General features: G+C 68.8%; 41 protein-coding genes and 1 other RNA gene. 23 read left to right on the top strand and 19 right to left on the bottom strand.

The features are described 5' to 3' along the window. On the bottom strand, positions 1–1,375 hold a 1,375-nt coding region (locus tag TF1_RS13195), incomplete at its 3' end, for an amidohydrolase (protein ID WP_255266186.1). A gap of 550 nt (positions 1,376–1,925) precedes the next feature. On the opposite strand from TF1_RS13195, the gene TF1_RS16180 reads away from it, so the two are divergent. After that, positions 1,926–2,063 carry a hypothetical protein gene (locus tag TF1_RS16180; RefSeq protein ID WP_016189136.1) on the top strand — a complete coding sequence of 46 codons (138 nt, stop codon included), beginning with the start codon at positions 1,926–1,928 and terminating at the stop codon, positions 2,061–2,063. 191 nt (positions 2,064–2,254) lie between these two features. Further along, positions 2,255–2,524, top strand: a complete 270-nt coding sequence (locus TF1_RS13190) for a hypothetical protein (RefSeq protein WP_152436263.1) — start codon at positions 2,255–2,257, stop codon at positions 2,522–2,524. A 232-nt stretch (positions 2,525–2,756) separates the two neighbouring features. On the opposite strand, the gene TF1_RS13185 is transcribed toward TF1_RS13190, so the two are convergent. Then, positions 2,757–3,728, bottom strand: coding sequence for a CDP-alcohol phosphatidyltransferase family protein (locus TF1_RS13185; protein ID WP_011292862.1), 972 nt, complete (start codon positions 3,726–3,728; stop codon positions 2,757–2,759). A gap of 231 nt (positions 3,729–3,959) precedes the next feature. Between TF1_RS13185 and TF1_RS13180 the strand changes: the two genes are divergently transcribed. From TF1_RS13180 to TF1_RS13130, 11 genes are all read left to right on the top strand, one after another. After that, entirely contained in the window at positions 3,960–5,399 is a 1,440-nt protein-coding gene (locus TF1_RS13180; protein WP_016189138.1) for a GuaB1 family IMP dehydrogenase-related protein, read from the top strand. 193 nt (positions 5,400–5,592) lie between these two features. After that, positions 5,593–7,422, top strand: a complete 1,830-nt coding sequence (locus TF1_RS13175; RefSeq protein WP_011292864.1) for a VWA domain-containing protein — start codon at positions 5,593–5,595, stop codon at positions 7,420–7,422. A gap of 26 nt (positions 7,423–7,448) precedes the next feature. Then, positions 7,449–8,111, top strand: coding sequence for a hypothetical protein (locus TF1_RS13170; protein WP_061783934.1), 663 nt, complete (start codon positions 7,449–7,451; stop codon positions 8,109–8,111). Between the two features lie 43 nt (positions 8,112–8,154). Further along, complete coding sequence (locus tag TF1_RS13165) at positions 8,155–8,550, top strand: DUF3592 domain-containing protein (protein ID WP_011292866.1); 396 nt, start codon at positions 8,155–8,157, stop codon at positions 8,548–8,550. Between the two features lie 269 nt (positions 8,551–8,819). After that, positions 8,820–11,330, top strand: a complete 2,511-nt coding sequence (locus TF1_RS13160) for a sensor histidine kinase (protein WP_061783933.1) — start codon at positions 8,820–8,822, stop codon at positions 11,328–11,330. Further along, entirely contained in the window at positions 11,327–11,767 is a 441-nt protein-coding gene (locus tag TF1_RS13155; protein WP_011292868.1) for a roadblock/LC7 domain-containing protein, read from the top strand. The genes TF1_RS13160 and TF1_RS13155 overlap by 4 nt, the downstream gene beginning before the upstream one ends. A 12-nt stretch (positions 11,768–11,779) precedes the next feature. Continuing rightward, positions 11,780–12,157 (top strand): DUF742 domain-containing protein, encoded by a 378-nt coding sequence (locus tag TF1_RS13150; RefSeq protein WP_011292869.1) that lies wholly within the window; start codon positions 11,780–11,782, stop codon positions 12,155–12,157. After that, positions 12,138–12,725: a GTP-binding protein gene (locus TF1_RS13145; RefSeq protein ID WP_011292870.1), complete on the top strand. Its 588-nt coding sequence runs from the start codon at positions 12,138–12,140 to the stop codon at positions 12,723–12,725. The genes TF1_RS13150 and TF1_RS13145 overlap by 20 nt, the downstream gene beginning before the upstream one ends. A gap of 172 nt (positions 12,726–12,897) precedes the next feature. After that, positions 12,898–13,857: an oxygenase MpaB family protein gene (locus tag TF1_RS13140; protein WP_016189142.1), complete on the top strand. Its 960-nt coding sequence runs from the start codon at positions 12,898–12,900 to the stop codon at positions 13,855–13,857. A 247-nt stretch (positions 13,858–14,104) separates the two neighbouring features. Continuing rightward, positions 14,105–14,767, top strand: a complete 663-nt coding sequence (locus TF1_RS13135; protein ID WP_016189143.1) for a TrmH family RNA methyltransferase — start codon at positions 14,105–14,107, stop codon at positions 14,765–14,767. A 126-nt stretch (positions 14,768–14,893) separates the two neighbouring features. Next, positions 14,894–17,749, top strand: a complete 2,856-nt coding sequence (locus tag TF1_RS13130) for a DEAD/DEAH box helicase family protein (RefSeq protein WP_061783932.1) — start codon at positions 14,894–14,896, stop codon at positions 17,747–17,749. A gap of 99 nt (positions 17,750–17,848) precedes the next feature. Here TF1_RS13130 and TF1_RS13125 read toward each other — a convergent pair whose 3' ends face one another. From TF1_RS13125 to TF1_RS13115, 3 genes are read right to left on the bottom strand one after another with little or no spacing between them, the layout of a single operon-like run. Further along, positions 17,849–18,595 carry a succinate dehydrogenase/fumarate reductase iron-sulfur subunit gene (locus TF1_RS13125; RefSeq protein WP_011292874.1) on the bottom strand — a complete coding sequence of 249 codons (747 nt, stop codon included), beginning with the start codon at positions 18,593–18,595 and terminating at the stop codon, positions 17,849–17,851. Then, entirely contained in the window at positions 18,592–20,532 is a 1,941-nt protein-coding gene (locus tag TF1_RS13120; RefSeq protein WP_011292875.1) for a fumarate reductase/succinate dehydrogenase flavoprotein subunit, read from the bottom strand. Before TF1_RS13120 ends, TF1_RS13125 begins: the two co-directional genes overlap by 4 nt. Continuing rightward, entirely contained in the window at positions 20,533–21,249 is a 717-nt protein-coding gene (locus tag TF1_RS13115) for a succinate dehydrogenase cytochrome b subunit (protein WP_011292876.1), read from the bottom strand. 79 nt (positions 21,250–21,328) lie between these two features. On the opposite strand from TF1_RS13115, the gene TF1_RS13110 reads away from it, so the two are divergent. Next, entirely contained in the window at positions 21,329–22,282 is a 954-nt protein-coding gene (locus tag TF1_RS13110) for a LysR family transcriptional regulator (protein ID WP_011292877.1), read from the top strand. A gap of 11 nt (positions 22,283–22,293) precedes the next feature. Here TF1_RS13110 and TF1_RS13105 read toward each other — a convergent pair whose 3' ends face one another. From TF1_RS13105 to TF1_RS13090, 4 genes are all read right to left on the bottom strand, one after another. Further along, complete coding sequence (locus tag TF1_RS13105; RefSeq protein ID WP_011292878.1) at positions 22,294–23,475, bottom strand: FAD-dependent monooxygenase; 1,182 nt, start codon at positions 23,473–23,475, stop codon at positions 22,294–22,296. Positions 23,476–23,668: 193 nt separating this feature from the next. Next, positions 23,669–25,555 (bottom strand): translational GTPase TypA, encoded by a 1,887-nt coding sequence (gene typA, locus TF1_RS13100; protein ID WP_061783931.1) that lies wholly within the window; start codon positions 25,553–25,555, stop codon positions 23,669–23,671. Positions 25,556–25,682: 127 nt separating this feature from the next. Continuing rightward, positions 25,683–26,126 carry a (deoxy)nucleoside triphosphate pyrophosphohydrolase gene (locus tag TF1_RS13095; RefSeq protein ID WP_061783930.1) on the bottom strand — a complete coding sequence of 148 codons (444 nt, stop codon included), beginning with the start codon at positions 26,124–26,126 and terminating at the stop codon, positions 25,683–25,685. A gap of 9 nt (positions 26,127–26,135) precedes the next feature. Further along, positions 26,136–27,410 (bottom strand): acyltransferase family protein, encoded by a 1,275-nt coding sequence (locus TF1_RS13090; protein ID WP_011292881.1) that lies wholly within the window; start codon positions 27,408–27,410, stop codon positions 26,136–26,138. Positions 27,411–27,548: 138 nt separating this feature from the next. On the opposite strand from TF1_RS13090, the gene TF1_RS13085 reads away from it, so the two are divergent. From TF1_RS13085 to TF1_RS13070, 4 genes are read left to right on the top strand one after another with little or no spacing between them, the layout of a single operon-like run. Next, positions 27,549–28,484, top strand: a complete 936-nt coding sequence (locus TF1_RS13085; protein WP_011292882.1) for a DUF3068 domain-containing protein — start codon at positions 27,549–27,551, stop codon at positions 28,482–28,484. 58 nt (positions 28,485–28,542) lie between these two features. Beyond that, a complete protein-coding gene (locus TF1_RS13080; protein ID WP_011292883.1) occupies positions 28,543–29,427 on the top strand; it encodes a decaprenyl-phosphate phosphoribosyltransferase in 885 nt (294 codons plus the stop codon). A 26-nt stretch (positions 29,428–29,453) separates the two neighbouring features. Continuing rightward, positions 29,454–30,812, top strand: coding sequence for an FAD-binding oxidoreductase (locus tag TF1_RS13075; RefSeq protein ID WP_011292884.1), 1,359 nt, complete (start codon positions 29,454–29,456; stop codon positions 30,810–30,812). Positions 30,813–30,829: 17 nt separating this feature from the next. Continuing rightward, on the top strand, positions 30,830–31,597 hold the full coding sequence (locus TF1_RS13070; RefSeq protein ID WP_011292885.1) for a decaprenylphospho-beta-D-erythro-pentofuranosid-2-ulose 2-reductase: 768 nt from the start codon (positions 30,830–30,832) through the stop codon (positions 31,595–31,597). 92 nt (positions 31,598–31,689) lie between these two features. Here TF1_RS13070 and TF1_RS13065 read toward each other — a convergent pair whose 3' ends face one another. After that, entirely contained in the window at positions 31,690–33,627 is a 1,938-nt protein-coding gene (locus TF1_RS13065) for a hypothetical protein (protein ID WP_227480923.1), read from the bottom strand. Positions 33,628–33,738: 111 nt separating this feature from the next. Here TF1_RS13065 and TF1_RS13060 point away from each other — a divergent pair, with 111 nt between their 5' ends. Both TF1_RS13060 and TF1_RS13055 read left to right on the top strand, forming a co-directional pair. Beyond that, the gene (locus TF1_RS13060) at positions 33,739–34,494 is read left to right on the top strand and encodes a class I SAM-dependent methyltransferase (protein ID WP_107491010.1); all 756 of its coding nucleotides are present in this window, start codon (positions 33,739–33,741) and stop codon (positions 34,492–34,494) included. Next, on the top strand, positions 34,491–35,231 hold the full coding sequence (locus TF1_RS13055; protein ID WP_011292888.1) for a class I SAM-dependent methyltransferase: 741 nt from the start codon (positions 34,491–34,493) through the stop codon (positions 35,229–35,231). The genes TF1_RS13060 and TF1_RS13055 overlap by 4 nt, the downstream gene beginning before the upstream one ends. Before the next feature lie 52 nt (positions 35,232–35,283). Here TF1_RS13055 and TF1_RS13050 read toward each other — a convergent pair whose 3' ends face one another. The 6 genes from TF1_RS13050 to TF1_RS13030 form a co-directional block, all read right to left on the bottom strand. Next, positions 35,284–36,273, bottom strand: a complete 990-nt coding sequence (locus tag TF1_RS13050) for a DUF3068 domain-containing protein (protein WP_061783929.1) — start codon at positions 36,271–36,273, stop codon at positions 35,284–35,286. Then, positions 36,270–40,481, bottom strand: a complete 4,212-nt coding sequence (locus tag TF1_RS13045; RefSeq protein WP_061783928.1) for an alpha-(1->3)-arabinofuranosyltransferase — start codon at positions 40,479–40,481, stop codon at positions 36,270–36,272. Before TF1_RS13045 ends, TF1_RS13050 begins: the two co-directional genes overlap by 4 nt. Further along, the gene (locus TF1_RS13040; RefSeq protein WP_016189156.1) at positions 40,478–41,761 is read right to left on the bottom strand and encodes a glycosyltransferase family 4 protein; all 1,284 of its coding nucleotides are present in this window, start codon (positions 41,759–41,761) and stop codon (positions 40,478–40,480) included. The genes TF1_RS13045 and TF1_RS13040 overlap by 4 nt, the downstream gene beginning before the upstream one ends. Positions 41,762–41,996: 235 nt before the next feature. Beyond that, complete coding sequence (locus TF1_RS16310; RefSeq protein WP_016189157.1) at positions 41,997–42,137, bottom strand: hypothetical protein; 141 nt, start codon at positions 42,135–42,137, stop codon at positions 41,997–41,999. A 159-nt stretch (positions 42,138–42,296) separates the two neighbouring features. Continuing rightward, positions 42,297–43,982: a hypothetical protein gene (locus tag TF1_RS13035; RefSeq protein WP_011292892.1), complete on the bottom strand. Its 1,686-nt coding sequence runs from the start codon at positions 43,980–43,982 to the stop codon at positions 42,297–42,299. Next, on the bottom strand, positions 43,969–45,489 hold the full coding sequence (locus TF1_RS13030) for a GDSL-type esterase/lipase family protein (RefSeq protein WP_061783927.1): 1,521 nt from the start codon (positions 45,487–45,489) through the stop codon (positions 43,969–43,971). Before TF1_RS13030 ends, TF1_RS13035 begins: the two co-directional genes overlap by 14 nt. A gap of 235 nt (positions 45,490–45,724) precedes the next feature. Here TF1_RS13030 and TF1_RS13025 point away from each other — a divergent pair, with 235 nt between their 5' ends. Continuing rightward, positions 45,725–46,627: a DMT family protein gene (locus tag TF1_RS13025; RefSeq protein ID WP_011292894.1), complete on the top strand. Its 903-nt coding sequence runs from the start codon at positions 45,725–45,727 to the stop codon at positions 46,625–46,627. A gap of 7 nt (positions 46,628–46,634) precedes the next feature. Here TF1_RS13025 and TF1_RS13020 read toward each other — a convergent pair whose 3' ends face one another. Continuing rightward, the gene (locus tag TF1_RS13020; RefSeq protein WP_011292895.1) at positions 46,635–47,153 is read right to left on the bottom strand and encodes an NADPH-dependent FMN reductase; all 519 of its coding nucleotides are present in this window, start codon (positions 47,151–47,153) and stop codon (positions 46,635–46,637) included. 382 nt (positions 47,154–47,535) lie between these two features. Here TF1_RS13020 and nagA point away from each other — a divergent pair, with 382 nt between their 5' ends. Continuing rightward, complete coding sequence (nagA, locus tag TF1_RS13015; protein ID WP_011292896.1) at positions 47,536–48,693, top strand: N-acetylglucosamine-6-phosphate deacetylase; 1,158 nt, start codon at positions 47,536–47,538, stop codon at positions 48,691–48,693. Between the two features lie 287 nt (positions 48,694–48,980). Beyond that, entirely contained in the window at positions 48,981–49,307 is a 327-nt protein-coding gene (locus TF1_RS13010) for a hypothetical protein (protein WP_011292897.1), read from the top strand. Between the two features lie 88 nt (positions 49,308–49,395). On the opposite strand, the gene ssrA is transcribed toward TF1_RS13010, so the two are convergent. Further along, positions 49,396–49,767: a transfer-messenger RNA gene (ssrA, locus tag TF1_RS13005) on the bottom strand. A gap of 483 nt (positions 49,768–50,250) precedes the next feature. Next, a partial coding sequence (locus tag TF1_RS13000) for a penicillin-binding transpeptidase domain-containing protein (protein ID WP_061783926.1) occupies positions 50,251–51,621 on the bottom strand: 1,371 nt, incomplete at its 5' end.

Raw genomic sequence — 51,621 nt, 5'->3', positions numbered from 1 at the left:
CCCCCTCATCATCGTCCGCGAGCAGCGCCTCCATGTCCGCGCTCTGCGTCGACTCGTCCTCCGTGATCCGGGAACTGGCGATCTGCGCCAGGCCGGAGGTGGCCCGTCCCGGTCCAGAGGTGCGGCCCAGATAGGTGAGGGCACCGATCGTGAGTGCGGCGATTCCGGCGCGCAGGGTGGCTTCGCGATCGGGGGCGAATTGGGAGGAGTGGGAGCCCGGCACTGACGCGAGTTTGTCGAAGGGGGTGGCTCCGGGGGCGGCGGACCACACGTCGTGCGGGGTGGAGCCGAGGAGCCACATAACGTATGGCACGGGTTCAGGGTCATCAGGGAGCCCGAACGCACCGAAGTCGTCGCCAACCGCGAAAGGTTCCGGCAGGTCGATCACATAGGCGTCGCCGAAGTAGGCCCGGTGGGCGGAGGACACCGCGCGGGTGTGCTGCGCGTGGTTGCGGATCAGGCTGGTCCTGCGGATCTCGGTGACCTCGGGTTCGCGGAGGGCTGCCGAGGCAGCGGCTTCGGCTTTGACTACGCGTTCGATGGCCGCGTAAATCCGGTCGGCTACCCGCTCGTTGAGGCAGCGCGTGTTGATTTCCAGGTACGCCTCGTCGGGGACGAGGTCGGCTTTGGTTCCGGCGCGCACCACTCCCGTGGTGAGGACCGCCATCTCACTGGGGTTGACTTCGCGCGCGACGATGGTCTGCAGGCGTGTGATGATGGATGCGGCGATGACCACGGGGTCGACACCGGTCTGCGGCTGGAATCCGCCGTGGCCCGGGCTGCCGAAGATCCGCACTCCCACGGTGGTGGACATGCCGAGGATGACCCCGGCCCGGTGGGCGATCATTCCGGCGGGTTGGGGGCCGACCCGCTGGGTGAGGACGATGTCGGGGCGCCCGAAGCGTTCGTAGAGACCGTCAGCGAGCATGGCCTCGGCGCCGTCCAGGGTCTCCTGGCCGGGCTGTGCGACGACCATCAGGGTGCCGCTCCAGTGTTTCCGTGAACTGGACAGCAGGTCTGCTGTCCCGACCAGGCAGGCGGTGTGCGCGTCGTGGCCGGCGGCGTGCATGATCGGCGTTTCTTGGCCGTCGGCCATCGTCCCGCGGGCGGTACTGGCGTAGGGCAGACCGGTCTGCTCTGCGAGGGGCAGGGCGTCCATAGCGCAGCGGAGCAGCACGGTCGGTCCTTCACCGTTGCGGAGGATCCCGACGACCCCGGTACCGCCGATCCCGGTCGTGACTTCGTACCCCGCCCGGGACAGCCATTCGGCCACGGCTTGGGAGGTGCGGTGCTCCTGATGCGACAATTCAGGGTTTCGGTGCAGGTCAACGTAGAAACCCTCGACGAGGGGGAAAATCTCGTCGACGAGTCGCATGACCTCGCTGCCGTGTTCCGTGACACGTCGTGGATCGACCGCCTGCGGCACTACTTGCCACCGCCTTCGTTATGTCGGTTCGATGGAACGGACCGTGGTCGGGCCCGGCGGAACGCACGCGACCCGCAACGATTGTTGCCGCCCACGTCGGGAATCTCAACACGCTTCCCGGGCCGGCGGACGTGCGCGCTCCGGTGCTCCGCTCCTGGAGTCGAGGGGAGCCGGGTGGGGAAGACCGTGTCCCAGCAGCCCATCTCTCCAGCTTTTCTCGCCGGGCTTTCCTGAGAGTCCTCTTATCCTTCTCCCAGAATTCTCTCGGGATTACTGTCTGTCACAACAAGTGCTGTGCTGTCGAACCGCTTTCTCCCGCAGCCTCCGTTGGTGATCGTTCTCTCGGAGAGCGTGTGGTCCCAACGCCCTTCTTTCCTACGACTGCCGTACCTGCCGCAGCACGCCAGCAACGCGATTCCCGGTTGGAGAATGCGAAATTCCCCCTCGTCGCTTTGATGGTGTTCGGCCCCGCGATCGATCCGATCTGGGGAACCCCTTGGTGAACGCGGTCTCCACGCGGGTCTACGCGTTCTGCAGGCCCGCGTCCATCCTGATCAGCGGCTACCTGCCGCAGCGGTTCGACGCTTCTCCGCGGCGAGTGGAAAAACTGGTGCTCGGGCTGGCTTCCCCTACCTGATCTTCTGGGAGGGCACGTGCTTTGGGCGCTCGTGGTGGGCCCGAGATTTCCGACGGCCCACTGGAGCCGGCGTGGCCCCTGCGGTTCCTGGTGGCCCTGTCTGGCTGGCGGTTGCGTGTTCCCGCGGGGCAGCGGCTGCGGTGGCCGCTCACCACAGCGGTAGGGGTCTCTGTCGCCGTGGCTTCGCGGAGTTGGGGGACGTACTTGGCCTGGGGCGGATGCTGAGTCTGCTGCCGTTCTTCGTGCTCGCCCTGCTGCAGCCGAGGCACTTGTCCGCGCTCACGGTCGTCGTCTCGCTGGTGGCGGCCGTGCCTGCGGCGCACTACGTGGACTGTGCGTGGTTCTCCTGGCGGTCGAGCCTGGTCGACCGCGGTATCGACCCGTTGGGGCTCGGACTGCTGAGCCGGTCCGGCTGCATGCTGGCGGCTCTCGCCCTGACGCTGGCCCTTCGGCCGGGATGAGCTGGCCGACAGGGCTCTGGGATGGCGGTCAATACCGGCCCAGGGCTGGCGCTGGCCTTTGTCCTCTGCCTGCCGTGGGTCAGGGCGGTGGTGCGCCCGCTCGTCGAACCGGACGCCTCGTGGCTCTTGCGGCCGTCTGCTGCGGAGCGCTCCCGTGCGGTGGAGCGGTCCAGCGGCTCAACGGTCCGGAGAGGCCGGTGAGGGCCCTTCCGGACCAGGAAACCTGTCGGGGTCAGCTGGCGGCGGCGTTGGCCTCGGCCTCGGCAGCAGCGGTCAGCTGCCGGATGCCGGCTTCGAAGACCCGGGTGTCCAGCCACAGCTTGACCACCAGCACGGCCTCGAAGAGCATCAGCGCGGCGCCAGCGAAGACAGAGACGGGAATGATGAAGTGCGGCCACGGGGTGAACAGCGAGACGAGAGCGGTCAAAGGTGCCACGATGCACACGAACATCTCGAATTCGATCCCGCTGAACAGGTGCGGACGGACCCGGTGGCGCAGCAGCGCTTCCCGCAGGCGCTGGTAGGTGCTGAACCTCGTGAACACGGGCGCCATCGAGGAGACCACGCCCTCTTTTTTGTCGTCCTTGGGCTGCTGGTGCTGGGGGAAGACGGTCGTCTCGGTCTCAGTGCTCTCCGCGTCTTCGGCGGCCCCCGGCTCGTTCTCGCTCTGCTCAGGCTGGTCGTTCTGCTGGCCGAGCAGCGCGTTCAACCGCCGCCGCATGGTGCGCCGGGTCTTGGCGATCTGCGTGCCGTTGAGGTAGCGCAGCAGGTCGAAGAAGGTGAGCAGCGGCGCGAGCAGCAGGTAGGCGATCTCTCCGGTGTGGACCCACTGGCCGAGGAGCAGGGCCATCATGCAGGCGAAGAACCGGATGCGGTCGAAGACGAAGTCGACCCAGGCCCCGAACACCGTACCGGTGCCTTTGAGGCGCGCGATCTTGCCGTCCATGCAGTCGAGCACGAAGCTGAGGTGGAACAGCAGCGCTCCAGCCACCAGCCAGGGCCATGTCGCCTGAGTGAAGCACGCCGCCGCCCCCAAACCCAGGAGTCCGGCTCCGAAGGTGAGCTGGTTAGGGGTGATGGAGGTGTGGTTGGCAGTCCAGACGACCAGCCGTCCGGCGAGCGGATCGACCAGGAACACCGTCCACCAGGCATCACGTTTCTTGTACGTGCGCTCCTGGATTTCAGCAAGCGTGAAGGCTGTCATCGTCTTGTGTTACTCCTGTAACGGGGTGGAGAGACTCCACATCGGGTGGACGCCCCCGGAGAATGCGAGGACACGTTTTCCCGGGCGGAGTGGTGGGACGGGAGATCCGATGGTCACCGCTCTGCCGGGATGACGGTTGGCGAACCATAATCTGAAAAAAGTGAGAGGCGTGACGTGGGAACAGGGTCGCGTCTTTCACCAAGGCCGCCCAACATCGAAATCGAGGTGGACGTGCGCTTTCTCAACGACCAGGTGCCCACCCACGACCTGACCTACGGCGATGTGTTCATGGTTCCCCAACGTTCATCTGTAGGTTCCCGGATGAACGTTGACCTGACATCGCATGATGGTACAGGTACGACTATTCCTATCGTAGTGGCGAACATGACAGCGGTTGCCGGTCGCCGCATGGCCGAAACCGTGGCACGCCGCGGTGGTCTGGTCGTCCTACCCCAGGACATCCCTACCGATGTGGTAGCGGATGTGATCCAGTGGACAAAAACCCGTGATCTGGTGCACGATACGCCGATCACTCTGGCGCCGACGGAGACGGTCGGCCACGCGCTCAACCTCTTGCCTAAGCGGGCGCACAACGCGGTCATCGTCGTCGACGAGGAACGCCGTCCCATCGGTGTCGTCACCGAGGCGGACTGTGTGGGGGTGGACCGCTTCACCCAGTTGCACGAGGTGATGTCCACCGAGTTGCTCACCCTCGCCGCGGGCACCGACCCGCAGGAGGCGTTCGCCATCCTGCACGACTCCCGGCACCGCCTGGCCCCCGTGGTCGACAGCAACGGGGCTCTGGTCGGGGTGCTGACCCGCACCGGGGCGCTCCGCGCCACCCTCTACCGGCCCGCCGTGGACGCGCAAGGACGGCTGCGTGTCGCCGCCGCCGTGGGCATCAACGGCGATGTGGCGGGCCGGGCAGCGAAACTCCTGGAGGCCGGGGTGGACACCCTGGTTGTGGACACTGCGCACGGCCACCAGGAGAAGATGCTCGAGGTGCTCCGCCAGGTGCGGGCCCTGGACCCGCAGGTGCCGGTGGTGGCGGGCAACGTGGTGACCGCTGAAGGGGTGCGCGACCTCGTCGAGGCCGGCGCCGACATCGTCAAAGTCGGGGTGGGGCCGGGGGCGATGTGCACCACCCGCATGATGACGGGGGTGGGCCGTCCCCAGTTCTCCGCCGTGGTGGAGTGCGCTGCCGCCGCCCGGGAACTCGGCAAGTGGGTCTGGGCTGACGGGGGGATCCGGCACCCGCGTGACGTGGCGCTCGCGCTGGCCGCCGGGGCGAGCAATGTGATGATCGGCTCCTGGTTCGCCGGGACCTACGAGTCTCCCGGGGATGTGCTGCGGGACTCGGAGGGACGGTTGTACAAGGAGAGCTTCGGCATGGCCTCGGCCCGCGCGGTCCGGCTGCGCACCGCGGACGATTCGCCGTTCGAGCGGGCGCGTAAAGCCCTGTTCGAGGAGGGCATCTCTTCTGGGCGGATGTACCTGGACCCGGAGCGCCCCAGCGTCGAAGACCTGATCGACATGATCGTGGCGGGGGTACGCAGCGCGATGACCTACGCTGGCGCGGCGAACTTGGCGGAGTTCCACGAGCGCGCGGTGATCGGAGTCCAGAGCGTCGCCGGGTACAACGAGGGCAAGCCGGTGCTGCACGGCTGGTGACCAGGGCTGGGGTGCGGCTCCTGGGTGCTCAGGGGCTGCACCACATCACCGCCCCAAATCCGACAAACGGCACTTTCATTACAAAAATACTTTTTTGTCCTTGGTGCAACCTGTTCTGCCTACGCTGCCTCTAAAGCATCGGGGGCTTACATCTCGGGGGACACCTGCGGAGCGGCACCAAGGACGGGATTCAGTGGTCTACCAGGCTTCTTCTCCACCACGGCATCGACGGTTCCTTCCCTTTCTCATCGTCGCCGTTGTCGCGGTCCTCGTCATCGCCCTTGTGCGGTGGGTGGCGACCGGAGCGAAACTGCCCTCGCTCGCCCAGTTCGGATGCCTTGGGGACGCCATCTCCCTGACCGTGGCGTCCTCACCGGAGAAAGCCGGGGTGATGCGGCAGCTCGCCGAGGACTACAGCGGCACCCGGATCGACGAAGGCTGCGTGGAAGTCTCCATCGTCGAACAGTCTTCCGGGATGACCATGGACGCCCTCGCCGCCGGGGAATGGGACGAAGAGGAGTACGGCCCCCGCCCCGATGTGTGGTCGCCGGCAAGCTCCGGCTGGGTGGAGATCACCCGGCAGCGGGTCACCGAACAGGACCGCGCCTCACTCATCCCGGAAGAGACCCCCTCGATCGCCAACTCCCCCCTCGTCATCGCCATGCCCCGGCCGATGGCTGAAGCGCTCGGCTGGCCGGACAAGGAGCTCGGCTGGGTAGACCTGCACGACCTTGCGGACAGCGAAGCAGGATGGGGATCGGTCGGCCACCCCGAGTGGGGCGAGTTCCGCATGGGCAAGACCAACCCCAACTACTCCACGTCCGGGCTCAACGCCACCGTCGGCACCTACTTCGCGGGCACGGGTATGGCCTCCGACCTCACCGTCGACGACATCAACTCCAGCCAGACCCGCGCGTTCGTCAGCGCTGTGGAGCGCTCCATCGTCCACTACGGCGACATCACCATGACGTTCCTGGCCAACCTGCGCCGCGCCGACGCGGAAGGGCAAGGGCTCACCTACGTCTCCGCGGTGGCGGTGGAGGAGATGTCGGTGGTGCACTACAACCAGGGCAACCCCAGCGGCGACCCGGCAACCGCGGAAGACGCCGAACCGCCGAACGTGCCGCTCGTCGCGGTCTACCCCAAAGAGGGCACCCTGATGTCGGACCACCCCTACGTGGTCCTGGACTGGGCGGACGAGCCGAAGCGCGCCGCTGCGGCGGCTTTCCTGGACTACCTCCTCAGCGACGAGGCGCAGCAGGTGTTCCTGGACAACGCGTTCCGGGGGCACGACGGGCGCACCGGGGACCTGTTGACCGAGGAGAACGGGGTGCTGCCCGCAGAGCCGGTCGAGCTCTCCCTGCCGTCGGCGAACGTGCTCAACGCGATGCTGGAGAACTGGGCTGAGCTCCGCAAGCCCGCCAACGTCCTCCTCGTCATCGACACGTCCGGCTCGATGCAGGAATCGGTCCCGGGCACGGGAAGCACCCGCCTGGAGCTCGCCAAGGAGGCCGCTATCACGTCCCTCGACGAGTTCTCTGACAGCGACCGCGTGGGGCTGTGGATGTTCAGCACCGACCTGGAGGACAACGGGCAGGACTGGCGGGAGCTCGTGCCCCTCGGCCCGCTCGGCGCCTCGGTCAACGGGACACCCCGCCGGGAGGAGCTCGCGGAGCGGATCTCCAACCTGCCGCCAGGGGGCGGTACCGGCCTCTACGACACCGCGCTGGCCGCGCACACGCTCGTCGCCGAGCACAGCCGGCCGGACGCCATCAACGCGGTTGTGTTCCTCACCGACGGGAAGAACGAAGATCTCAACGGCATCAGCCTGGAGAAGCTCCTCGACAGCATCACCCCGGAACCCGGGCAGCAGGGGGTGCGGATCTTCACCATCAGCTACGGCGAGGACGCGGACCTGAAGACGATGACTCAGATCGCGGAAGCTACCAACGCCGCGGCCTACGACGCCTCCGACCCCCAGAGCATCGACGAGGTGTTCGAAGCAGTGATCTCCAACTTCTAGCGGCGGGATTCGGAGGGGAACAGAGAATGCAGCTACGGAAGTTCGCCAACCCGTGGTGCCTCCTGTGCGGCGCGGTGGCGGGCGGGCTGGCCTGGGCGGTGACCCTCCCCGTCTGGGCAGCCTTCGTGATCGCCGTGATCATCTGGTTGACCGCGGTGCTCGTGTTCGGCTTCCTGTTCCCCACCGCCCCGTCCGAGACGGAGCTGCCCGCCGACCCGGTGGCGGTCGACGCCGGCTGCGCCCGCCGCGCGCACGCGGCCGCCGTCTCCCTGCAGGACGTGGCCGCACCGTTCCTGGAAGGGCCGCTGGGGGACCGGGTTTCCCGCATCGTCTGGCGGGCCGGTGAGATCGCCGCGTCCATTGACCACCTCGTCCGCCGCAGCCAGGAGCTGTCCGCGCTGGTCCACAACCTGGCACAGCATCCGCACTCCCGGGGACGGGCACGCTATGTGGAGTCCCGCCACGCCGAGATACGGCGCCGCATGTACGCGGCGACCCGGGACTTGGAGGCCGCGGTCCCCCGATTCTTGGCTACGGCCTCCCCTGGGGCCGCTCCCGATGTGGCCGCCCTGGACCGGCTTGCTACCGATTTGGAAAACATCGGCTACGGCGTGGACATTGGTGAGAGCATGGTCACGGAGATCTTGGGGCCGGAGCCTCCGCGCACCCCGCAGGCGCCGGCGAACTGACCGCAGCCCATAGCCATCCGACCGAGCTTTCGGACCACGATCGATGGATCGCTACTACCCTCTCCTGCCTATCGGAATCGGCCTGTGCTCCCTCGTGTGGCTGGTACGGGACATCGTCGCCGCGTGGCTGCTGGGGCGACGCGGCGAGCGAGCCGAAGGCACGATCGTCGGCTATGCCGAAACCAACAGCACCTCGCGGATGATCGTGCGGTTCCGCACCGAAGAAGGGGAGGAGGTCCTGGCTCTGCACGACAACTCCTCCTGGTCGGCTGCCCGCTACGGTGATCCCGTCACCGTCTCCTACGATCCGGATAACCCGCAGCGGGCTCGAGTCGTCGCTGCCCCGTGGTTGAGCCTGTGGCCCCGCACACTTTTCCTGACCGTGGCCTCAGGCATTCTTCTGATCGGCTGTTTCCTCGGTTTCCTCACCTGGGGATAACCGCGCCGACGGCTCGGCTCTAAGATCCCACCGCAATGGCATCTCATCCGGTTCTTCGGTTTTCGTCCGGAATGATCACCATGGAGTTAGCCGAACGCGGTACGATCCTTGCTGGTTTCCTTACCCTTTGACCGCTTACGCGCTTCAGCACACCGCGCCGCCCTCTCTCGCACAGGGGGTGGCCCTCGGCTCCGGCCGTCATCGCTGTCACAGTATCCGTCGGCCTTTTCCCCATGTGTGCTCAGCGGCCCCGGTCCTCTAGGAGAGCAGTGCAGGCAGCCAAGAAGAAGCGGGCTCCCCTGATCAAGACCCGCCTCCGCAGAATTGTCCTCGCTCCGGTCTCGGCGTTGGTCGTCCTGTGGTTGATCGGTAGCGTCTACCTGGCCTACGGGACGGTGGTGCAGTACGCCTACGTCCAGGCCAACGACCGTCTCCTTCTCCCCTCGGCCCTGGCACTGACCGCGGTCATGGATGAGCGTTCGGTGACCATGGCCTACCTGGACCGCCCCCGAGAGACCCGGGAGACCCTCCTCGACGTCCGCGCAGACGTCGACCAGCGCATGGGCAATATCCTCGACGAATTCCGCGGCCTTTTGTCATTGTCCCCCGAGAAAGTCCAGAAACGCATCACCTACCTGGACGAAAAATTCGAGGAAATCGGCGAGCTGCGTGCCCGGGTCGACCAGGGAAACATCGACCGTGAAGAGGTCGAGGAGTATTACAACGACCTGGTCATGGCGGGTGCCGACCTCTTCGACGAGCAGGCCCGGTCCGTTCCCAGCCCGGAGGTCGTCGGACCTTCGGTCAGCGCTGTCTCCATGTTCCGTGTCGTCGACGCGCTCGCCCAGGCCGACGCGAAACTCTCCCGCGGCTTCGCCACCGGCGAGTTCTCCATGGACGACCAGCACGAGTTCGTGGCGCAGGTCGGCGCATACGAATCCATGCTGGAAGCGGTCGACGACTATCTTGGCCCCGAGCCCACGAACATGCTCGCGTCCCTGCGGGACAACGAAGAGTACGTCCACCTGCACGAACTCATCCACGAGATCGCCAACCGGATGATCACCACGGAGTTCGACCCCTACACCGGGCAAGAGGTCGAAGATTTGAGCCTGCCGGTGGACGAAGCCGAATGGCGGTCCGCCTACCTGCCGGTGAAGGACGCCCTCACCGAGATCGGGGCCAGCCAGGCGACCTGGGGTGCGCAGGTGCAGCGCTCGGACGCCAACCAGTCTCTGCTCATCGCGGTGCTCGGCTCGCTCGGGGTTGCCGCGCTCACCGCGACCGTGCTGGTCTACTCCACCCGGTCGTCGCAACGGCTCGTCGACCGTCTCGTACAGTTGCGCGACCAGACCCAGGAGCTGGCGGACAAGCGCCTGCCTGCGCTGATGGACCGTTTGAAGAAGAACGAGCCGCTCGACTCCGAGGTGGAGGTCGAAGCCGAGATCCTGCCGCTGAGCGAGTCCGAGGACGAGATCGGCGAGGTGAGCCGTGCCTTCACCGCCGCCCAGCGCACGGCGGTCGAAGCCGCGGTCCGGCAGGCGCAACTGCGCCAGGGTGTCAACCGCGTGTTCCTCAACATCGCCCACCGCAGCCAGACCCTGGTCCACCGCCAGTTGCGCATCCTGGACAAGCTCGAACGCGAACAGGAGGACCCGGAGCAGCTCACCGACCTGTTCAAACTGGACCACCTCGCCACCCGGGCCCGGCGGAACGCAGAAAACCTGCTCATTCTCGGCGGCCAGAACCCTGGACGCACCTGGCACCACCCGCTGCCGCTCATCGACGTGCTGCGCGGTGCGATCTCGGAGTGCGGTGACTACTCCCGGGTCAAACGGCAGCGGATCGCCCCGGTCTCCGTGCAGGGCAACGCGGTCGCTGACGTCATCCACCTCGTCGCCGAGCTGGTCGACAACGCGACCACCTTCTCCCCGCCGCACACCAAGGTCCACTTGCGCGCGGACCGGGTGCCCAACGGGGTGACGATCGAGATCGAAGACCGCGGCCTGGGCATGAAGGACGACGAGCTCGAGTCGGCCAACGCGATGCTGGCCGATCCGCCCGAGTTCGACGTGATGCGTCTCAACGAGAAGACGCGGCTGGGCCTGTTCGTGGTCTCCCACCTGGCGCGGCGGCACCACATCAAGGTGCAGTTGCGCACCTCCCCCTACGGGGGTGTACTGGCGATCGTGCTGCTGCCGGCAAACCTGATCGTCGACGAGCAGCCCTCCCCCCTCCGCGGCGCCAACACGGACGGCGGAGAGACGGGCAGCGGGCTGCCGCAGCGCGGGGTGCGCACCCCGGCCCTGCCGGCTGCGTCGCCCACCGGTGCCCCGTCCGAGGAGGCTTCCGAAAGCGACGGGGACATGCTCACCACCCCCTCGTCCTCCCAGGCGCCCGCCCAGCCGCCGAGGTTGCCCCGGCGGATTCCTGGGGTGAGCACGTTCCCTGAACTGGCCACCGAGGGCGCGGCCCGCCGCCCCACTCCTCCTGCCCCTTCCGGTTCCTCTCCGGCTGACGCGCCGCAGCGTCCGCAGCCCGCCGCCACGGAGGGCCGTCCTCCGCTGCCGCGTCGCATCCCCCAAGTGAATCTCGTCCCCCAGTTGTGCGACGACCCGACTGAAGAAACGGCTTCTTCCCCTGAGACAGGGCCATCCACCAATGACATGGAACGTCCAACGCGTCTCCGGCAGACCCTGACCGCATTCCAACAGGGCACCCGCAAAGGACGCGAGGACGGTAAGAAGCTGCTGAACGACACCGAGAAGGATGCACAGTGACCGACAACGCACCCCGTGATCTGGACTGGCTGCTCGACGAACTCGTGGAGCGCGCGGTCGGTGCCCAGCACGCGATCGTGCTGTCCGCCGACGGGCTTCCCATCGGGAAGTCCAAGGACATCACCACGGAGGACGCCGAACACCTCTCCGCGATCGCCTCAGCATTCCAGAGCCTTGCGCAAGGCACCGGACGCCAGTTCAAGGGCGGCCGAGTGCTGCAGACCGTCGTGGAGATGGAGCACGCCTACCTGTTCGTCACCGGGGCGGGCAGCGGCGCCTGCCTGGCAGTGCTCGCTGGGGAAGGGTCCGATGTGGGGCTCATCGCCTACGAGATGAACGTCCTGGTGGAACAGGTCGGCCGGTTCCTGGAGTCCTCCCCCCGAAGCACCGCAGAGTCACCAGCCCACGGTCAGACGACCGCGGCCTCCACGCGATAGCGGAGAGCAACCATGTCCGATCGGCGCACGCCGGACAAGGCTTCCGACGGTCCCGGCTCTCCGGTCAGGCCTTACGTGATGACTGAGGGCCGTGAGGCAACCAACACGGTCCAACTGGACATGATCAGTGTGGTCATCTCGGCCCGCGGCGAGGTGGACGAGCTGTCCTTGGAGCCGGAACAGCTTGCCATCCTCGACCTTTGCCAGCGCCCCTTATCAGTGGCAGAGGTCGCGGCACGCCTCGACATCCCGGTGGCCGTGGTCAAAGTGCTGATGGGAGACCTGATCGCGCGCGGCTACATGCTGGCCCGCGCCCCGTACACGATCCAGCACCCGGTGGTCGGCCGGGACGTCCTTCAGGCGGTACTCGATGGCATCCAACGACTCTGATCGCGGTCCAACACTGCTCCCCGCGGCGCTCAAGGTTCTCATCGCGGGCGGGTTCGGCGCGGGGAAGACCACGATGGTCGGCTCGATTAGTGAGATCACCCCGCTGAGCACCGAGGAGGTGATGACCGAGGCCAGTCTGGGGGTGGACGACCTGTCCGGCGTGGAGAACAAGACGACCACCACGGTGGCGCTGGACTTCGGTCGGATCACCATCAGCCCTGAGCTGGTGTTGTACCTGTTCGGTACCCCGGGTCAGGAGCGGTTCTGGTTTATGTGGAACGAGCTGGCTGCCGGGGCGCTGGGTGCGGTGGTGCTTGCCGACACCCGGCGGTTGGAGACGTGTTTTCCCTCGGTGGACTTCTTCGAACGGCGCGGTATCCCGTTTGTGGTCGCGGTGAACTGCTTCGACGGGGCCGCCGTATACCAGCCGGAGGAGGTCCGCGACGCCCTGAGCCTCGATCCGCAGATCCCCGTGCTGCTGTGTGACGCGCGGGTGCGCGAGTCGTGCAAAGAAGTGCTGATCACGCTGATCCAGCACCTCCAGTCCAGGGCGGCCAGCACGGTGTGATGCTTGGTGGTCGCTGATCGCATCAGCGACCACCCGCACCCCATCCGTTGCTTTTTTCACATTTTGAGCTGGTTCATACAAGTTTTTTAGGGGTATGAAGAAGGGTTGATGTGCCGCGGGGCTTTGGAACAGCCCCCGGAGACGGTACACAACCGCCCTGGAGACACCCCCCGTGAAACGCTTCGACTGGTATACCGAGATCCACCGGCTTGACGCCGAAGCCGACTGCCGTCGGATCACGGAAATCCTCACCACGCACGAGTTTCCTTGGGACATCGAGCAGGCGTTGAGCCTGGCCCTCTACCGCACCTACGCCGTACCGAGCATCGGGCAACTGCTCGCAGAGACCCGAGAATTCCTCGACCGCACCCAGCGCCGCTCCGACGACACCGCCCTCATCCTCACCGAGATCATGCGGCACGGTTTCGAACCGGGACGGGGGCGCGATGCGCTGCGGCGCATGAACCAGATGCACCGCTCCTACGACATCAGCAACGACGACTACCTCTACGTGCTCAGCACTTTCGTCGTCATGCCGGTGCGCTGGATCAACGACCTGGGCTACGGCTGGCGTCGGCTCACCGAGCACGAGATCACCGCCAACACCAACTACTACCGGCTGCTCGGCAAGCACATGGGGATCAAAGAGATCCCTGAAACCTACGACGAGTTCTACGAGCTGTTCGACTCCTACGAGATCGCCCACTTCGGGTACAGCGAAGGAGGCCGGGCTGTCTCCGATGCCACGCTGCGGCTGATGGTCGATACCGTCCCCCGCTGGCAGCAGCCGGTCTTCCGGAAGTTCACCATGGCTCTGCTGGACGACCGGCTCATCCAAGCGTTCCGCTACGACCCGCCGTCACGGTTCTGGCGCACCGCCGCGCACCTGGCGATGCGGCTGCGGGCCAAGATCGTCCGGTTCATGCCCCCGCGGGTGGAGCCCTACCGCATCGAGAACAACCCGAAGATCAAGAGCTACCCCAACGGCTACGATCCGCGGCGGATCGGCACGTTCCCCAAGGGATGCCCGGTGCCGCACGACATGGTCACCATTGAGATCCCCGAGACGGGTGCCCGCATCCCCGCTCCCGGGCAGGAACTGGCCCCGCAGGGGCAGGACGCGCGCGCATAGTCTGAACCTTATGGCCGGAAGCGGTCGGGCGGCAGACGGCGGTCTTGTGCGACTCTGGTAGGGATGTCCCCAATAGGAAGAGAGCCTATGGTGACCTTTTCTCCCGAACGAGCTGCGGCATCCACCCGTGCAGGAGAGGGCTGCCGCAGACGGAGTCTGCTGCCGGGCTGCCGCCCCGCGTCCTCCAGGGATCGAGCACCGACACCTCAATAGCGTGACTGCTGCTGTGGGGCCTAAGCTGAACCGCGTGAGTGAACAGGTCGTTCCCCCATCCTCCGACAGTCCCCCTCCCCCCGACCGGACCGAGGTGGGTGTAGGTCCGTGGGAAGGTCCCTGGCCCGAAGGCGATCACTACGACCCGGAACTGCTCAAAAACGGCGACCGCCGGAACGTGGTGGACCGGTACCGCTACTGGCGGCGGGAAGCGATCGTCGCTGACCTCGACCGCCGGCGCCACCCATTCCATGTGGCCATCGAAAACTGGGAGCACGACTTCAACATCGGGTCCGTGGTCCGCACCGCGAACGCTTTCGCTGCCCGTGCCGTCCACATTGTGGGGCGCCGCCGCTGGAACCGGCGCGGCGCGATGGTGACCGACCGCTACCAGCACATCCACCACCACCCCGACACGGCTTCCCTGGTGGCATGGGCGGAAGCCCACGACCTTCCGCTGATCGGGATCGACAACCTTCCAGGCTCGGTCCCGTTGGAGACCTATCCCCTGCCCCGCGAATGCGTTCTCGTCTTCGGCCAGGAGGGACCCGGCCTGTCGGAAGAAGTCCGCAAAGTCTGCGTTTCGGTGCTCTCCATCGCCCAGTTCGGCTCCACACGGTCCATCAACGCTGGTGCGGCCGCTGCGGTGGCCATGCACGCTTGGATCCGCGCCCATGTGTTCCACCAGTCCGTGTGACATCCCATCCCCGCGCGGTACTTGACGGCCCCGTGCCGCTGCTCGCCGCGTTCCCTGACGAGGAGAGAGGAGGCCGCGTTCTCTCCCTGGCTTGACGGCCTGGGGCACCACACCGCGCACACCATGATGAGCAGAGTCGCATCGGCCCGCTGGCCGGGTGGATTTCGGTCGTACCAGCGGCACGCGCTGGAAGCGTTGGATGCCCGTTGGGCGTCGGGGGAACGGCGTGCGTGGGTGGTGCTGCCTCCCGGAGCGGGCAAGACTCTCGTCGGATTGGAAGCGGCGCGGCGGCTTGGCCACCGCACGGTGGTGTTCGTCCCCAACACCGCGGTCCAAAACCAGTGGCTCGCCCTGTGGCGGAAGTTCGACCGCCCCGACGGGTGTACTGCGGGAACCCGGCGCTCCCTCGACCACGACGTCACCGTGCTGACCTACCAGTCGCTAGCTGTGTTCGACCCGGATGCGGAGACCGACGAAGAGGGAAATGAACTGCCTCCCCTGGGTCGGCTGCACGGCAACGGCAGCGCCCTGCTCGAAGCCCTGCGTGCGGCGGGGCCGGTCACCGTCATCCTCGACGAGTGCCACCACCTCCTGCAGATGTGGGGGCGGCTGCTCGCCGACGTGCTGCGGGAACTCCCGAACGCCCACGTCCTCGGCCTCACCGGCACCCCGTGGGAGACCCTAACGGACAGTGAGGCCGTACTGGTTCGGCGCATGTTCGGCGCCCCGATCCGCGGGGCTTCCATTCCCGCCCTGGTCCGCGACGGCTACCTCGCCCCCTTCGCGGAACTCGTCTGGATCACCGAACCCACACCCGCCGAACAGGACTACATCGCCGAGCAAGGACTGCGGTTCACGGAACTCTGCACCGACCTGTTCTCCCCCGGTTTTGCCAGCACCGACTTCGTGACCTGGCTGCGCCGCAGGTTCTGCGAGCGTGTCACCGACACGGGGGAGCAGGCGAGCTGGGCGCAACTGGCCGCGCAGGAACCGGAACTCACCGACGCAGCCCTGCGTCTGCACCATGCCGGGCTGTTCATGCTGCCGCCCGGCGCCCGTCTCCTGGAGCGGCACCGCAGCGCCCCCACGGCTGACGACTGGATGGTGCTGATCAGCGACTACGTCCTCAACTGTCTGGCCCCCCACCAGGGCAAAGAGCTCGTCGCCCCGGAGCGGGCCGCCGACGACCGGGACACGCAAGCGTGGGAGCGGATTCGCACCGCGCTGCGGGCGATCGGATACACACTGACCCGGCACGGCATCCGCGGCGGCCGTTCCCCCGTGGACCGGGTGCTGGCTCGGAGCTCCGCGAAATCGCAGAGCACTGTGCAGATCATCGCAGCTGAGTCCGCGTTCTTGGGTTCGCGGCTGCGGGCCCTGGTGCTGTGCGACCACGAACGGGCCAGTGTGCGCCCTTCACCGCAGTTGCGCGACGTGCTCGACGACCAAGCTGGGTCGGCGTGGCTGCAGTTGGAGCTGTTGGCCACAGACGAGCGCACCAGCGCCCTGCATCCCATGCTGGTGACCAACCGCACCGTGGCCGCGGCCCCGGACACCGCGGACGATTTCATCGCGTTCGTCAAGGAGCGCCGCCCCGCCCTCAACTTGACCTGTGTGGATACGGGGTCCCGCGGCTCCCTGGTGCGGATCGAAGGCCGCTGGACGTCCCGGACCTGGGCCCGACTGGTCACCGAATACTTCGAAGAGGGCCGCTGCCAAGTCCTAGTGGGCACGCTCGGACTGCTCGGCGAAGGCTGGGACACTCCCCGGGTCAACACGATCGTGGACTTGACGACCGCCACCACCCCCACCTCGGTGGTTCAAGGGCGCGGCCGTGCGCTGCGCCTTGACCCGGAGTGGCCGGAGAAGACCGCGCACACCTGGACAGTGGTGTGTGTCAGCGACACCCACCCCAAGGGGAGCGCGGACTGGGAGCGGTTCGTCCGCAAGCACGAAGGCTACCTGGGAGCGGCTGCTGACGGGGAAGTGATGAGCGGGGTCGCGCACGTCGACCCGGCGCTCTCCCCGTATGCGCCGCCGCCGGTGGACCAGTTCGCGGGCATCAACGAGCGGATGCTGCGGCGCGCCGAAGACCGAGAGGATACCCGGGAGCGGTGGCGGATCGGCTCCCCCTACACGGACGAACTGCTGGCCACGGTCCGGGTCCGGCCGCAGCAGTATCGGGGAGTGCTGGCGCCCCGCCCGGCAGGCCAGTCCCCGCAACCGCCGCCCGCCGTGCCGGGCCGGGCGGGGGTGGACACTGCTGAACAGTTGGCGGTGTCCCCGCTGTGGAAGATCGTGCTGTCTGTTCCCGTGGTCGCGGCCGCGGTCCTGCTGGTGGTGACCGCGTTCGGCCTTCCGCCGTCGGCCGGCCTGGCCGTGGCAGGGGCGGTGGCCGGCGGGGTCTGCGCCTACCGGCTGCTGGCCCGGCGGCCGCGGATCCGGCGGGCCGCCCAGCTTTTCGAGATCGCCTCTGGGGAGCCTGACATTCTCCGGTTCGGTTACGCCATTGCGGATGCGATGCATGCGGCGGGGTATTCCCCGGTGGGCGCGGAAGGCCTGCGGTTGGACATCGACACGGACGGCACGTTCCGGCTCACGTTCACCGGCGCCGGGCCTGCCGAAGCCAAAGCCTTCAGCACGGCCTTGGACGAGGTGATCTCACCGCTGGTAGGCCAGCCCCGCTACATCATCAACCGCTACCGGATCGAGCCTCCCGCCGATGCAGCGCAGGCCCAGCGGATGGGGATGGACTGGCTGCTCGGCAAAGCCCCGGAGAACCCCGCGGTGTTCCACGCGGTGCCGGCACTGCTGGGCCGCGACCGGCGGGGAGTGGAAGCGTTTGCGCGGGCGTGGAACCGGTGGCTGTCCGCCGGGGAGCCCATCTACACCGCGAGCCCGGCGGGGTCCCGGCTGCTGCACACCTACTACGCCACGGACCCGTACCCGTCGGAGACAGAGTCCCGGTTCACCTGGCTGTGAGCTTCCCAGTCGAAGGAGCGGGTCCGCTGCCTTCATGCGGGCGGGCCCGCCCTTCCCCAGGGGAGGGCGGGCCCGCTGTCTGAAGCCGAAGAAAGCCTGTTACAGCTTTCCGGAGGCCAGCGCACTCAACAGGTCGTTGTTGAGCTGGGAGATCGTGTCCAACGGGATGCCCTTCGGGCAGACCGCTGCACATTCGCCGATGTTGGTGCAGCCGCCGAAGCCTTCCTCGTCGTGCTGGTTGACCATCTTCACCACGCGGGAGGCCCGCTCGGGCTGTCCCTGCGGGAGCATGCCCAGGTGGGTGATCTTGGCTGCGGTGAACAGCATCGCCGAGGCGTTGGGGCAGGCCGCCACGCAAGCGCCGCAGCCGATGCAGGTGGCGGCGTCGAACGCGCGGTCCGCGTCAGCCTTGGGCACCGGGACGGAGTGCGCGTCCGGGGCCGTGCCGGTGGGCGCGCTGATGTAACCGCCCGCCTGGATGATGCGGTCGAACGCGCTCCGGTCGACCACCAGGTCCTTGATCACCGGGAACGCCTTGGCCCGCCACGGCTCGACCTCGATGACGTCGCCGTCCTTGAAACTGCGCATGTGCAGCTGGCAGGTGGTCGTCACTTCGGGGCCGTGGGCGACACCGTTGATCACCACGCCGCACGCGCCGCAGATGCCTTCCCGGCAGTCGTGGTCGAACGCGATCGGGTCCTCGCCCTGGAGCGTGAGCTTCTCGTTGAGGACGTCGAGCATCTCCAGGAAGGACATGTTCTCGTTGACGTCATCGAGCTCGTAGGTGACCATCCGGCCTTCGTCGTCCCTGCTCTTCTGACGCCACACACGCAGGGTGATTCTCACTTGTAGCTCCGCTGCTTCATCTCGACGTACTCGTATTCCAGGGCTTCCTTGTGCAGCACGGGCGGTTCACCCACGCCGGTGAACTCCCACGCTGCGACATAGGCGAACTCGTCGTCATGACGCAGCGCCTCGCCGTCTTCGGTCTGGCTTTCGGCGCGGAAGTGGCCACCGCAGGACTCGCGGCGGTGCAGCGCGTCGATGCACATCAGTTCCGCCAGTTCCATGAAGTCGGCGACTCGGTGAGCCCGCTCCAGGGTCTGGTTGAGTTCTTCGTTGACGCCGGTGACCTTGACGTCACGCCAGAACTCGTCCCGCAGCTCGCGGATGAGCGTGATCGCCTTGCGCAGCCCTTCCTCCGTGCGCTCCATACCGCAGTAGTCCCACATGATCTTGCCGAGCTCGCGGTGGAAGGAGTCCACGGTGCGGCTGCCGTTGATGGACAGCAGCTTCTCGAGGCGGGCGCGCACGCCCTCGACTGCCTCCTTGACCTCCGGGTGGTTCTCGTCGATCTTCTCGAAGGGTCCGTCGGCCAGGTAGTCGTTGATGGTGTTGGGCAGCACGAAGTAGCCGTCGGCCAGGCCCTGCATGAGCGCGCTGGCGCCCAGCCGGTTGGCGCCGTGATCGGAGAAGTTGGCCTCACCGATCACGAACAGGCCGGGGATGGTGCTCTGCAGGTCGTAGTCGACCCACAGTCCGCCCATGGTGTAGTGCACCGCCGGGTAGATCCGCATGGGGACCTCGTACGGGTTCTCCCCGGTGATGCGCTCGTACATGTCGAACAGGTTGCCGTACTTGGCTTCGACCGCGTCGCGCCCCATCCGCTTGATGGCGTCAGCGAAGTCCAGGTAGACGCCCAGGCCGCCGGGGCCGACCCCGCGTCCTTCGTCGCAGACCCGCTTGGCGGCCCGCGAAGCGATGTCGCGCGGCACCAGGTTGCCGAAGGCCGGGTACATGCGCTCCAGGTAGTAGTCGCGCTCCTCTTCGGGGATGTCCCGCGGGTCGCGCGTGTCACCCTTCTTCTTCGGCACCCAGATCCGGCCGTCGTTGCGGAGCGACTCGCTCATCAGGGTCAGCTTGGACTGGTAGGTGCCGCTGACCGGGATGCACGTCGGGTGGATCTGCGTGAAGCAGGGGTTGGCGAAGAACGCGCCCTTGCGGTGGGCCCGCCAGATCGCCGTGACGTTGCTGCCCATCGCGTTGGTGGACAGGAAGAACACGTTGCCGTAGCCACCGGTGGCGAGGACGACCGCGTCCGCGAAGTGGGTCTCGATCTCACCGGTGACCATGTCGCGCACGATGATGCCGCGCGCCCGGCCGTCGACGACGATGAGGTCCAGCATCTCGTGGCGGGTGTACATCTCCACCGTGCCCGCCGCGACCTGCCGTTCCAGCGCCTGGTAGGCACCGAGCAGCAGCTGCTGCCCCGTCTGGCCGCGGGCGTAGAAGGTGCGGGAGACCTGCACACCGCCGAAGGAGCGGTTGTCGAGCAGACCGCCGTATTCGCGGGCGAAAGGCACGCCCTGGGCCACGCACTGGTCGATGATCTCGACGCTGACCTGGGCCAGCCGGTAGACGTTGGATTCGCGGGCCCGGTAGTCGCCGCCTTTGACGGTGTCGTAGAACAGCCGGTAGATGCTGTCCCCGTCGTTGCGGTAGTTCTTCGCCGCGTTGATGCCGCCCTGCGCGGCAATGCTGTGCGCGCGCCGCGGGCTGTCCTGGTAGCAGAACGACTTGATGTTGTACCCGGCCTCGCCCAGGGTGGCCGCCGCGGAGGCGCCAGCCAGACCGGTACCCACGATGATGATCGAGAGCTTGCGCCGGTTCGCTGGGTTCACCAGTCGTGCGGAGAAGCGGCGCTTGTCCCAGCGCTCCGCGATCGGCCCGTCCGGGGCCTTCTCGTCGCGGATCGGAGCGCCCTCGGTGTAAAGCTCGGTCATCTAGCCCACCAGCCCAAAGAGAACGGAGAACGGGGGAATGAGGAACCCGACCGTGATGGCCACGGCGACGGCAGTCGCAACGGCGTTGATGGCACGCTGACGCCGCGCCTTGTTCTTACCGAGGGTCTGCACTGCGCTCCACAGCCCGTGCCGCAGGTGGAAGCCGACCGCCAGCATCGAGATGAAGTAGGTCAGCACCACCCACCAGATCTGGAAGCCGTTGACGACCCGCTCGTACGGGCTGTCGGAGGCCCCACCCGGAGCAATGTGGTTGGTGGTGAGGTGGAGCAGGTGGTAGAGCACGAAAAGCGCGATGACCACGCCGCCCCAGCGCATGGTGAAGGACGCGTAGGTGCGCTGCACTCCGGTCCGGTTCTTCTTGCTGTGGTAGCGCCGTGATCCCTTGCCTGCGGTCGCCTGCCGCGCCCGGTTCCACAGGGTGAAGGCCGCGTACATGTGGATGAGGACGCTCGCCAGGAGGACGACGCGCATAATCCACAGGAAGCCGTTGGTCGGGAGCATCGGAGCGCCGAGCACTCTCAGGTGGTGGGAGTACTCGTCGAAGGCCTCCTGCCCCCCGAAGATCATCAGGTTGCCGTACATGTGCGCGATCAGGAACAGCACCAGGATCGCACCGGTGATCGCCATCGCGGCCTTGAGCGCCACCGTCGATCTGAATGCTGCCGATCGCTGCTTCGTCAGGGTACTGTTCGCCACGTTGTGAACTTTAGATCTTTCTTAACAGGTTCGTCTAAGTCATCAGAACGCTCGTGACCATAGCTTTAGGCTATGGACTATGCAGCTCCAGCAATTGGCCTACTTCCTCGCAGTGGCCGAAACCCGACATTTCACCCGGGCAGCTGAGCTTTCCCGAGTCGCGCAACCCAGTCTGAGCAAGCAGATCAAGGCCCTCGAAGAAGAACTCGGCGCGCCGCTCTTCGTGCGCGCCCGGGGAAATATCACACTCACTCCGGCGGGAGAAATCCTGCTGCCGCTCGCCCAGCGCATCCTCGCCGACGTGGAGACGGCACGCCGGGAGATCCAGGAACTCGCGGGCATGCGCCGCGGCTGGGTGCGCCTCGGCGCCACCCCGTCCCTGTGCGCTGGGCTGCTCGCCGACGCCCTCGTCCGATTCCACGAACGCTACCCGGGAATCGAACTGCACGTGGAAGAGGGCGGCTCCCGCGACCTCATCCGCGCCCTCGGCGGTGGCGAACTCGACCTCGCCCTGATCATCCTGCCCCTGCACAGCAGCGATCCGGCGTTCGTGACCGTGCCGATCCTGCGGGAGAGTCTGGTCGTCGCCAGCCCGATATCTCAGCCCCCGCCCACCAACGGCGGGGCAATGCGGATCACCGACCTGCGGGACCAGCCACTGGTGATGTTCCGGCGCGGCTACGACGTGCGGGAGACGACACTCAGCGCCTGCCGGGCCGCGGGCTTCGAACCCCGCCTGGCCGTGGAAGGCGGTGAGATGGACGCGGTGCTGCGGTTCGTCGAAGCCGGCCTGGGGCTGGCGGTCGTGCCCAGCATGGTGCTGCGGAACCGTCCCGGACTGCGCGGCACCCCGCTCGCCGAGCCGCGACTACTCCGCACCATCGCGCTCGCCCACCGCAAAGACGTCGCCCTCTCCCGGACCGCGCGGGCCTTCTGGCGGGTGCTCATGTCCTACCTCGGCACCCTCACCAAAGCCGAGCTCGGCGAAGACCTCGAAGTCATCGCCCCAACCGAGAAACTCAAGCGGATCTGAGGCGTGTGCGGTCAGAGCAGCGCACTCTGTCGCGGCGGCTCCCACTCCACCAGGGAGTCCAGGTAGCGCTGCGCCACCTGGTGGGCGGCGAACGCGCCCACCGCTCTGATCCCGGCATCGCGGAACCGGACCAGGGCTGGGGAGGCGGTCCGGGCCATCTCCGCGAACTGCGCGACCCGCTGCACGACCCGGCTGGTCCGTTGGATCCGGTCGTCGGTGTAGGAGGTCAACGCGGTCGGCAGGTAGGCGGCGGAGCCGCTAGCGCGGTGGGCGAGCACGACAGCGTCCTCCATGGCCAGGCAGACGCCCAGGTCCAGGTTGGGCGGGGCGGCGTGGGCGGCGTCCCCGACCAGCGCCACCCGGCCGCTGTGGTAGGCAGGCAGCGGATCGTCGGCCACCCAGGCGTCTGCGCGGACCACTGCCTGGGCGGGGACAGCGCGGACCAGTGCGGGAATGGGGTCGTGCCAGGAGCCGAACAGCCGCAAGAGTTCGGCCCGCTCGTCGGCGGACCGCTGACCCGCGGGTGCGGTGGCCGTGGCATAGCAGTAGGCCCGGCCGTCGGGCAGGGGCAGCACCCCGAAGGACGCGCCGCTGCCCCACGTCTCCCCTGCCGGGACGGCGTGCACCGGGGCGGGGGCGAGGAACCGCCACGTCGTGAAGCCCGCATACGTCGGTTCCGGGTGGCGGGGGAACAGCAGGGCGCGCATCCTGGAGTGGACACCGTCGGCCGCGACAACGAGGTCTGCGGCCAGGTCGCCCGCCGTGGTGCGAACATGGGCCCGCTGGTGGATGTCCCCCACGTGGAGCTCGGTCACCGTCACACCCACGTGGATCGCCCCGGCCGGCAGCCGGGCGGCGAGGAGTCGGAGCAGGGCGGAGCGGCTGACCACAGCGACCGCTGCCCCGTACCTGCGGGTCAACCGCTCCTGTTCCAGGCGCAGCAGGACACGGCCGTCGGCGCGGCGCAGTTCCACCGTAGGCGGCCAGGCTGCGGCCGCGTGGAAGGCTTCACCGACGCCGAGGGCGCGCAGTACGCGTAGCCCGTTGGGGAGGATCCCCAGGCCGGTGTCGACGGCTCCTGGAGATGTGGACGGTTCGCAGACGGTGACAGCCCATCCCCTGTCGTGGAGGGCGACCGCGGCGGTGAGCCCGCCGACACCGCCACCGATGATGACCGCGTGAGGCTGCGCCATGGAAGGTCCTTATCGTTCGCCCGACGGACATCGCCGCTCGAGCACCGGAAACCGGGAAGGCGTCGTGTGCCCCTCAGATTACGGTTGGAAACGCGAGAAAACCATGCGGTCAAGGGAATGCGACGTTTGCTGGTTTTCTTCTGTGCCGCACGGGCTGCCGCCTTCCCCGCAGCTAGGGCGTCTGCAGCCGCGCTCAGCGGCGCTTGCGGTGGGCCAGGATGCGGGCCCGCTCCTTCTGGTCGAGGATGACTTTGCGGATGCGGACCGCCTCCGGGGTGACCTCCACGCATTCGTCCTCGCGGCAGAACTCCAACGCCTCCTCCAAGGAGAGCTTGCGCGGCGGGGAGAGGCGTTCGAGCTCCTCGGCGGTGGAGGAGCGCACGTTGCTGACCTTGCGCTCCTTGGTGATGTTGACGTCGATGTCGTCGGCACGGGAGTTCTCGCCGACCACCATGCCCTCGTAGACCTCGGTGCCCGGCTCCACGAAAAGCGTGCCTCGCTCCTGCAGGCCGAACATGGCATAGGCGGTGGCTTTGCCGCTGCGGTCGGCGACCAGCGATCCAGTGGCGCGCGTGCGGAGCTCGCCGAACCACGGCGCATAACCGTCGAAGACGTGGTGGGCGATACCGGTGCCGCGCGTCTCGGTGAGGAACTCGGTGCGGAAGCCGATGAGGCCGCGCGACGGCACCGTCCAGTCCATGCGGACCCATCCGGTGCCATGGTTGGTCATGGTCTCCATGCGGCCCTTGCGGATGTTGAGGAGCTGGGTGACGGCGCCCAGGTACTCCTCGGGGATGTCCACGGTGAGGCGCTCCACAGGCTCGTGGACCTGGCCGTCGATGACCTTGGTGACGACCTGCGGTTTGCCCACGGTCAGCTCGTAGCCTTCACGGCGCATCTGCTCGACGAGGATGGCCAGCGCCAGCTCCCCGCGCCCCTGCACCTCCCACGTGTCAGGCCGGTCGGTGGGCAGGACGCGCAGGCTGACGTTGCCGACGAGTTCCCGGTCGAGACGTTCTTTGACGAGGCGGGCGGTGACCTTCGCGCTTTTGACCCGGCCCACGAGCGGCGACGTGTTCGTGCCGATCGTCATGGAGATCGCTGGCTCGTCCACGGTGATCGGCGGCAGCGGCCGGGGATCCGCCGGGTCGGCCAGGGTCTCCCCGATCATGATGTCGGGGATACCGGCGATCGCAATGATGTCGCCAGGCCCGGCTTTCTCCGCGGGCTTGCGGTCCAACGCCTCGGTCAGGAACAGTTCGGTGACTTTGACGTGCTCGATGCTGCCGTCGGTGCGGATCCAGGCGACCTGCTGGCCTTTGCGGATCTCTCCCTGGTGGACGCGGCACAGGGCGAGCCGGCCCAGGAACGGGGACGCGTCCAGGTTCGTGACGTGGGCTTGGAGGGGTGCGCCCGGGGTGTAGGCGGGGGCGGGAATCGTGTCGAGGATGGTGGTGAACAGCGGTTCCAGAGTGTCGCTGTCGGGGAGGCTGCCGTCGGCGGGGCGGGTGAGGGAGGCCCGGCCTTCGCGGGCGCACGCGTAGACGATGGGGAAGTCGATCTGCTCCTCGGTGGCGTCCAGGTCGAGGAAGAGCTCGTAGGTGTCGTCCACCACCTCGGCGATCCGGCTGTCCGGGCGGTCCACCTTGTTGATGACGAGGATCACCGGGAGCTGGGCAGCCAGGGCTTTGCGCAGCACGAACCGCGTCTGCGGGAGAGGCCCTTCGCTGGCGTCGACAAGCAGCAGCACACCGTCCACCATGGACAGCCCGCGCTCCACTTCCCCGCCGAAGTCGGCGTGGCCAGGGGTGTCGACGATGTTGATGACGATGTTCTCGCCGGCGGGCGTGGTGTAGCGGACCGCGGTGTTCTTGGCGAGGATGGTGATGCCCTTCTCGCGTTCCAGATCACCGGAGTCCATGACCCGCTCGTCGACGTCCTGGTTGGCGCGGAACGCCCCGGACTGCCAGAGCATGGCGTCCACGAGGGTGGTTTTGCCGTGGTCGACGTGCGCGACGATGGCGATGTTGCGCAGGTCGGTGCGGCGGGCCGTGTTGTGGGCGGTGGTGGCGGTAGGCATGCGAAAGTCTCGATCGTGTTGTGGGAAAACAGAGGGGGCACCGCGACTTCCGCGGCCTCCCGCCATTTTATGCGCCGCTCACCCCCTGCCGTGATGACGGGCTGGTCACACGGGGTGCGCTCTTTGGTCACTTGTCGAGCAGGGAGCTGGAGACGCTGTGCGGCGCCAAAACGTTCCGGACATCGTCGAGGAACGGTGCGTCGGTGGGCAGCCAGTCCACGTCGTCGAGGGTCTCCGGGGTCAGCCAGCGCAGCGCCAGGTGCTCCACGAGGCGGGGTTCGCCGCGAAGGAGTTCTGCGGTCCACAGGCGCAGGACCGCGCGAGGGCTGCCGGGGCGTGTAGGAAAGTCGACTTCGCGGGGCAGCCGTTCCAACGGCCGGACGTCGACATCCAGTTCTTCCCGGCACTCGCGGATCAGCGCCTCTTCCTCGCTCTCACCGAGGTCAACCTTGCCGCCGGGGAACTCCCATCCGCCCCGCATGCTCTCGGGTTCTGCACGTTGCGCGGCGAGGACTGCGCCGTCCCGGATGATCGCGGCGCCGACAACGATGAGGACTTCTCCGTCTGCCATGGGCTGACCCTACCGTTGCGGGGCAGTAGCGCGGTCCGCGTCAGCCGGTTCCGGGGTAGCGGACGCGTCGGGTCGGCGCGTGACACGGGCCATGATCGGCTGCTCCACCCAGTAGTAGGTGGCGGCCGCGAGCAGGATGGTGCCCGCGGCCACGGGGACGAGGTCGAGCGGGAAGAAACCGGTGAATGCTTCCTGGTTCGTCACGTCGCGCCACAGGTAGAGCACAACGAACTGCCACAGGAAGATGCCGTAGGAGACCCGGCCCAGGAAGCGCATGGTCCGATGCTCCAGGAAGGTGCGCAACCAGGAGGGTCGGGCAGTCGGCTCTTGGGGAAGCAGCGCGAGCGGGGCGATCAGAAAGAACGCGAAAACCATGGTGACCAGGAGTTCGGCCACCCCCGCCCAGAAGTCCTCCGCTCCGCGGAACCGGTCGCCAGTCAGCGGAGTGCATCCCAGCAGGTAGGCGGCTGCGGCAACACTCCAGCACAGTCCAGGAGAGGCTGCGAGCGTCTGGCAGAACCGGCGTACCGGTCCGGCCGCGTCACGCTCCCACCACGCCCACCGGGCCAGGACCGCAAGCGCCATACCGACAGCGAACAAGCCGAGGGCACGTGGGGGCCAGGCGTGCAGGTGGAGGCGCGGTTCCGGGAAGAACTGGATGACGAGCGCGGCCAGGCTGAGCACGGGAAGCACGGCAACCCCGGTGAGCAGGATCCGAGCCCGCCCTTCCGGATCGCTTCCGCGTGCGGCCAACATCGCCAGTCCCACGGCCAGCAGGGGAAGCAGCACGTAGAAAGCGACTTCGACGCACAGGCTCCACATCTGGCCTAGCCCGCGCGGCCCAGTGCCGGTCCACCACGGAGCAGGGTCGTAGATGAACGTCAAGGTCAGGATTTCCAGCCAGGCACGCGGTGTCCCTAAGTGTTCGCGTGACCACAGCAGGAGGGCCACCACAGCGACCAGCCAGTAGGCGGGAAGGATCCGCGCTGCCCGCCGCCGCAGGTAGCTGCGGACTGACGGGCCGGGTTCGCCGTCGATCGCCGCGTTGGCCCAGGGCCGGTAGAGCAGCAGCCCGGAAAGCGCGAAGAACAGCGGCACCGCCATATCGCCTCCGGCGAGGAGTGCGCCGCCTACCCCTGGGGCGAGCGCATCCCCCGTCTCCATAGCGACGTGGAAGAGCAACACCAGAAGCGCCGCGAGCGCCCGCATGCCTTCAAGAGCGGGCTGGTGCCCGCTGACCTGAGGAAGTGCTGTGTTGGCCGAACGGGAGAGGGCTGTGGTCACGTTTCTCTCCCAACCAGAAACAGAATCGGATTACAAAAATTCGGTCACATAGGGGTGACTCATATCACTAAGAGTCCATACGATACCCAAAACTTCATCAAACCCTCCCCAAACCCCCAGGCCCCGTCAGGAGGAGCCATGCGTCGTACCGTGGCCACCGTGGGCGTCGCCTTCGGGGTCTTCTGCCTTGTGCTTGCCCCCCTGCTGCGCTATTGGGTGGCCAGCGCATTCATGAAGACTCCGTTGGACTATTACGCGCAGACGGTCAACCGCAGCGAAGACGCGACCTACTTCAACGTCGAAGAGATGAAGGTGATCGAGGGGGCGACCGTCGAAGCGCACACCACCCTCAAGGCGGACGTGCGCGCCAGCGACGACGACATCGTCGTCTGGGACGAGTTCCGCTGGGTGAAAGACGTCGACCGCGACTTCGCCTTCCTCTCCACCACTCGGCACACCGCGCACGACCGGGTCACCGGCGAAGCGGTGGACTGCTGTGGTTCCTCGGTCAACGAGGAATCCGTCCCGCAGAGCGGCCAGGCATTCAAGTGGCCGTTCCTCGTCGAACAGCGCGACTACGAATTCTTCGACTCCACCGTCCGCGAAGCCCTGCCCATCAGGTTCGAAGGAGTCGAAGAGGTAGACGGCCACCCCGGTGTGGAGGCCTACAAGTTCGTCCAAGAGGTCGAACCGACCGTGGTCGAAACCCGCGAGCTGCCCCGCAGCCTGCTCGGCCTCGACGGGGAAGGCGACGTCACCGCCGACATCGTCTACTCCAATACCCGCACCTACTGGGTCGACCCGATCACCGGCTCCCCGCTCGACCTCCGTGAGGAGCAGCGCCGTGTCGCAGTCGTCGACGGTGAGGAACGGCTCGTCATGTTCGACGCCACGATGGACTTCACCGACGAGACCGTTGCTGAACGGGTCGCGGCTGCCGCCGACGGCGACAAGATCATCCTCATCCGCACCACCCTGCCGATCGTGCTGCTCGCAGTGGGCGCCGTGGTCCTCGTGATCGGTCTGGCGCTCTCCCTGTCCCGCACCAGAACCCCTGCCCACGCCCGCGCTTGACGTGCTGTCGACGAGCGGCCCCGCGTTCCGCCCGCACCCGGAACGCGGGACTCCCCCGTTGCGACGTCCCGGGCCACGCGCCGTGGCCTGGGGCGTCCTGCTCGTGGCCCGTCCTCGGCAGTGGATCAAGAACCTCCTCGTCGCAGCGGCACCCGCGCTCGCCGGGGCACTGGACTCTGCGGCAGCCGCGGCCGACACCCTGCTGGCCTTCCTCCTGTTCTGTGCGGCGGCGAGCGGCACCTACCTGCTCAACGACATCGCTGATGCGGAAGCCGACCGGGCCCATGCCCGCAAACGGCACCGTCCCATCGCTTCCGGCCTGGTCCCCGTCCCCCTGGCCGCGGTCCTCGGCGCGCTCCTCATCGGCTCCGCCCCGCTGGTCGCGCTGGCCGCCGCCAAGCCCCGCCTTGCCCTGGTCCTCGTCGGCTACCTTGCGCTGTCGGTGAGCTACACCTACGGGCTGAAACACCTTCCACTCTGCGACATCGCCGCAGTCGCGGGCTGCCACGTGCTGCGCGCCCTCGCCGGAGGGGCCACCACCGGTGTCCCCATCACCGGCTGGTTCCTCGCCGTCGTCTCCCTGGGGGCGCTTCTCGTCGTGGCGGGGAAACGGGAAGCGGAGCTCCGCACCCCCGCTTCCAGACGCACCCGCGCCACCCTCGCGTACTACACGACCGGTTTCCTCACCCGGCTGCGGATCGCGACCGCGAGCGCCATGGTCGCCACCTACTTCCTGTGGGCGTGGACCACTCCCACCGGCCTCGCCCAGGTGCTGACCGTAGCGAGTATCGTTCCCCTGGTCATGGCGGTATTCCGGCTCCACGCGCTCGTGGACCGCGGCATCGGAGAGGAGCCGGAGGAACTGGTGCTGCGTGACCGCCCACTGCAGCTGTGCCTCGCCGCTCTCGGGGCCCTCGTCCTGCTCGGCGTCCACGTGGGCTGAGCCTGATTCGACGGCAGGGAGGACCGGTGCACCGCCACCGCACACCGCTCACCGGCTGGGGACTCCTGCGTCCCACCGTCGCCACCGTGGTGCGCCCCCGCACCACAGACGAACTCGCCGCTGTGCTCCGCTCCGCCGCCCGCGGACGCGGCGCGGTCGCCCGCGGTCTGGGCCGCTCCTACGGTGATGCCGCGCAGAACGCGGACGGCACCGTAGTGGACTGCGCCGACCTCACCCCGGGCTTCCGGGTGGACGCGGCTGCGGGCACGGTCACTGCCTCGGCAGGCACCAGCCTGGACACGTTGCTGCGCCACCTGCTGCCCCGCGGCTTCTTCCTCCCGGTGACCCCCGGCACCCGGCAGGTCACCGTGGGGGGAGCGATCGCCGCCGACGTCCACGGCAAGAACCACCACGTCGACTCGTCGTTCGGCGCACACCTGCGCGCCCTCACCCTCGTCACCCCCGACGGCGCGGTCCGCCGCCTCGGCCCCGACCGGGACCCGGACCTGTTCTGGGCGACCGTCGGCGGCATGGGGTTGACCGGGGTGATCACCGAAGCCACGTTCACCGTGCTTCCCGTGACGACCTCGCGGATGCGAGTGGACACCGACCGCATCCCTGACCTGGAGGCGGCCCTAGCAGCAATGACCGAGCGCGACGACGACTACCGCTACTCGGTGTGCTGGCTGGACCTGTTGGCGCGCGGCCGCTTTCTGGGGCGCGGCGTGCTCACCCGCGCCCACCACGCCCACGTCGCCGACCTGCCTCCCGCGGCCCGCCGCGACCCGTTGCGCTACCGGCCCCGGCAGGGGATCCGGGTGCCGCGCGGCGTGCCCTCCCGCCTACTGACGCCGACCACCGTACGGGCCTTCAACACGGCCTACTATGCGGCAGCGCCGCGCCGCCGCCGGGACGAGCTCCAGGAGGTCACCGCGTTCTTCTACCCGTTGGACGCGCTCCGCGACTGGAACCGGCTGTACGGGTCCCGCGGCCTGGTGCAGTACCAGTTCACCGTGCCGTTCGGGCAGGAGGAGACGCTGCGGCGGATCGTCGAGCACCTGGCGAAGCACCAGGCCCCCTCGTTCCTCGCGGTCCTGAAACGCTTCGGCCCCGGCACTCCCGCTCCGCTGTCCTTCCCCCAGCCCGGGTGGACACTAGCGGTGGACCTGCCCGCCGACCTTCCTGGACTCCTCCCGCTGCTCACCCGCTTCGACGAATGGGTGCTCGCCGCGGGAGGCCGCCTCTACCTGGCCAAGGACAGCCGGGCCGCAGCGGCAACCGTGCACGCCATGTACCCGGAGCTTCCCCGGTGGCACCGGGTGCGGGACCGGGTGGACCCCGAGCGGGTGCTGGTCTCGGACCTGGCCCGCCGTTTAGAACTGTGACAGGAGGACGGAGCGAGATGCGTCGGACAGCACGTGCCGTGGAATCGGTGCTGCTGCTCGGCGGACGCAGCGAGATCGGGCTGGCCATCGTGGAACGGCTGGTCCGCGGCGGCGCCCGCCGGATCGTGCTGGCGGCCCGGCCGGGACGGCAGGCGCCGCTGGCGGAGGCGGCCGCCCGCCTCCGAGCTCAGGGCGCTGCCGACGTGCACGTCGTCGACTTCGACGCGGCCACGCCCGCCGACCATGCCGCAACCGTTGCGGAGGCGGTGCGTCTCGTCGGCGACCTCGACGTGGTGGTCGCCGCGTTCGGGGTGCTCGGCGACCAGTCGCGCCTCGTCGGCGACCCCGTGGCGGCAGCCGAGAACGTGACAGTGAACCTGACCGGTCATGTGTCGGCCGGGTTGGCGGTTGCGGCCCGGCTCCGCGAACAGGGCCACGGAACCCTGGTGGTGCTGTCGTCCGTGGCGGGGGTGCGAGTGCGGCGCGCCAACCTCGTCTACGGAGCGGCCAAGGCAGGCCTCGACGGTTTTGCCCACGCGTTGGGCGACCTGCTCGCCGAGAGCGGCGCCCGGGTCTTGGTGGTCCGTCCCGGATATGTGCGCACCCGCATGTCCGCGCACGTGCCTGAAGCGCCGCTGGCCACCACTCCGCAGCAGGTCGCGGACACGGTCGCTGCGGCGCTCCGCCGCGGCACGCGGACCGTGTGGGTTCCCCGCGCCCTCGGCGTGCTGGCGCTGGTCTTCAGGCTGCTGCCCCGTCCCGTGTGGCGCCGGTTGCCTCGTTGACCGCGCTTCCCGGTGCCTGCCCGGGCTGTGCACGGTCCTGCACCCCGCCGGTACGCGGCTGCTCCCCGGTGCTTTCCTGAGCGGGCACTGCCCTATTCAGTTTTCTCTTCCAGGTCTTCCTGCTCCCAGGGGTTGCCTTCCACCGACGGGACGAGTTCGCCGAACGTGACCCAGGTCAGGCAGACCTCATCGGGCACCTTGATCACCAGGGTCTGCCCTTTCCCGGTCAGCGGCACATACCAGGATCCCCCGTAGGGGGCAGCAGGCAGGACCGTGGTCTGGGTGACCGTGTCGAGCCCCACCGTGGTTTCGGCATCCCGGTCGGAGACGTAGCTGAGGCCCAGCACGTGGCCGGGGTGGCCGAAGGTGGAGACCTGGTGGAGTACCTGGCCGTCGAGCGTCTCCACGCATTCCCCGTCGTCAGGCGGGCCGAGGAAGACGCTGTCCGGTGCGGGCTCGGCGACCACGAGGAAACCCGCGTCGTTGAGCACCATGGGCAGGGCCGCGGGCTGGGGGTCGGCGATCCGCTCGGCGTCGTCGCCGGCGAGCGGGCTGAGCAGGAACGAGCTGAACCGGCGATGCCCGTTCCACGGCAGCACGATGTCTTCGGGAACCGGACGGGGGAACACTCCCGCTTCTTCGGGGATCGCGGCCAGGGAAGCGCGCACCGTGTCCAGGTACCAGTGGACCCGGTCCCCCGACAGGGTGTCCGCGTAGGCCGCGGTGGACACGGAAGCCGCAGCGACGAACCCGGCCGTGGCCCCCGCTGCTGTGCCGCGGAGCAGCCGTCTGGGCAGGCGGATCCGCTGCCGAACCGGGCGCTGCGCAGCGGACTCCTCCCAGCGGGGGGCGAGGAACGCCCAGGCCACGCAGAACGCGAACACGAGAGCAGCATCGGCCACGTAGCGGGGGTCGTAGCCGACGAGCTCGTGGTAGCGTCCACGCGCCACCAGCGTGGGGACAAGGTCCACGCACACCAGGTAGCCGACGAGCAGCGCCCAGGCACGCCACGCCCATCGGGGGCGGTGCAGCAGGCTCACCCCCACCATCGCCGCCAGCACCGTCCACGCTGCCGCGACGAGGGCCGGATGCGGTTGGAGCAGGCCGCCTGCCGGGGTGACCGGCCCCCACGAGAACGGACCGCCCACGGCCCCGACGGGGAAGGTCTCCAAGAGGAGCCGCCGCGCCTGTCCGAGCGCCGCCTTCAGCGCCGGCACCCCAGCACCCTCCGCATCAGCGGGACGACTCATGTAGACCACCAGGTAGCCGAGGAACAGGGCGCCCATACCGGTCCAGAACCTGGGGCGGGCGCGCAGGGCGGCTGACGGCGCCCACGTCAACGGTCCGGGGGTGTGGAACGCGACCGCCACGGCGAAGAGCAGCAGCGGCAGCAGCAGGGCTTTGACGGAGAACGCCATACCGCCCACGACCGCGGCCGCGGCCAGCCACGCGTCCCGCTCGCGTCCGTGGCGCAGGTAGCGCACCGTCCACAGCAGGGCGAGCGCTGTCGCCAGCTGGAACGGGATCGCGTTGAGCGCTGCTGACCACCAGGCCAGGACAGGCACGGTGAGGGGCGCGCACACCGCGACGGCCAACGGTGCGAGAATCGCCCAGCGCCATCCCCAGACTTCGCCGAGCAGCCGGAAGGTCGCCGCTGCGGCGGCGCCGTGCAGGGCGAGCATGGTGCCCGCAGCCAGCGTCCAGTTGTAGGGGGACAGGGCAGTCAGCACGGCGACCAGTAGCTTCGCCCCGGGCATGAAGTGGCCTTTGTGCAGGCTGGTCAGGTAGTCGAAGGTCAGCGGGGAGGCTGCCGCGTCGGCCACGAACAGGAAGTCGTCTTCGATGAAGTAGGCGTGCCGCAGAACCCAGGCGCGCAGGCCCAGGGTGAGGGCGATGAGTGCGGCACCGGCGAGCACGACACGGTGGCTCTTCTGCGGGACTTCTCGCTCCGACGGTGCGGTCGCCGGGGAGGTAGTCAGACGGCTGTCGGGGTTGACGCCGCCATCAGCGGAAGTGACAGAATGAGGCACATTGCCCACTATTGCGTAGCTCACCCCGCGGGGTCCATGGTCGTACCCGGAACGCGGAAAAAACGTGAACTGTTGCCGTCCGCCGCACCGTGGCGGCTGTCAGGAGTGTTCGTGAGTCTCGACGAGATCCGGAAGGACTGGACGACGCTGGGGGCCGCCGCTCCCCTGTGGGCGGTCTGCGTCGACCCCGCCAAACGGCACGGCGGATGGGACGATGACGAGTTCCTCGCCTCGGGCCGGGCCGAGATCGACGCCGCGATGGCGCGGCTGGCCGAGCTCGGGATCGCGCACGGCCGGGAGCGGGCACTGGATTTCGGCTGCGGGGCGGGACGCTTGTCCAACGCCCTGGCCGCCTACTTCGACCGGGTAGTGGGGGTGGACATCTCCGCGCCCATGCTGGCGGAGGCCCGCCGACTGGACCGCAGCGGCGGCCGGATCGACTTCCTCCTCAACGACGCCCCCGACCTGAAGATCTTCCCTGACGCCTCCTTCGACCTGGTCTACACCGACCTGGTGCTGCAGCACCTGCCGCCGCCCCTGGCCCGCGGGTACCTCGCGGAGTTCGCCCGGGTGCTGCGGCCTGGCGGGGCCTTAGTGGCGGGGATGCCCGCCACCGAGCGCCGCACCGTGAAAGGGCTGGTGTTCCGGTATGCACCGCACCGCGTGATCCGGTTCATCCAGCGCGTCCTGCTCGGATATCCCGCGCCGATGCGCATGCACACGATGCCGCCGGAGCAGATGCGGGAGCTGCTCGCCTCCCACGGCGTCCGGGTGGTCTCCGCCGAAGAGTACGCGGGCGACGACCACGGCACCCACTGGGTCCACATGCGCTACTACGCCCGCAAGGATCCGGGGGCCGCCCTGTGACCTCTCCCGTCCCCTTCCGCGCCACGGTGGGCCGGTCGGTGCGGCTGTTCGCGGCGTTCCGCAAAGAGCAGACCGACCCGGACTTCTTCTACGGCACTCTGGCCCGGGACACGGTGGCGCAGTTGCAGCAGTACACCGAGTTGGACGGTGCGATCGTCGCCGATGTGGGCGGCGGTCCCGGCTATTTCGCGGACGCGCTCCGCGAGGCGGGGGCGCGCTGCCTGTGTGTGGACGCTGACGCGGGTGAGATGCGGCTGCGGGACGGGGTCCTGCCGAAGAACGCGGTCCTGGGCAGTGCCCTCGACTTGCCGTTGCGCACCGGTTCGGTGGACGTGTGCTTCTCCTCCAACGTGCTGGAGCATGTCCCCGACCCGATCCGCATGGCTGATGAGATGGTGCGGGTCACCCGGCCGGGCGGGATCATCTACCTGTCGTACACGCTGTGGCTCTCCCCGTGGGGCGGGCATGAGACGTCGCCGTGGCACTACTTCGGCGGCCACTACGCGGCCCGCCGGTTCACCCGCCGTCACGGTCGCCGCCCGAAGAACGACTTCGGCTCCACCTTGTTTGCGGTCTCGGCCGCGGAGATGATCCGCTGGGCGCGGCGGACCCCGCACGCCTCGGTGGTGGCGATCCTGCCCCGCTACCTGCCGTGGTGGGCGTATCCGGTGGTGCGGATCCCGGTGCTCCGCGAGTTCCTCACCTGGAACCTGCTGCTGGTGCTGCGTCGCCGCTAGTAGGCCCGCATCAGGAGCGTGTCGGCTGCCGACGTGCCGTGGGAGTGCTGCGTCAGGAGGTAGCCCGGGCTGCGCGCCGGGCCAGCAGCATCCCGGATGCGACGAGCACCGCGCCGCAGACGCCGAGGACGAGCGGCCCCCATTCCTGCACGGCCCGCAGCAGACGCACCTGGGTGTCGGCGAGGTGGCGGGCCCGGCCGACCTGGCTGGGGACCGCTTCGAGGTCCGCGTCGAGCAGCAGCCGCTCGTGGTCGCTGTCGAGGGCGCGGAGTGTTTCACGCCGCTGTTCGGCCAGGTCGACGACTTGGCCGCTGGACGGCTCCACCCAGTAGACGCGGACGGCCTCTACCCAGCGTTCGGCGCGCACCGTGCCTTTGCGGTCCAGGCCGAGTGCTGCGGCGGGCACGTCGCGGACCGATCCGGGGACCCGGGTTGGCGGGATCTCCTGCCGGTAGCGGTGGACAGTGAGCCCGTCCCGGTCCTCGATCCCGTCGAGGCGCATCACGGGTGCCGCGTGCGTCTCCGGGTCGTGGAAGGCGAACGCTGCCTCGGCCGTGCCGGGCGGCCAGAGCCCGGTCCGCGCCCCGCTGCCCGCACCGCTGGTGCCGCAGCAGTCCACGATCCGTCCGCTGGCCCGGTCAACGACGCGCTGGTATTCGAGGAAGCCGATCGCTCCTAGCGGGCCATGGGTGTCGATGGTTGTCGCCACCGCGACCAGGCCCGGTGCGCCCGGCACCGGGGTGCCCCGCGTGCTGACGGTCTGTTTGACCTCCACGTTCTCCCGGGTCTGCCAGTGCGCAGTGTCCAAGTAGGTGGCGTGGGGGTCGAGAAGGGTCCACGTGTAGTGGAATTCGGCGGGCAGCAGGGCGAGCCGGGGGGCGACGACCAGCGGGAGGAGCAGGGCAGCGGTGAGACAGAACGCGCCCAGCATCGTCGTCAGCAGTCCCGCGCCGCGCGGCGGCCTCCGCCGTACGGTGGGCTGCCGCTCCTCCCCGGTCTGGTCGACCGGCTGCGGTTCCGCCGTGTCCTCTGCTCGGGTCACGGTGCTTCCTCCGCGTTGTCGGGCTGTGGGCGGGCCGCGGCGCGGGAGGGGGCATGCTGGGCTGCCGCGGGAGAGGGGCGGCGGCGCGGGGTGGACGGCAGGGCGAGGACGATGCTCACCAGTGCGGGCAGGCACAGCAGTTGCGCGACCCAGCCGCGGAGCGGTTCCGCGAGCACGGCCGTGGCCTCGTGCAGTGGCAGGTGGGCGGCGAGCGCGCTGCCGCTCGCGGCGCAGAGCCCGGCTGCGGCAAGTGAACCGGCGACCACCCAGCTGGGGGAGACCCGCTGTCCGCGCCGCTCCAGGGCGGAGGCGGTGAAGAGTCCGGCCAGGGCGACGGCGCAGCCCGCCCACCCGGAACTCACGATCCCGGCAAGGACAGCGATGACGCCCACGACGGGCAGGGGGAGGCGGGTCGTCCCTGCTGCGGGGAGGGCTGCCCAGCGCTGGGCTGCTGCCGTGCGGGGCAGGAGCAGCAGCATGACGAGGAGTACCGCGACCAGGACAGCGCCGACGGCGAGAGCCGCGTGGTAGAGGGTGTCTGGGGCATAGGAGAGGACGATCTCCCCGGAGGTTCCTGCGGGCAGCAGCCACGCCTGCTTCCACCCGTCGACGCGCACCGGGGTGAGCTCAGTTCCGGTATCGGCGAGCCGTGCCGTCCACCCGTCGTTGAAGTTCTCGGTGACGACGAGGTAGGAGTCGACGTCGGTGTCCACGGTGACCCGGCGTTCGCTGCGGCCCCACGCTTCGACGTCTACGGCCGCGGCGCGGACCGGGGCAGCGTCTTCTTGGGCGGCCTGTTCCGCATCGCGGACGATGACCGAGTCCACGCGGTACCGCTCAGTGGGCGGCAGGGTGATCCGGTTGGCTCCTGCGGTGAGGGGCACGGTGGTGCAGCTCGTGAACTCGACGGGCCGTCCGGCCAGCTGGTCGCGCACGGTTCCGCGGCTGATCCGGGTCTCCACCGGCGTACCGTTGACGGTCACGGTCGGTCCTTGACCGCATCCGGTGGTGGCGTCCGTGTCGTCGGGGACCGAGCGGGACGGGGCGACGCCGGGGAGGACGATTTCCGCGATCTCCAGTGGCTGGTCTGCGGGCGGGTCGAAGACGATCCGCAGCTCTTTGGCACGCAGTTTCGCGAACGTGAAGTGCCCGTAGGCGTCGAGGAGTCCTTCACGGACGGTGGTGCCGGTGTCCAGTACCACGCCGATGGGCCGGGTGACGGTGTCGCCGCGGGGGAACTCCACGGTCAGCTCGGAGAGGGTCACAGTCGTGCCGAAGTCGATGTGCAGGGAGGGGCGGTTGTCGTCCGGGGAGGGGTACCAGACAGTGGCGTCGTCGCCGTCGAACGCGTTCCGGCCCAGCGCGGCAGGGTGGTCAACCGAGGTGGACGACGCGGTGACTTTCGGGTAGCCGCCCGCGCGGTTGGCGTTCTTCTCAATCCGTTCCAGGTCGACCACGGTGACCTGCCCGGTGATGACGTGGTCTTTGGCCGCGGCCTCAGCGGAAAGCGTGACACTCCGGTCGAGGCGGTAGGCGTCCTCGCCCTGGATTTCCAGGCTGGGATGGCAAGTCCACACCCGTGACCCGTGGAAGCAGCCGGGGGCGGCGCCCGCTGCCCCCGTGAACAGCAGGGTGTCGGCGTCGACGACGCCGGGCACGGTGAGAATGCGGTCGGCGCGGAGCCCGGGGATGGCGAGCGAGACAATGCCGACCCGGGTGCCGGCCCGGTATCCAGGCTCCCAGGCGAGCTCGTCGACGCGGATCCGCATCCTGCTGGTCTTCCCTTCGGGGACTACGAGTTCCTGGGTGAGGTGGAAAGGGTCGATGTCGGTTTGGGCGCTGCCGTGGTCGGTGGTGACGGTGACCGTGGCGGGGGGCGGGGTGTCCGGGAGCCGTTCGAAGGTGATGGTGGTGCCGGTCACGTCGCGGGGTTCGGTGAACGTCACTTCCAGCCATTCCCCGACCGCACCTTCGATACTGCTGGACCGCCACGAGGTGGCGGAGGACTGGTCGAGTGCCGCGTACGGGGTCCGGCCCGGGTCACGCCGGCTGGGGAAAGCAGAGGCGCGGGATTCGGCGGAGGAGGCGGTGACCGCGGCGATCCCTTCGTAGCGGATGACGGCGGTGTAGGGCTCCCAGGCGGGGTCGACGACGTCGGGAGCGGGCATGTCGCGGTCGAATTCTTCGGTGGCGGTGAGGGCGGCTGAGGTGTTGCGCCGCACATCGGGGTAGACGACTTCGACACGGCGCAGGGTGTCGGAGACGACGGTGTCGGCGGCGGCGATCTGCTCGGCTCCCGGGTCGTCGCCGACGATCACGGGGCGGTCGTCAGTGAGCAGCCCGGTGTCCGCCATGGCCAGCAGGGTTTCGGGCCCGCCGATGACGCGCAGCGCCGTATCGGCGGGGACCGTGCTGGCCAGCGGGGCGGTGTCGGTGACTTCGTAGATGTCGAGCGCCCGGTAGGGCTGGTCGTACCAGTGCGCGGCGGGCAGCGCGTCGAGGCTGCCGATGACAGGGCCAAAGGAGCGCACGTGTTCGATGCCTGGCGAGTCGGCGAGCGCCTGGTGGACTCGGGCGGGCCAGCCGCCGTTGTTCCCTTCGCGCTGCAGGTCGTTGCGGACGAGCAGGTAGCGCACTCCCATGCGGGCGAGGACCTGGGCGAGGCCCGCAGACCCTTGCCCGGTGGAGAGCCGCTGGTCGACGGCGTGGGTGAGCCGGGACACCCCCGCTGAGCCCCAGGGGATGATCTGCTGGTTGGTCCACGGGGTGTCCATGAGCGGCTGCATGGGCTCGTCCATGGGGCGGCCCCAGAGGTATTCGCCGCGCGCCGAACCGGGGACCGCCATGGTCATCCGGCCGCCGCTGTGCGCGTCGAGCCACGCGGTCGCCTCGTACCAGTAGCCGGGGATTTCGGTGAAGGAGCCGCGGGTGGCTCCGCCGACGGTGGCGAACGGGGTCAGCGTGGCGAGGACGGTCAGCGCGCACGCGCCCGCGGCCAGGCGCTGCGGGGCTTCGGGACGCTGGAGCGGGCCGCGGGCGGGGAGGCGGTGGGCGACGGCGACGGGGAGGTGCGCGAGGCCGAGGACGACAGGAAGGCGGATCAGGACGTCGAACTTGTGGATGTTGCGGAACGGGCTGAGTACCCCGTCGAGCAGGTGCTGCACGGTGGGGCCGAACAGGCCGCCCAAGTCTCCGGTGTACCCGGCGGTGATAAGGGTGATCCCGGCGAGCGCGCTCGCGCCGAGGAACAGCCGTTCCGGGTTGTTCCGGTGCACTGCTCCGGCCAGGCCCAGCCCGGCGACCAGGGTGGTGGTGAGCACGAGCCAGGGCTTGGTGGCTATTTCGCTGCCGGCGGGGAGCGCGGAGGGACCGAAGATGTACCCCAGCCAGTGGGAGGCCCCGCGCACCGTGTTGAGGAGCGAGGTGACGCTGGTGGTGGTGGCGGCGTTCTCGGTGAAGGGCATGAACGAGAACACGTAGCCGCCCATGATCAGCAGCGGGACCAGCCACCAGAAGGAGGCGAGGCCGATAGCGGCCAGCCACCAGCCGAGCAGGGTCCACGTGCGCCGCTGGCGGGCGCGGGTAGCCAGGTAGAGCAGGGGGACGGTCAGGACGGCCAGTTCGGAGGCGGCGTTGGTGCCGCCGCACAGCAGGAATGCTGCGGCGGACAGCAGGGCCGCGCGCCGCGGGTCTGCGCCGGGCCGGGTCCCGTGGATGAGGGGCAGCAGCACCCACGGCAGCAGCAGGGTCGGCTGGAGTTCCGCGGAGTTGTACGACAGCAGGGTGAGGACGCGGGGGGACAGCGCGAACGCGACCCCCGCGAGGACCTGGGTCGGCAGCGAGCCGATGCGCAGGGCGCGGGCTACGGCGACGGTGCCGGTGAACGCCGCGCACAGCAGGGCTGCCATCCACAGCCGCTGGACCACCCATTCGGGCATGCCGGCGCTGATGAGCACGGCGTGGAAGGGGCCGTTGGGGAACAGGTAGCCGTAGGCCTGGTTCTGGAGCTGCCCGAAGTACGCCGGGTCCCACAGGTACAGGGCCCGGTACAGGAAGCCCAGCGGGTTGATGGTGAGGTCGAGTTTGGTGTCGCCGACGATCCGTGTGGGGTCGAGACTGAACGCGAGGGCGCTGAGGAGCAGGCACCCGGCGAGCAGGGTGAGCCTGCGGACTATGGTCTCGTCACGGTCAGCGGCGGACGGGGTCAACGGAGCAGACCTCGCCTTTCCGGGGTGCGGTGGAGTTCTGCGGCGAGCAGGTGGGCCATGGCGCAGCCGCTGCGTTCCCAGGTGAATTGCGCGGCCCAGTCTCGGCAGGCTTGGCGGATCTCGGCGGCGCGCACCGGGTCGGCGAGTTCGCGGAGGGCGCGTTCGACCACGTCGGTAAGGGTTTCCCCGTCGCGGACCAGCCAGCCGGTTTCTCCGTGCCGCACCGAGTCGCGGAGCCCGTCCACGTCGTAGGCGACCGTGGGCACGCCGTGCGCGGCGGCTTCGATCACGGTGAGCCCCCAGCCTTCGAATTCTGAGGGGGTGACGTGCAGGGTGGCTCCGGCGAGGACCGCGTTCTTTTCCGCTTCGGGCAGGAAGCCGTGCAAGTGGACGACGTCGTGGAGGCCGTGGTGGTCGATGCGTTCCCGCAGCGGCACGCTTTCGGGGCCGCGTCCCACGATGTGGGCGCGCAGGCCGGGGTAGCGGGACCGGAGTTCGGCGACCGCGTCGACGACGCGGGTGACGCGTTTCTGGACGACGAGGCGGCCGAGGAAGACGATCGCGGGGGAGCCGAGGTCGGTGCGGGGCGGGGTGGGCGGGAGCTGCGCGCGGGCGGGGCCGCCGTTGTGCACGATGGTGATGGGGGCGCGCCACCCGAGTTTGTCGCGCATGGCGCGGCGGGAGGACTCGGAAACGGTCACGGTGGGGCAGGAAGCGTAGACGCGGCTGGCGACCCAGCTTTCGATGAACCGGCCTAGCCGGGCGAGCGGCGGGCTGAAGTAGGCGTTGAACTGCAGGTCGTGGACGTGGTGCACGATGCTGATGACGCGGGTGCGGCGGGGCAGGACGATTCGGGAGAAGAAGGGGATGCCGTTCATGCAGTCGAAGGCCGCGTGGAACCGGCGTCGCCGCACCAAGAGCCACAGCATCACCCGGAGGTAGACGGTCCAGGGGCCGCCCATCCGCCGGATGGCGATGCCGTCGCGGGTCTCGGCGCGGGCTTGACCGCGTTCCCGGCTGGTCACGAATACTACTTCGGCCCCGCAGCGGACGAGGTAGCGGCTGATCTGCCAGGCGTAGGTCTCTGCGCCTCCGGCGACGCTCTGCCACGGGTCGCGCCAGTTGATCATGGCGATGCGGACGCCGTCGAGGCGGGGTGCCGCGTCCAGGCTCTCGTCCGGTACCGAGGAGGTCCGATCGTTGGCTGTTGCCGCGGGTGCGGCCCGGTGAGGGTGGTGGGTGGGGTGGAGACCGGTGGAGGGGGTGTGTTGGGAGACCACGTGCTCTTCTACTTTCCGCGAGCGGTGACCAGGGGAAACCCAGACAGTCGACACGGAAAGCATTTATTTGAATTCGAAGAGTAATTGACTTGGGGGTTGCCGAGGGGCGGTGCCGACCGTGCCGACGGTCTGAGGGGGTGTGCGTGTGCGCTGCGTCGGGAGTGCGAGGACTGGAACGTGGTCGGCGAAGCGCTCCGGGCGCCGCGGCGACGGCATTCACCGGAGCACGCCGCGCCTACCTGTCGCCGTAGTTGTAGAGCGTCTCGTTCACCGGTTCGACGGAAGTCGCTGAGGTTGTCGCAACCGTGGTCACGGTCAGGGTCGCGACCACTGCGAGGGCCGCGCCGACGGCACACGCGACCAGGATTCTGACCACTGCGCTTCTCCTTCCTCGACGCGTCACGTCGTTGAGGATGTGCGGGTATGGAGCAAGAGTAGAATCGAATTCGGCACTTGACTAGAGCTGTACCCGCACCGTTATCGCTGCTCCGGCCCTATCTGCCGCCTCACATGCCTCATACGCTGTAGTGATGTACTAATCGGTAACTTTCAGGAGGAGGAGCAGCGGACCGTCGTGGACCGCCGTGAAACCGGTGTGCGCGAAACCGAGGCTGCTCCCCTCGGGCACATTGGTCCGGTCGACGAGCACGTAGCGCACCCCTTCCGCGGCCAGCCGCTGTGCTAGGTCCGGCGTGTCCCGCGGGAGTCCGTCGTCCCCCATCAGCGGAGCGATCCGCTGGGCACGCGGGTCCTCCCCGGCGACCACGCGGAGCTGTTCCCCGTCCCGCACCCGCAGCGCGTCGTTCCACACCACGGGACGGTCGACCATCTTGATCGCCGGGTCCAGCACCACTGTCGCTGCATCCTTTCCCGTGGGAAAACCCCGGTAGGCGCTCCACGGCAAAGACAGCAGCGCCCCCTCGTGGGGGTCCTCGTTGACCAGCCGCTGCACCGTCACCCACTCGTGGGGGTAGTCGACCGGACGCAGCGTCCCCCACGCGCCCCACGCCAGTCCGGGAAGCAGCACCACCGGGGCAAGCAGCGCGCACCCCGCGAGGAGACGCGTCGCTGCCCGGGAACCTCGCGCTGTCCCCCGCCCACCGGACTGCCCCCACCACTGCACGGCGCCAGCCAGTCCCACGGCCTGCAGCAGAGCGAGCGGTGCCAGGTAGAGGTGCCCGTCGCGCAGCGGACCGAACCCCGGCCACAGGTCGATGAGTGCGCGCAGCACCCCTCTCCCCGCTTCCACGGTGCCTGCCAGGGCGACCAGCAGGCCCGCCGCTGCGGCCGCGGTCAATCCAGCCTGGAACCCTGGCTGGGGGCCGCGCCGCAGCAGCCATCCCCACCCGGTTAGCGCCACCAGGGACAGCACCAGCCGCCCCACCGCGCCCACCGGCTCGGCGAAACCGGGGGGCACGGCCCGGGCATTCCAGATCCCGCCCAAGCTGAGCAGGGAGGCCACCGTGCCGAGCGGAGTATCGGCGCGGACCGCGAACACGTCCACCGCTGCGGGATCCGTCGTTGCGGCGCTGGCCAGGGCAGGCACCAGCCACGGCAGTGCCGCCACCGCCAGGCAGCCGAGCACCGCGGCACTGGCGGCGATTGCCCGCCGCCACGGCCGCAGTAGGGCGATGGGCAGGGCCACCAGCGCGGACAGTACCGCAGACGAGAACCCGCCGATGGCGGCCGGCACCAGCGCGGCCCCCACGCGGGGCAGGTCGCGGGGTCCGCGGTACCGGGCTGCCGCGGCCACCACCCACGGAAGTCCGGCATAGCCCAGCAGCAGCGCCCACTGCCCCAGCAGCAGCCGCTCGGCGAGGAACGGGTTCCACACGTAGGCGAGAGCTGCCGCACTGCGCGCCGCCAGCCCGGGCCCCGGCACGAGCCGGGCCGCACCGGCGGCGCCGAGGACGAACACGGTGAGCAGCAGCAGTGTCTGCACCACATCGCCGGGAAGCACCATGCCCAGGAGGGCTGCGACGGCGTCGCTGGGCACTGCCCGGGGGAAACCGTCCCCCCAGCCCAGGGCCGCAGGGGAGAGCGGGGCGTTGGGGACGAACACCATGTCGTAGCGGAGCACGTAGCCCGGTCCCAGGGCGGGTCCCAGTACCGCTGCTCCGGCGGCCAGTCCGATCCCTGCCGGCCCCCACCGGTGCAGGAAGCAGGAGAATGCTGCGCGCCGCTGGCGGGGGGACGGCCGGGCAGGGTCAGTCGCTGGCACGGTAGACGATCCGTTCCGAGAAGCCGCCGGCGAGGTAGTCCCGGTGAGCGCGGACCGCGAACTCGTGGCCTTCGTGGCCCGGGCCGAGCTCCACCTGCGTAGCGTCGTGCACGACGGCTACGGTCTCCCAACCCGTGTCAGCGCTCACTTCCGCGGAGTCGGCGGGTGCACACTGGTCGCCCGCTGCACCGGAGCATTTCAGCTGGCGGCGCCACACCGCGTAGTGCGTGGCGCCGGGAGCAGCCTCCCAGGTGAGCACCCCGGCAACGATGCGGAGCCCTTCGGGGGCGGGCGGCGGGTCGTCGTCCAGTTCCAGTTGCACGGACGCAGAGAGCGGCCCCGGATCGTCGCCTTTGAGCGCCCGCACCGCGAACTCGTAGACGGCGCCCGCGAACAGGCCGGTGACCTCGTAGGTTTCGGTCTCCTCCGCGGTTGCGGCGACCACGCCGAGACTGGTCTGCTCATCCGGATCGGGGGACACCCTGCGCTGGAACACCTCGTAATGTGTCGCCCCTTCGACGTCCTCCCAGTACACGTGGACCCCTTCAGCGGTCCGTTCTGCGCGGACGTCCTCGGGAGCGGCGGTGGGCCCCACCGTCACCTCCGGCAGGGGGCGCGGGTAGGGAGCTCCCAGGTTGAGGGGGCGGGCCAGCGCGTCCGCGAACGCGGCGGCGATCTTCAGTTCGCCGCGCGTGTTGGGGTGGACGGCGTCCCAGTTGTCGTCCGCGGGCGCGTAGTCGGCGGCCGTGCGGGCGACGACGACCGGGGAGTTCGCGGTGGTGAGCTGCTCAGCCAGGGTCGGCAGAGCAGTGTTGTAGCTGTGGATGACCGTGTTGGCCGCCCGGTCGTTCTCGGTACCCCACACCGGGGGGATCTCGCCGAGCACGATGCGGATGTCGCCTTTGGCGAGCCGGGCGGCAGCAACGATGCCGCGGGTCCGGTCGAGCACTTCGGCTGTGCTGGCACCGCGCACGATGTCGTTGACGCCGACGAGGAGGAGCAGGTAGTGCGGGTCGGCGTCGACGACTTCCCGGCCGATGCGTTCCGCGACTTCCGCCGCGGTGGCTCCCCACACGCCCGCGTGGTCGGTGTCGAAATCAGCGGCATAGCGGTGGTCGCCGGGGCGGTCGACGACCGGGTCGAACAGGTCGTTGCGCGGTCCCACGAAGTCCACGGCGACTCCGGCATGTTCGGTGAGGTGCTCCCACAGCCAGTAGCGCCAGGTGTAGTCCCCGGTACTGCCTTGGACGCGGGAATCGCCGCACACCATGATCCGGACCGGGTCCCCGGGCGGGGACCATTCCGTGGGCGGGGCGGGTCTGGGGGGTGCGGGACCGTCCACCCGGAAACCGCCGAGGGTGGTCTGGAGGACGAGCATAGTGAAGGCCATCGCGGCCATGGTGATGGCGAGCAGGCCGGACACGGGAGGGCGTGCCCACAGCCACCGGCGGCGCCTCCCGGTCTCCTCGGCCCCTTCCGCGGGGGGCGGGGTGTCTGTCTGCTCCACAGCGGACAGCCTAGGATGTGGTGCTCACCCCGGGCTATGCCGTACGCAACTGCCGTACCAGTGGTGGGGTTGGACACCGCACCGGGCACGGGGGTCCCTGGGGGCGGCGTCCTGCTGCGACTCTGCGCCGTCCGGGTGTCCCGTGCCGCTGGACGGGGGTAGCGGGGTCTCCCCTCCCCGGGTTACCCTCGGGTAACCTGCTGGCGCTCTCCCCCCGTCCAGAAAGGTCGTCCACGTGACCGGTCTGATCGCCGCCTTGGTTTCCGCCATGGTCTACGGTGTCGGCCTGACCGTGGAGCAGCGCGCCCTACACCGGTCGGAACCCATCGGCATCCGCCGCCCGCTGCACCTGGCGCGCGTCCTGTTCGGCAACCCCCGGTGGCTCGCCGGATGCGTGCTGGCGGCACTGGGCAGCGTCGGACTCATCGTCTCCCTGGGACTTGCCCCGGTCTCCGTGGTCCAGCCGACCTTTGCCGGGGGGATCTCGCTCACCCTGCTGCTGCTGTCCCTGGCCCAGCAGCAGCGGATCAGTCGGGGAGAGCTGGCCGCCCTTGGCATCATGCCGGTCGCCCTCCTCCTGCTGGCCCTGTCCCTGGGACCGCGCGATGCCGCGGCAGGAACCGTCCCGCACCTTCCTCTCCTGCTCACGGTCAGCGGGGTCACTCTCGCGGTCTGCGCGGCAGGGGTGGCCCTTGTCGGCGGCGGCCGGGCGTCCGCGGCTCTCATGGGCGGCGCTGCCGGACTCGCGCAGGGGGTGGCGGGACTGCACGGCAAGGGAATCGGCGGTCTCCTCGCCGACCACGGGCTCTTCGCCGCACTCGTGCCGGTCCTACTCTCCCCGTTCCCCTACCTGTACGCGCTGGGGTGGGCGGTGGGTATTGCGCTCTTCCAAACTTCGATGCAGCGCTCCCGCGCCTCCATCACCGCCCCGGCGGCGAATGTGGTGGGCAACGTCTTCACGGTCGTGGCCGGCACCGTGATCTTCGCCGAGCCCTTGCCGACCGAACCGCTTCCCCTGGTGCTGCGCGCCCTGGGTTTCCTGCTCACCCTCACCGTGGTGGCACTGGTCCACCGGGCTTCCGGCGAGGCGGAAGCGGAAGCCGGTCGGCTGCGCGCCGCGGCCCAGCCGACCGGCTGAGCCCGTCTTACACGGCGACGGCCAAGGCCTGGCGGAGCGACGGAGCTGCGACTTCCGCCCACGCGTCGACCACGCTGAGCGGTTCGGCGAGTTCCGAAGTGGCCAGGACCAGGCCGGGTTCGGCCACCCACGCGCCCAGGTCGGACAGGAGGACCCGCAGGTCGCTTTCGATGTTGTAGCCGTTGCGCAGGTCGTCCACCACCGCCAGCGGCAGCGCGATGACGTGGGCGAGGCCCAGCTCCGGCAGCCGGTCGAGGAACACCTTGAGCAGCCCGGTATAGCTGCCGTGGATTTGGGGGGTGGCCACGATCAGTACGTCGGTTGCGGCGATCGTGGCGAGCGCGTCGGCGACGCCGTCCGTCGCTTCTTCAGCGAGCAGCGCCGGACCCAACGCGGCAAGGTCGATGACGTCGATGCAGGCAGGGACACCGGTGTGCGCGGCGATAGCGTCAGCGGTGTGGACAGCGGTGGCACGAAGGGCGGAACGGGTCTCGAGTGCAGCGACGAGCACAGTGAAGCGAGTCATAGTGATCTCCAGGTGACACGACGGCCTCAAGCCGCGGGACGTAGCGCGAGGGAATCGTCGAGACGGGGAAGGCGGCAGAAGAGGGTTCCCAGGCACGGCGAACACGCACGTTCCTGACCGCTGGGATCAATGGATCTGGACCGGGGGCTCGAACGCGTGCGAGGAAACCGCGAGGACAGCAGGGGACAGAAACCCCGAAAGAAAAACGCTAGCGACGACAGAGTGCGCTCGCCTGCTGTCGCAGATCGACGTGCAGACGCTGAACGAGCAGCTCACCGGCAGACATGTACACCATCATGAAACGGACTCCAGGATGGCGTCAATGCGTGATGGACAGTTTTGTCAGAGTTAGCGGGTGAGGAAGGACACAGGGGGTCGGGCAGTGCGCACATTGACTAACGCACGGATCGTCACCTCGCAGGGGTGGACCGCAGGGTGGCTGCGCGTCGACGGTCCACGTATTGCCGAGGTCGGCGCGGGAATCGCCCCCTATCCCGCAGCAGAATCCGTGGACTTGGGCGGCCGCCTCCTCGTCCCCGGCTGGGTGGACATCCACGTCCACGGCGGCGGGGGCGCTTCCTTTGACGACGGCGACCCCGAGCGCGCCCTGGCCGCCGTCGACCTGCACCGTCGGCACGGGACGACCAGCCTGGTCGCGGGACTGGTGACCGCTTCCCCCGCAGCTCTGCTGCGCCAGGTGGCCGCGCTGGCCGAACTGTGCGAGGCGGGTGAGCTCGCCGGCATCCACTTGGAAGGCCCCTACCTGGCCACACAGCGGTGCGGGGCGCACGATCCGGCCCTGCTGCGCTCCCCAGACCTCGCCGAGTTCCAGCGGATCCTCCGCGCAGGCCGCGGCCACGTCCGGATGATCACACTCGCCCCCGAGCTGCCCGGCGCGCTCGAACTGGTGCGTGCAGCTGTTTCCGAAGGCGTCGTGGCCGCGGTCGGGCACACCGACGCCGACTATGCCACGGTGTGCGCCGCGTTCGACGCGGGGGCGACGGTGGCCACCCACCTGTTCAACCAGATGCGGCCCCTCCACCACCGGGATCCCGGGCCCGTGGCCGCGGCGCTCACCGACGACCGGGTGACCGTGGAGGTCATCAACGACGGGGTCCACCTCCATCCCGCGGTGGTGCGCATGGCCTGGGCTGCGGCCGGAGCCGACCGCACCGCTTTCGTCACCGATGCCATGGCAGCGGCCGGGCTGGGCGACGGGGACTACACCTTGGGCGGGCGCCGTGTCCGGGTCGCAGACGGCACAGCCCGCCTGGCGGACACGGGGGCGATCGCGGGCAGCACGATCACTTTGGCCGATGCTGTCCGTCGGGCAGTGCGTGACCTGGGCATTCCGCTGGCCGCGGCGGTACGCGCAGCCAGCACGGTTCCCGCTGCCGCCCTGCGCCTCGCTGACGTGGGGGCTCTCCTGCCGGGACGCTACGCCGACCTCGTCGTGCTGGAGCCGGATGGGACGCTCCACGCCGTCTACCACCGGGGCCGCCCCGTCACCGGAGTTCCGGCCAGCCGGGGCCAGCGCTGAGCCTGTTCCGCTCCGCTCCCCTGCGGTTCTGCGTCCGGTACGGAGGACGGGATCGGGCGGCCTGGGCGAGGACGGGGGCGCCTGTCAGCGCGCTCTGGCCTACGGCAGGTGCCCTCGGGGTCTGCCCCGGTCCCGGCCATGCCGACTATGCCCCGGCAGTGCTCCCGCAACGGATATGTTGAGACACCCCACGGCGTGTCATCATTACGTTGCGTGACCAAAGACGGTTCGACCTTCACAATACGTGAAAGTCAACTGGAGTTTCCTCTATCTAGGAGGACACCGTCATGGTTCACCCCACACATCCCACCCGCCCCGTCACCCCGGCGGCGATACTCACCCAATCCCTGCAGCGCAAACGGCTGGCCCGCCTCGCTGAAGCAGTCTCCTCACACGGGATCTGGGCGCGCGTCATCGACGACGGCCGCCCGTTCCTTCGGGTGAGCAACCCGCAGTCCGAGTTCGCCGTGGAAGACATCACCTGCGAACGCCGGGGGCAGGGCTACGTCTTCGTGACCTCGTTCGGCATGTACCTCGGCGACTGCGACGACCGCAGCCTGCGCCCGAGTGTGGAGCGGACCGCGCGCCTGCTCGGCGTGGAACTGTCCAACTGAGGACCGCACGCACCGGACGCCATGCTCCCCAGCACACAAAAAACTGCGGCGGCCGGTGCATTTCTGCACCGGCCGCCGCAGCAGCGACGCGTGGAGGTGGCGGGAATCGAACCCGCGTCCTTCGATGCTGCAGCAGGGCTTCTCCGGGCGCAGTCTGCTCAGCGTTCTCCTCGGCCCCGGCGCTCACGCAGACAAGTCGCCGACAGGCCCAGCCACAGAGCATGTCCCAGTCAGATCCTGTGGCCTGATCTGACCGGCAAGTCTCCTCAACGATGCCGGACACTGGGTCGGAGACGCTCCCAGGCCGACAGAGTCACTCTCGATTAAGCAGCGAGAGCGAACTCAGTGCGCTTAGAGTTGGCACTTATTTTTTCGCGGTCGCATTTTTAACGAGGCTGCGTCCGCTCTCCTCGGCCCGCTTCCCCTACAACAACCATCGAAGTCGAAACCGATCACCCCCTGTGCAGTTGTCAACGGGCTTCGAGCCCGCACTCAGGACTCACGCAGCGTCCTCGTTTTCTTAGGCTACTGGTTCAACACACCAGGTGCCAACCACATTCCCGGGACGCACGCAACTGCCTCGAAAACTGGAGAAACCCCCGCGGGCGCGGACGAGATCCGTCGACGCTGCCCGCGAGGGCCGGCCGGTAGGGTCACACCGACCTCGGTGGACAGGGCCTCCCCCGAGACGAGGTCCTGTCCCAGACTGGCCGCGACCCCCCATTCGCAGACCAGTCACCTATGAAGACGCCTCAGACGGCGTCCCAGGTTGCCTCCTCAGGAGAAAATTCGGGAGAAACCCCTCAAACCACCGCCCGTCCGTCGCTGCCCGAGCACGGCACGCAGTGCAGGCTCACGGGAGACCGGGCGGGGCCGTGCGGTCGCGGCCACCGCAGCCGTCACCCCTGACGGCCCGCCGTGCCAGCGGGAGCCCGCAACCGGGTCACGCACTCCCCTCGAGCTGGGAGTCCGCCTCGGCAGCGGAAACGTAGCTGGCGGGCAGCAGCTGCAGGAACGACAGGGCAGAGTTCACCGCGAACTGGTAGGTGTGCGAGGGAGCGGCCTCCACCACCACCGCGAAAGCGACGTGGCCCCGGTAGCCGACAAACCACTGGATGGTCTTCTCCTCACCGTCGATTTCCTGGGTGACCATCCCCGTCTGGCCGTGCACCGGGTTCACGTAGTCGATGTTGAGCACGGAGGCACTGCCCTGCTCCACGGGGGCGCGCATCAGCTCGCGGAGCGGCTCCAGCACCGCGGGGTCAACCGGAATGCTGTCCACTTCCGGCTCCACCCCGTCGATCAGCCGCGGCGCGTGCCACTGCCCGCCCGCAACCGCAGCCGCCACGAGAGCCATCCCCAGCGGGCTGACCGTGATCCCGTCCGCCCCCACTGTGGCAGCGGCAACCTGCTCCTGGCCTCCCTGCACGGTGAACTCCCCGGAAAACGCGGGGACCGGCAACTGCCACGGCTGGCCGATACCGAACCGCTCCGCGCTCTCCGCCAGGTCCGCGGCGCTCAACGAGCTCGACAGCCCCACAAACGCTGTCGTGCAGCTGTAGGCGAAGTTCGTCCGCAGGTCCGGGGTCCCCAGCAGGCTGCCGCCGTTGGGGTTCGTGAAAGTCCGGCTGCCCACTTCCGCCTGCTGCTCGCAGGCCATCGTGGTGTCCAGAGTGGCTTTGCCCCCGCTCAGCAGTGCTGCGGCCGAGACGATCGTGAACGTCTCGCCCGGGTAGTACTGCCTGGTCAGCGCACCGTCGTTGGACGGCTCGTCGGGCTGTCCCGCCGCGGCGAGGATCTCCCCGGAACGCGCATCCACCGCTACCAGGTAGGCGGTGCCGTTGATCGTAGCCAGCGACGTCTCCGCCGCCTCCTGCACCGCGTGGTCGAGGGTGGTGGTCAGCGAACCGCTCTCCTCCCCCGTCCACGTCTCCAGCACCCCCGTCTCCTCGCCCGAGGAGCTGAGCGTGACGACCCGGGTCGTCGCCGTACCGGCGAGCTGCTGCTGGAAACTGCTCTGCAAGCCGTTGAGCCCCACCGTGTCCCCCGCCTGGTACGGGCCCGAAACACGGTTGGCGACCTTGTGCTCCGCGGTTCCCGCGACCTCGCCGACCACGCCCGCGGCCCGGATCGGCAGGAGAGGCATCGTCCCCTCCTCGACCTCCACGCCGGGAATCGCGGTGGCCTTCGCGAGCAGGGAGCTGGACACGTCCTGGGTGCGTTTGAGGACGAGCGGCTGGAACTCCTCCGGAGGCGCAGATCGGACCCGGTTGAGCAGCGGCTCAGGATCCTCGTCGAGCAGCTCCGCCAGGCT

Source organism: Thermobifida fusca NBRC 14071 = JCM 3263, from assembly GCF_001592045.1.
GTDB lineage: Bacteria > Actinomycetota > Actinomycetes > Streptosporangiales > Streptosporangiaceae > Thermobifida > Thermobifida fusca.
This window is presented reverse-complemented; position numbering and strand designations above follow the sequence as displayed.

Excerpts from the sequence above, each read along its gene's own strand:
- TF1_RS13145 (WP_011292870.1), top strand. The coding sequence starts at position 12,138 with ATGGCATCCAACGACTCTGATCGCGGTCCAACACTGCTCCCCGCGGCG.
- TF1_RS13085 (WP_011292882.1), top strand. The coding sequence starts at position 27,549 with ATGCGTCGTACCGTGGCCACCGTGGGCGTCGCCTTCGGGGTCTTCTGC.
- TF1_RS13130 (WP_061783932.1), top strand. The coding sequence starts at position 14,894 with ATGAGCAGAGTCGCATCGGCCCGCTGGCCGGGTGGATTTCGGTCGTAC.
- TF1_RS13185 (WP_011292862.1), bottom strand. The coding sequence starts at position 3,728 with ATGACAGCCTTCACGCTTGCTGAAATCCAGGAGCGCACGTACAAGAAA.
- TF1_RS13070 (WP_011292885.1), top strand. The coding sequence starts at position 30,830 with ATGCGTCGGACAGCACGTGCCGTGGAATCGGTGCTGCTGCTCGGCGGA.
- TF1_RS13010 (WP_011292897.1), top strand. The coding sequence starts at position 48,981 with ATGGTTCACCCCACACATCCCACCCGCCCCGTCACCCCGGCGGCGATA.
- TF1_RS13095 (WP_061783930.1), bottom strand. The coding sequence starts at position 26,126 with ATGGCAGACGGAGAAGTCCTCATCGTTGTCGGCGCCGCGATCATCCGG.
- TF1_RS13150 (WP_011292869.1), top strand. The coding sequence starts at position 11,780 with ATGTCCGATCGGCGCACGCCGGACAAGGCTTCCGACGGTCCCGGCTCT.
- TF1_RS13120 (WP_011292875.1), bottom strand. The coding sequence starts at position 20,532 with ATGACCGAGCTTTACACCGAGGGCGCTCCGATCCGCGACGAGAAGGCC.
- TF1_RS13110 (WP_011292877.1), top strand. The coding sequence starts at position 21,329 with ATGCAGCTCCAGCAATTGGCCTACTTCCTCGCAGTGGCCGAAACCCGA.
- TF1_RS13170 (WP_061783934.1), top strand. The coding sequence starts at position 7,449 with ATGCAGCTACGGAAGTTCGCCAACCCGTGGTGCCTCCTGTGCGGCGCG.
- TF1_RS13165 (WP_011292866.1), top strand. The coding sequence starts at position 8,155 with ATGGATCGCTACTACCCTCTCCTGCCTATCGGAATCGGCCTGTGCTCC.
- TF1_RS13020 (WP_011292895.1), bottom strand. The coding sequence starts at position 47,153 with ATGACTCGCTTCACTGTGCTCGTCGCTGCACTCGAGACCCGTTCCGCC.
- TF1_RS13105 (WP_011292878.1), bottom strand. The coding sequence starts at position 23,475 with ATGGCGCAGCCTCACGCGGTCATCATCGGTGGCGGTGTCGGCGGGCTC.
- typA (WP_061783931.1), bottom strand. The coding sequence starts at position 25,555 with ATGCCTACCGCCACCACCGCCCACAACACGGCCCGCCGCACCGACCTG.